This is a genomic window from Nocardia sp. NPDC023733 (assembly GCF_040639775.1).
GTDB lineage: Bacteria > Actinomycetota > Actinomycetes > Mycobacteriales > Mycobacteriaceae > Nocardia > Nocardia rosealba.
This window is the reverse complement of the sequence record NZ_JBFAAN010000001.1, coordinates 1-57,671: the sequence shown is the minus strand read 5'-3', so window position 1 is coordinate 57,671 and position 57,671 is coordinate 1. Positions and strand designations below refer to the sequence as shown.

General features: G+C 67.5%; 49 protein-coding genes and 1 pseudogene (1 of these 50 running past the window's edge). 24 read left to right on the top strand and 26 right to left on the bottom strand.

Features of this window, described 5'->3' with window-relative positions:
- From AB0F86_RS00250 to AB0F86_RS00240, 3 genes are all read right to left on the bottom strand, one after another.
- Positions 1-475: the 5' portion of a maleylpyruvate isomerase family mycothiol-dependent enzyme gene (locus AB0F86_RS00250; protein WP_181698514.1), read on the bottom strand. Its footprint begins 218 nt before the window's first position; the window shows 475 of its 693 coding nt (coding positions 1-475); the start codon lies at positions 473-475; the stop codon falls past the left edge of the window.
- Between the two features lie 8 nt (positions 476-483).
- Entirely contained in the window at positions 484-1,326 is an 843-nt protein-coding gene (locus AB0F86_RS00245) for an acyl-CoA thioesterase domain-containing protein (protein WP_356986387.1), read from the bottom strand.
- Between the two features lie 133 nt (positions 1,327-1,459).
- Entirely contained in the window at positions 1,460-2,251 is a 792-nt protein-coding gene (locus tag AB0F86_RS00240; protein ID WP_225279250.1) for an SDR family NAD(P)-dependent oxidoreductase, read from the bottom strand.
- 136 nt (positions 2,252-2,387) lie between these two features.
- Between AB0F86_RS00240 and AB0F86_RS00235 the strand changes: the two genes are divergently transcribed.
- From AB0F86_RS00235 to AB0F86_RS00225, 3 genes are read left to right on the top strand one after another with little or no spacing between them, the layout of a single operon-like run.
- Complete coding sequence (locus AB0F86_RS00235) at positions 2,388-2,864, top strand: nitroreductase family deazaflavin-dependent oxidoreductase (RefSeq protein ID WP_181698511.1); 477 nt, start codon at positions 2,388-2,390, stop codon at positions 2,862-2,864.
- 60 nt (positions 2,865-2,924) lie between these two features.
- Entirely contained in the window at positions 2,925-4,613 is a 1,689-nt protein-coding gene (locus AB0F86_RS00230) for a carbamoyltransferase N-terminal domain-containing protein (RefSeq protein WP_356986390.1), read from the top strand.
- 27 nt (positions 4,614-4,640) lie between these two features.
- Positions 4,641-6,263, top strand: a complete 1,623-nt coding sequence (locus AB0F86_RS00225; RefSeq protein WP_356986391.1) for an acyl-CoA synthetase — start codon at positions 4,641-4,643, stop codon at positions 6,261-6,263.
- Between the two features lie 60 nt (positions 6,264-6,323).
- Here AB0F86_RS00225 and AB0F86_RS00220 read toward each other — a convergent pair whose 3' ends face one another.
- A complete protein-coding gene (locus AB0F86_RS00220) occupies positions 6,324-6,863 on the bottom strand; it encodes a hypothetical protein (protein WP_356986393.1) in 540 nt (179 codons plus the stop codon).
- Between the two features lie 92 nt (positions 6,864-6,955).
- Positions 6,956-7,276, bottom strand: coding sequence for an SDR family NAD(P)-dependent oxidoreductase (locus AB0F86_RS00215; RefSeq protein ID WP_357171653.1), 321 nt, complete (start codon positions 7,274-7,276; stop codon positions 6,956-6,958).
- 973 nt (positions 7,277-8,249) lie between these two features.
- Between AB0F86_RS00215 and AB0F86_RS00210 the strand changes: the two genes are divergently transcribed.
- Entirely contained in the window at positions 8,250-8,516 is a 267-nt protein-coding gene (locus AB0F86_RS00210) for a hypothetical protein (protein WP_356986395.1), read from the top strand.
- A gap of 694 nt (positions 8,517-9,210) precedes the next feature.
- The gene (locus AB0F86_RS00205; protein ID WP_356986397.1) at positions 9,211-9,585 is read left to right on the top strand and encodes a VOC family protein; all 375 of its coding nucleotides are present in this window, start codon (positions 9,211-9,213) and stop codon (positions 9,583-9,585) included.
- 389 nt (positions 9,586-9,974) lie between these two features.
- Here AB0F86_RS00205 and AB0F86_RS00200 read toward each other — a convergent pair whose 3' ends face one another.
- Together AB0F86_RS00200 and AB0F86_RS00195 are read right to left on the bottom strand one after the other, a co-directional pair.
- Entirely contained in the window at positions 9,975-10,301 is a 327-nt protein-coding gene (locus AB0F86_RS00200) for a DUF1330 domain-containing protein (RefSeq protein ID WP_356986398.1), read from the bottom strand.
- Between the two features lie 197 nt (positions 10,302-10,498).
- Positions 10,499-10,915, bottom strand: a complete 417-nt coding sequence (locus AB0F86_RS00195; RefSeq protein WP_356986400.1) for a nuclear transport factor 2 family protein — start codon at positions 10,913-10,915, stop codon at positions 10,499-10,501.
- A gap of 124 nt (positions 10,916-11,039) precedes the next feature.
- On the opposite strand from AB0F86_RS00195, the gene AB0F86_RS00190 reads away from it, so the two are divergent.
- The 3 genes from AB0F86_RS00190 (at position 11,040) to AB0F86_RS00180 (ending at position 14,552) form a co-directional block, all read left to right on the top strand.
- A complete protein-coding gene (locus AB0F86_RS00190) occupies positions 11,040-11,603 on the top strand; it encodes a PadR family transcriptional regulator (protein ID WP_356986401.1) in 564 nt (187 codons plus the stop codon).
- A gap of 251 nt (positions 11,604-11,854) precedes the next feature.
- Entirely contained in the window at positions 11,855-12,994 is a 1,140-nt protein-coding gene (locus AB0F86_RS00185; RefSeq protein ID WP_356986403.1) for a serine hydrolase domain-containing protein, read from the top strand.
- Positions 12,995-13,046: 52 nt separating this feature from the next.
- Positions 13,047-14,552, top strand: a complete 1,506-nt coding sequence (locus AB0F86_RS00180) for an alpha/beta fold hydrolase (protein WP_356986405.1) — start codon at positions 13,047-13,049, stop codon at positions 14,550-14,552.
- Between the two features lie 43 nt (positions 14,553-14,595).
- Here AB0F86_RS00180 and AB0F86_RS00175 read toward each other — a convergent pair whose 3' ends face one another.
- Both AB0F86_RS00175 and AB0F86_RS00170 read right to left on the bottom strand, forming a co-directional pair.
- On the bottom strand, positions 14,596-15,240 hold the full coding sequence (locus tag AB0F86_RS00175; protein ID WP_356986406.1) for a response regulator transcription factor: 645 nt from the start codon (positions 15,238-15,240) through the stop codon (positions 14,596-14,598).
- Positions 15,228-16,475: a sensor histidine kinase gene (locus AB0F86_RS00170; protein WP_181698541.1), complete on the bottom strand. Its 1,248-nt coding sequence runs from the start codon at positions 16,473-16,475 to the stop codon at positions 15,228-15,230. Before AB0F86_RS00170 ends, AB0F86_RS00175 begins: the two co-directional genes overlap by 13 nt.
- A gap of 139 nt (positions 16,476-16,614) precedes the next feature.
- On the opposite strand from AB0F86_RS00170, the gene AB0F86_RS00165 reads away from it, so the two are divergent.
- Entirely contained in the window at positions 16,615-17,448 is an 834-nt protein-coding gene (locus AB0F86_RS00165) for an NAD(P)H-binding protein (protein WP_356986408.1), read from the top strand.
- A 3-nt stretch (positions 17,449-17,451) separates the two neighbouring features.
- On the opposite strand, the pseudogene AB0F86_RS00160 reads toward AB0F86_RS00165, so the two are convergent.
- Positions 17,452-17,589 (bottom strand): annotated as a pseudogene (locus AB0F86_RS00160) (SDR family oxidoreductase); the annotation flags it as partial.
- Between the two features lie 626 nt (positions 17,590-18,215).
- Positions 18,216-18,989, bottom strand: a complete 774-nt coding sequence (locus AB0F86_RS00155; protein ID WP_356986410.1) for a DUF5984 family protein — start codon at positions 18,987-18,989, stop codon at positions 18,216-18,218.
- A 584-nt stretch (positions 18,990-19,573) separates the two neighbouring features.
- Between AB0F86_RS00155 and AB0F86_RS00150 the strand changes: the two genes are divergently transcribed.
- Positions 19,574-20,008 (top strand): VOC family protein, encoded by a 435-nt coding sequence (locus AB0F86_RS00150; RefSeq protein WP_356986411.1) that lies wholly within the window; start codon positions 19,574-19,576, stop codon positions 20,006-20,008.
- Here AB0F86_RS00150 and AB0F86_RS00145 read toward each other — a convergent pair.
- Positions 19,954-20,499 carry a DinB family protein gene (locus AB0F86_RS00145; protein ID WP_356986413.1) on the bottom strand — a complete coding sequence of 182 codons (546 nt, stop codon included), beginning with the start codon at positions 20,497-20,499 and terminating at the stop codon, positions 19,954-19,956. The two genes, AB0F86_RS00150 and AB0F86_RS00145, sit on opposite strands and share 55 nt — an antisense overlap.
- Before the next feature lie 37 nt (positions 20,500-20,536).
- Here AB0F86_RS00145 and AB0F86_RS00140 point away from each other — a divergent pair, with 37 nt between their 5' ends.
- From AB0F86_RS00140 to AB0F86_RS00120, 5 genes are all read left to right on the top strand, one after another.
- Entirely contained in the window at positions 20,537-21,031 is a 495-nt protein-coding gene (locus tag AB0F86_RS00140; protein WP_067493199.1) for an Lrp/AsnC family transcriptional regulator, read from the top strand.
- A 157-nt stretch (positions 21,032-21,188) separates the two neighbouring features.
- Positions 21,189-24,656 carry an indolepyruvate ferredoxin oxidoreductase family protein gene (locus AB0F86_RS00135; RefSeq protein WP_356986415.1) on the top strand — a complete coding sequence of 1,156 codons (3,468 nt, stop codon included), beginning with the start codon at positions 21,189-21,191 and terminating at the stop codon, positions 24,654-24,656.
- Positions 24,657-24,773: 117 nt separating this feature from the next.
- Entirely contained in the window at positions 24,774-25,853 is a 1,080-nt protein-coding gene (locus AB0F86_RS00130; RefSeq protein WP_356986417.1) for a Glu/Leu/Phe/Val dehydrogenase dimerization domain-containing protein, read from the top strand.
- A 29-nt stretch (positions 25,854-25,882) separates the two neighbouring features.
- Positions 25,883-27,376 (top strand): amino acid permease, encoded by a 1,494-nt coding sequence (locus AB0F86_RS00125; protein ID WP_356986418.1) that lies wholly within the window; start codon positions 25,883-25,885, stop codon positions 27,374-27,376.
- Positions 27,377-27,466: 90 nt separating this feature from the next.
- On the top strand, positions 27,467-28,318 hold the full coding sequence (locus tag AB0F86_RS00120; protein WP_181698492.1) for a 3-hydroxybutyryl-CoA dehydrogenase: 852 nt from the start codon (positions 27,467-27,469) through the stop codon (positions 28,316-28,318).
- Between the two features lie 37 nt (positions 28,319-28,355).
- Here AB0F86_RS00120 and AB0F86_RS00115 read toward each other — a convergent pair whose 3' ends face one another.
- The 4 genes from AB0F86_RS00115 to AB0F86_RS00100 form a co-directional block, all read right to left on the bottom strand.
- Positions 28,356-34,403, bottom strand: a complete 6,048-nt coding sequence (locus AB0F86_RS00115) for an amino acid adenylation domain-containing protein (RefSeq protein ID WP_356986419.1) — start codon at positions 34,401-34,403, stop codon at positions 28,356-28,358.
- A gap of 435 nt (positions 34,404-34,838) precedes the next feature.
- On the bottom strand, positions 34,839-35,783 hold the full coding sequence (locus AB0F86_RS00110) for a lysophospholipid acyltransferase family protein (RefSeq protein WP_357171612.1): 945 nt from the start codon (positions 35,781-35,783) through the stop codon (positions 34,839-34,841).
- A gap of 5 nt (positions 35,784-35,788) precedes the next feature.
- Positions 35,789-36,607 (bottom strand): GNAT family N-acyltransferase, encoded by an 819-nt coding sequence (locus AB0F86_RS00105; RefSeq protein WP_067636974.1) that lies wholly within the window; start codon positions 36,605-36,607, stop codon positions 35,789-35,791.
- 247 nt (positions 36,608-36,854) lie between these two features.
- A complete protein-coding gene (locus AB0F86_RS00100; RefSeq protein WP_356986423.1) occupies positions 36,855-38,141 on the bottom strand; it encodes an NAD(P)/FAD-dependent oxidoreductase in 1,287 nt (428 codons plus the stop codon).
- Positions 38,142-38,277: 136 nt separating this feature from the next.
- Between AB0F86_RS00100 and AB0F86_RS00095 the strand changes: the two genes are divergently transcribed.
- Complete coding sequence (locus AB0F86_RS00095) at positions 38,278-39,129, top strand: LysR family transcriptional regulator (RefSeq protein ID WP_356986458.1); 852 nt, start codon at positions 38,278-38,280, stop codon at positions 39,127-39,129.
- A 205-nt stretch (positions 39,130-39,334) separates the two neighbouring features.
- On the opposite strand, the gene AB0F86_RS00090 is transcribed toward AB0F86_RS00095, so the two are convergent.
- Positions 39,335-40,372 (bottom strand): aminoglycoside phosphotransferase family protein, encoded by a 1,038-nt coding sequence (locus AB0F86_RS00090; RefSeq protein WP_356986425.1) that lies wholly within the window; start codon positions 40,370-40,372, stop codon positions 39,335-39,337.
- A gap of 43 nt (positions 40,373-40,415) precedes the next feature.
- Between AB0F86_RS00090 and AB0F86_RS00085 the strand changes: the two genes are divergently transcribed.
- A complete protein-coding gene (locus tag AB0F86_RS00085; protein WP_356986427.1) occupies positions 40,416-40,859 on the top strand; it encodes a GNAT family N-acetyltransferase in 444 nt (147 codons plus the stop codon).
- A gap of 2 nt (positions 40,860-40,861) precedes the next feature.
- On the opposite strand, the gene AB0F86_RS00080 is transcribed toward AB0F86_RS00085, so the two are convergent.
- From AB0F86_RS00080 to AB0F86_RS00070, 3 genes are all read right to left on the bottom strand, one after another.
- A complete protein-coding gene (locus AB0F86_RS00080) occupies positions 40,862-41,050 on the bottom strand; it encodes a hypothetical protein (protein ID WP_356986428.1) in 189 nt (62 codons plus the stop codon).
- Between the two features lie 176 nt (positions 41,051-41,226).
- Positions 41,227-42,183 (bottom strand): electron transfer flavoprotein subunit alpha/FixB family protein, encoded by a 957-nt coding sequence (locus AB0F86_RS00075; RefSeq protein ID WP_181698486.1) that lies wholly within the window; start codon positions 42,181-42,183, stop codon positions 41,227-41,229.
- A gap of 37 nt (positions 42,184-42,220) precedes the next feature.
- Entirely contained in the window at positions 42,221-43,006 is a 786-nt protein-coding gene (locus AB0F86_RS00070) for an electron transfer flavoprotein subunit beta/FixA family protein (RefSeq protein WP_181698485.1), read from the bottom strand.
- Between the two features lie 181 nt (positions 43,007-43,187).
- Between AB0F86_RS00070 and AB0F86_RS00065 the strand changes: the two genes are divergently transcribed.
- From AB0F86_RS00065 to AB0F86_RS00050, 4 genes are read left to right on the top strand one after another with little or no spacing between them, the layout of a single operon-like run.
- Entirely contained in the window at positions 43,188-43,976 is a 789-nt protein-coding gene (locus AB0F86_RS00065; protein ID WP_356986430.1) for a class I SAM-dependent methyltransferase, read from the top strand.
- Positions 43,973-45,511 (top strand): glycoside hydrolase family 57 protein, encoded by a 1,539-nt coding sequence (locus AB0F86_RS00060; RefSeq protein ID WP_356986432.1) that lies wholly within the window; start codon positions 43,973-43,975, stop codon positions 45,509-45,511. The genes AB0F86_RS00065 and AB0F86_RS00060 overlap by 4 nt, the downstream gene beginning before the upstream one ends.
- Positions 45,508-46,761: a glycosyltransferase family 4 protein gene (locus AB0F86_RS00055; protein ID WP_181698482.1), complete on the top strand. Its 1,254-nt coding sequence runs from the start codon at positions 45,508-45,510 to the stop codon at positions 46,759-46,761. Before AB0F86_RS00060 ends, AB0F86_RS00055 begins: the two co-directional genes overlap by 4 nt.
- A gap of 53 nt (positions 46,762-46,814) precedes the next feature.
- Complete coding sequence (locus AB0F86_RS00050; protein WP_356986434.1) at positions 46,815-47,822, top strand: HNH endonuclease signature motif containing protein; 1,008 nt, start codon at positions 46,815-46,817, stop codon at positions 47,820-47,822.
- 102 nt (positions 47,823-47,924) lie between these two features.
- Here the strand turns inward: AB0F86_RS00050 and AB0F86_RS00045 are convergent, their stop codons facing one another.
- Entirely contained in the window at positions 47,925-49,160 is a 1,236-nt protein-coding gene (locus tag AB0F86_RS00045) for a putative glycoside hydrolase (RefSeq protein WP_356986435.1), read from the bottom strand.
- A gap of 218 nt (positions 49,161-49,378) precedes the next feature.
- Between AB0F86_RS00045 and AB0F86_RS00040 the strand changes: the two genes are divergently transcribed.
- Positions 49,379-50,386 (top strand): polysaccharide deacetylase family protein, encoded by a 1,008-nt coding sequence (locus AB0F86_RS00040; RefSeq protein ID WP_356986437.1) that lies wholly within the window; start codon positions 49,379-49,381, stop codon positions 50,384-50,386.
- A 1-nt stretch (position 50,387) separates the two neighbouring features.
- Here the strand turns inward: AB0F86_RS00040 and AB0F86_RS00035 are convergent, their stop codons facing one another.
- Entirely contained in the window at positions 50,388-51,680 is a 1,293-nt protein-coding gene (locus tag AB0F86_RS00035) for a PQQ-binding-like beta-propeller repeat protein (protein WP_181698479.1), read from the bottom strand.
- A 153-nt stretch (positions 51,681-51,833) separates the two neighbouring features.
- Here AB0F86_RS00035 and AB0F86_RS00030 point away from each other — a divergent pair, with 153 nt between their 5' ends.
- Together AB0F86_RS00030 and AB0F86_RS00025 are read left to right on the top strand one after the other, a co-directional pair.
- On the top strand, positions 51,834-52,571 hold the full coding sequence (locus AB0F86_RS00030; RefSeq protein WP_181698536.1) for an acyltransferase: 738 nt from the start codon (positions 51,834-51,836) through the stop codon (positions 52,569-52,571).
- Positions 52,572-52,626: 55 nt separating this feature from the next.
- Positions 52,627-53,166, top strand: a complete 540-nt coding sequence (locus AB0F86_RS00025) for a DUF1697 domain-containing protein (RefSeq protein WP_356986439.1) — start codon at positions 52,627-52,629, stop codon at positions 53,164-53,166.
- Positions 53,167-53,175: 9 nt separating this feature from the next.
- On the opposite strand, the gene AB0F86_RS00020 is transcribed toward AB0F86_RS00025, so the two are convergent.
- From AB0F86_RS00020 to AB0F86_RS00005, 4 genes are all read right to left on the bottom strand, one after another.
- Positions 53,176-54,477 carry a class I SAM-dependent methyltransferase gene (locus AB0F86_RS00020; RefSeq protein ID WP_356986440.1) on the bottom strand — a complete coding sequence of 434 codons (1,302 nt, stop codon included), beginning with the start codon at positions 54,475-54,477 and terminating at the stop codon, positions 53,176-53,178.
- Positions 54,478-55,455 carry a methyltransferase domain-containing protein gene (locus AB0F86_RS00015; protein ID WP_356986441.1) on the bottom strand — a complete coding sequence of 326 codons (978 nt, stop codon included), beginning with the start codon at positions 55,453-55,455 and terminating at the stop codon, positions 54,478-54,480.
- Between the two features lie 87 nt (positions 55,456-55,542).
- On the bottom strand, positions 55,543-56,319 hold the full coding sequence (locus tag AB0F86_RS00010) for an enoyl-CoA hydratase-related protein (protein ID WP_181698475.1): 777 nt from the start codon (positions 56,317-56,319) through the stop codon (positions 55,543-55,545).
- 10 nt (positions 56,320-56,329) lie between these two features.
- Positions 56,330-57,136 carry an NUDIX hydrolase gene (locus AB0F86_RS00005; RefSeq protein WP_356986443.1) on the bottom strand — a complete coding sequence of 269 codons (807 nt, stop codon included), beginning with the start codon at positions 57,134-57,136 and terminating at the stop codon, positions 56,330-56,332.
- Positions 57,137-57,671: the final 535 nt, after the last annotated feature.

Here is a 57,671-nt window from a genome sequence, read left to right as displayed (position 1 = left end):
ACCACTCGGTCGAGATCGTGACCGCGCTGTCGGACAACAGAACTCGCCTGCCGAGCGCGTCGTCCACGTCATCGGCGTGCACGGCGATCTCGTGCACGAGCGTGAGCACTCCGACTCCGAAGGGCTGCCCGGCGACACCGTAGGTGTCCGCTGCCCAGATCGCGTCGTCCAGCGATTCCAGGTGTGGTCGCAGACGCTGCGCGACCGAGCGGAATCCCGATGCGAAGAACTGCGGTGTGGCCTGTGGGTAGGCGAGGGCCTGCACGTCCGGCGGCCGGGTACCGATCGTTCCGTCGATGACGTCTTCGCCGGTCGCGAGTAGATGGGCGAGCACGCCGCGGACGGTCCAGCCCGAACAGCGGGTGGGGTTGTCGAGTTCGCGCACACTGATATCGGCGAATCGATCGCCGAGTTCGCTGTATTCGCGGCATGTTTCATCGATGATGCGAGACTTGTCCCAGTGAACAAGGGTCATGTCGAGTCCTAACTGGCGCGATGCGCCCGCGACAGGTTGCCTGAGTCGGCCCATTCGGGTTCCGTTTCGGAAAGGTCCAATCGGCGCTCGGCCACCGAGAGCGAGCTCACGACGGCGACTCCGAGTACGCCTTCGGCGTCATAGAGCTGAGCGACATTGACAGCCAGCCCGGCCGCGGCCAGGTGCTGGTGCGCTTCGAGCCCGAGGCCGCCTTCGGCCGGTGCGCGCGTGAAAGCCGCTGTCGTGTCGTGGTTGATGTAGCCGATGCCCGTCGATCCCAAGGCGGTGATCGTGTTCGTGAGCTCGGCGGTCGCGGCCAATCGGGCGACCGAGGACATCGGCACGCCCTCGATTGCCTCGACATGGTTGATCCAGATGCGTTTGCGCTGCGCGTTCTGCACATCGCGTGGCTGCTCGGTCCACAGGTCCGGTCCGGCACCGTCGTGGTTCCACCACAGGCCGGGCCTGGTCGGCGGGCCGGGCGGGCACGGTGGTCGCGCTCCGTGCTCGGCTGTCCAGAACTCGCCGGGTGGCTGTCGCGACTTGCGTAGCAGTGTGAGGGTCGCCCGCGCCACGAGCTGCCCTTCCTGGTGCGAACTCCAGTCCAGGACTTCGATATTCGCGCCTTTGCGGGTGGTCACCACTGTGGTTTCCAGCCCCGCGAAGCGAACCCGACGCAGGAGTTCCAAGGAGAAGCGGGCCGGGACGAGACCGGTGCCGGAGGCATGGTCGCCGAGCTCCTGCCCGGCCAGGGCTGCGACAGCCGTGCCGTTCACCGCCTCGGGATCCCATTGGCTGCGGGCGTAGCCACTCGGACGGCTGGTCCCCGCCGTGCGCACGAAAAGAGCCACAATGTCCCCTCCGCAGACTGTTCAGTCTGCAAGTCACTCTGGGCGGTTCTACTACCCAGCGCCGGGCCGAGATTCCCCGTCGACCCGTTCAGCTTGCTAAGAACCAGTACCAATATGGACAGTAGAACAGGTTCTATTTTGCCGCAACAGTTTTCGCCTCTTCGACCGAAGCCACCGGCGCTTCAGGCTGCACCTCCACACAGGCCACATTCATTTCCCTCGGCGCGCCGAGGACGAATTCGACCACCTGCGCGACATGGTCGGGATCCATCCGCCCCGAATGACGAGCCAGACCCCACCGCCCCCACAACCCGAACAGCGCACCGAGCTCGGCGGGCGCCCAGGTGCTCCCCATAGCAGTGCGCGTCGATCCCGGCCGCACGATCGACGTCCGAACTCCGGTCCCCTCCAACTCCTTCTGCATGGTCACCGCCAGCGCTTCCAAGGCGCACTTCGAGGCGGTGTAGGCAGCCATCATCGGCTTGAACCGGGTCACGTTCTCACTGCTGACGACCACGATGTCACCGCGACGGCGTTCGATCATCGCCGGCAGTAGAGTATGGATAAGCCGGTGTGCACCAAGCAGATTCACGTCGACCATGGCCGCAAGACCAGCGGGAGAAAGCTCCTCGACCGTGGCTATGTCGGCGTCACCGGCGCACAGAACCAGCGCGCCGACCGCACCGTGTGACTCACCGAAACCCGCAGCGAACGCCTCGATCTCAGCGGCGGCCGTGAGATCCAGACAGACAGCTGTCGCCGCTCCGCCCTCGGCCCGGATCGCGGCGACAGTACCGTCGAGCCGCGCGGCGTCGCGCCCGGTGGCGACTACTCGGCAACCTGCCACACCGAGGCGGAGCGCCACGGCGGCACCGATCCCCGACGAAGCTCCCGTCACCACGACAACTGGTCGCTCGTCCTTCATCCAGATGCTCCCCACATGCGCTACATCGACTGTACGTAGCCTGGACAATGCCAGACATACTGCGGTAGAACACGTTACATTCTAATGAATGAAACCGGTTGCAGTTCTTGCAAGTTGAAGTGAGGGGAATTGTGTTATGGAGTCGCAGTCGAGGTTCGTCCGGGCGTTCGGAGACAGTCCCTACTACCTGACCCTCGTCAAATTCGCGGCCAAGGTCGACCTCGCAGCCCAGCGCCTCACCCGAGGACGCGTCGGGCTGCTGACACTCGGCGGTTTTCCCAACCTGCTGCTGACCACCAAGGGGCGCAAGACGGGAGCCGAGCGGACCGTCTCGCTGCTCTACGTGCCACACGGCGACGACATGATCGTGGTCGGCTCCAATTTCGGCCAGGCCACCCACCCCGCATGGACCGCCAACCTGACCGCCGCTGGGCGGGCGGTAGTCCGCGTCGAGGGTGAAACGTTCTCCGTGATCGCACATCCGGTGCGCGCGGAGCAGCGCGCCGAACTGTGGGCCCACGTGATCGAGCATTGGCCGGACTACACCGACTACGCCGCCCGATCCCAACGAGAGCTGCGCATGTTCGTGCTGAGTCGCGAGTCCGAGCGCTGACGACGCCGTTCGAGCAGTCACGCTCGGTTCTCGGGCAGCCACGACACGAAGGAGGATCCGATGCTGATCTGCGGGATCAAAGCAACCCATGACGGGGGCATCGCACTTATCGACAACGGCCGGTTGGTCACCAGCATCGAAATGGAGAAGATCGACAACCTCGATCGCTATACCCCACTGGGCGACGCCGCGCGCGTCCCGGAGCTCCTACGCACAGCGGGCATCGACCATCGCGATGTGGACGCCTACGTCGTCGACGGGTGGTGGGCACAGCCCGGCCAGGATCCGTTCGAACCGGCCGTACCACTTCGACGCGACGGTATGACCGTTCACCTGCCGGTCGCCGCGTACGCCGACTCCCCGGGCCGGTCCGAGCCGATTCAGCGCTACCACTTCGATGCACACGATTTCGGCTCGGGCAAGGGTTATACGAGCTACTTCCACAACGCCAACCACCTACTCGGGTCGTACTGTTCGAGCCCGTTCGCGCAGCGGAACGAAGACTCGCTGGTGCTCGTGTGGGACGGCGGAACGACCCCGCGCCTCTACGACGTCCGGCCCGCGGATCGGTCGGTCCGCGCCGTCTCCTCGCTGCTGCGGGTACCCGGCAACTTCTTCTCCGACTTCAACGCGCATTTCGGCCCCTTCCGCCTCGACGGGCGCGGCCTCGACATGAACGCCCTGATCCGCCACCACCTTTCCGTGGCCGGCAAAGCCATGGCCTACGCCGCCCTCGGCACCCCATCGGAAGCGGCGTTCCCGGTATTCGACGATCTGCTCGGTAGCTTCCCGAGCGTCGTTCCACAGAACGCCGCAGCGATGGCCCAAGCCATACTGGCGAAACGAGATGCCTACCTACCCGGCTTGTCCGATGCGGACATCATCGCCACTTTCCAGGAATACCTGGGACAACGATTACTCGCGGCGCTGGCCCGCGTCGTAGCCGAACACTTTCCCGGCGCTCCCCGAAACCTTTGTCTCGGTGGCGGATGCGCACTCAATATCAAATGGAACAGCCGGATACGAGCGTCGGGACTGTTCACCGACGTGTGGGTACCACCATTTCCGAATGATGCCGGGGCCGCCATCGGCACAGCGTGTTGCGAGATGTGGGGCACCGGGCTGACAGCGCTCGACTGGTCCGTCTTCAGCGGTCCGCCCATTCGCACCGGAACGGTTCCGGAATCATGGACGGTCACGCCCTGCGATGAAGCCGAGGTAGCCAGAATTCTGCACGAATACGGCGAGCCGGTCGTCGTCCTTTCCGGCCGCGCCGAACTCGGTCCACGGGCACTGGGTAATCGCAGCATTCTGGCACCCGCTCGGGACGCAGCAATGAAGCAGCGACTCAACCTGATCAAGGACCGAGCCGACTATCGACCGGTTGCGCCCATATGCCTCGCCGACCGGGCCACCGAAATCTTCACGCCGGGGGGTAGCGATCCCTACATGCTTTTCGAGCACGAAATTCGCCCCGATTGGGTCGATCGCATCCCGGCGGTCATCCATCTCGACGGCACCGCACGGCTGCAGACCGTCCAACGAACCGACGATATCGCCGCGGCCCGGATCCTGACCGCCTACGAGGCACTCACAGGCGTCCCCGTGCTCTGCAACACCAGCGCGAACCTCAACGGCAGTGGCTTCTTCCCGGATGTCGCGTCGGCCCTTCGGTGGGGTGGCACACGGTACGTGTGGTCCGACGGACTGCTCTACACCAACCCGGATCCGACCCGTTCTATTGCCTAAAACTGAAACACGTTCTATCTTGCTGATATGGCTTTGAACGTCGCTGATCTGCTCGAACATGCTGTGGACGCGGTGCCCGATCGCATCGCAATCATTTGTGGAGACCGGCAGGTCACCTACCGTGAGCTCGACGAGCGCGCCAACCGGTTGGCGCACCATCTCGCCTCGCGCGGCGTCGGCAAGGGTGACCATGTCGGCGTGTACTCGCGCAACTCGATCGAGGCGCTCGAGACGATGATCGCGACGTACAAGCTGCGCGCGATCTCGGTCAGCATCAATTACCGCTATACCGCCGAGGAGGTCCGCTACATCGTCGACAACGCGGACCTGGTGGCGCTGGTGCACGAACGTCGCTACGCCGACATCGTCGCCGAGGTGCTGCCGCAGACGCCGAAGCTCACCGACGTGGTGGTGGTAGACGACGCCTCGGACGCAGATTTCAGTCGCTACAACGGCGTCGAATACAACGAAGCCATCGCCGCGCAATCGCCCGAACGGGATTTCGACGAGCGCAGTTCCGACGACACCTACATCCTGTACACCGGTGGCACAACGGGTTTCCCCAAGGGCGTGATGTGGCGGCACGAAGATGTGTGGCGTGCGCTCGGTGGCGGTATCAACCATGTCACCGGTGAATACGTGAAGGACGAATGGGAACTGGCGAACAACGCCAAGCAGTCCCCGGTCGGTATCGTGATGGCGCCGCTGTCGCCGCTGATTCACGGTGCGGCGCAGTGGGCAGCGTTCATCGCCCTGAACTCCGGTGGCACCGTCGTTTTCATTCCGCAGTTCGATGCCGATGTGGTGTGGCAGACGGTGGAAAAGCATCGCGTCAATGTGCTCACCGTTGTCGGCGACGCCATGGCCAAGCCGCTGCTCGACGCCTACAAGGCCGGTAGTTACGATTCGTCGTCGCTGTGGGCGTTCACGAGCCATGCCGCGCTGTTCTCGCAGTCACTGAAACAGGAATACCTCGAACTGTTCCCGAATGTGTTCATCACCGATGTCATCGGTTCGTCCGAGAGCGGCGGAACGGGCCTCGGTGTGGTGAGCAAGGATTCCGACCATTCGCAGGGTCCCCGGGTGAAGTTCAGTGCGCAGGCCGCGCTGATCGATGACGACGGCAACCTGGTCGAGCCGAAACCCGGTGCGACCGGCCGGATGGCGCGCACCGGTCACGTGCCGATCGGCTACTACAAGGACCCGGAGAAGACCAAGACGATCTTCGTCGAGACCGGCGGCAAGCGCTACGTCGTGCCGGGCGACTACGCCCGCTACGAGGAAGACGGCACCGTCACCCTGCTCGGTCGCGGTTCGGAATGCATCAACACCGGCGGCGAGAAGGTGTTCCCCGAGGAGGTCGAGGGCGCACTCAAGTCGCACCCGGACGTTTTCGACGCGCTGGTCATCGGACTGAAGGACGACCGGTACGGCCAGACCGTCGCCGCGATCATCCAGCCCCGCTCCGGCGCCACCATCGACCTGACCGAGCTGGATGCCCACGCCCGCACCAAGATCGCCGGTTACAAGGCGCCCCGTTCGTACTGGACCGTCGACGAGATGATGCGTCAGCCCAGTGGCAAGGCCAACTACCCGGCGGCCAAGAAGTACGCCGCCGAGCATGCCGACGAGGCCGCGTCGCCGCGCTGACCAAGAGCGATCAAAGGGCCCCTGACCACTAGGTCAGGGGCCCTTTGACGTGCAAGCGGGTCAGCCGTGCCGACCTCGGTCCGCCCGAAGCCGCTCGATGGCCCGATCGATCGCCGTCGCACGATCGGCCGACGGATCCGCCCGCAGTTCGAAGCCGATGAGCCGGTTGGCGGCCGCCGTATTGCCGAGGACCATGCCGAGCAGGGTGTTCATCTCGTCGGCGGGCTTGCTCGGGGTCTGCGGGACCGGCACCGCGCGCGGCACGGCACCGCCGCTCGACGTGCCCTGCCGCGACACTGCGAAAGCGGCGATACCGATCAACAAGATCACCACCCCGATCGGCACCATGTCCCGCGCCGATTCGAGATTCTGGCGTTGTCTCTCGGCCAGCTCCTCGTAGCTGGTCACCCCGTGCGAGTCCCCGTACGTCCAGCACTCCGTACCGGGCGTCATGGCCTTCCCGTCACAGATCGGTGCGGCGTCGGGATCATTGACGTAGCCGAAGATTCCGACGCCGAGAAGAACCAACCCGATCGGTATCGCGATGAACGCGACCAGCTTCGCCAAGCCGTTGTGCGCACCGCGCTGTTCGCCGGTCATCGTCCACCCATCCGCGCGATCCTGTTCCCGCACAATGCCTTCGCCATCCTGTTGTATCAGATGGCGGCCCGCTCGGGCGGACGATGCGGCCACTATCGGTTGGGAAGGAACCGACGAGGCCGCCGCTCCTTCAATAGCGGCAGGGCCTTCTGTACGGTGAAGAACACGCCCTTGAAGTTCACGTCGAAGGATCGGTCCTCATCGGCTTCGGTCAATTCGGTGATCGTGGTGAAGATGGCGGTGTCCGCGTTGGTGAAGATCGCGTCGAGGTGACCGCGCCAGGTGCTGATCGAACGCATCAGGGCGTCCAGGTCGTCGAGGTTCGCGGCGTCGGCCCGGACCGCGAGGACACGTGGTCCGGCATCGAGTTCGGTTGCGGCGCAGTGCAATCGGTCTTCATCGCGGCCGGTGATGATAACGTAGGCGCCCTCGTCGAACAGGCGCCGGGCCGTGGCCAGACCATGCCCGAGGTGCCGCCGGTGATGAGGACTGTTCTGTTCCCGCGGCCGGGCTGTGCACTACTAGGCGGTGGCCGGGCAGGTCGGGCAGTTACACAACGCAGCAAACACCAGCGGTCCGGCGACTCGACAGACCGCTAGCGGCGTCACCACCGTGACAACCCCCATATTCCGCGGGACATGCCCGGGGCGCCACTGGTGCGTGCACCGGGCGGGTTCGATATCGCTTGACGCAACTGTCGTCCGTGTTCGTCGCCATCCGGCCGCGGGAACCGTTCCACAATCAAGAGGTTCCTCGCGGCGCTACCTGGGATTGGCATGCAGACGCTGCGGCTCCTGGTCGCTGAGGGAGACAGCGCTACACCCGCGCGCATCAAGGACCTCACCGGCGCGAAGAGCCTTTCGGGCGTGAAATCCGCACAGCGGCATGCGTTCCGGTCGATGCCGCTGCGGCCGCGGCAGCCTGGATGGCTCATCGAGAGGAAGCACCTCGACAACCGCCAAGAGGCCGCGATCGAGCGGTACTTTTGTCCGTGTGAACCTGCTGTCCTTGGTTCGCGAGGTACTTGACCAGATCGACAGAGAGCACCGGTGACAGTCCGGCTCCGACACCGAGCCGACTTCACGGAATACCCAGGGGGAGAACAGAACAATGACGGCTGACCCGACACCTTTCGGAGGCGGCAGTGGCGGCGGGCCTACCGGCCCCGACTGGCCGAAGATCAGCGGGATAGCCGCGGTCGTCGCAATCCCGATCGCGATCCTCGCGATCGTCGTGCAGTGCGCCACCAACTCGACTCCTACCACTGCCGATACCAGCAGTGGTGGGACACCGGTGACCAACTCGCATCCCGCACCCCCGACCTCGTCGACCACGCCTCCTGGACAGGAGCTGTGTGACGGTCCGAATAATCTGCGGATCTGCGTGATGAAGGACCACTCCGGCAGTCTCAGCTATTGGGCCACCACGAATGTCTCGGACGACTGCACCATAACGATTGGTCTGTACGACGACGACAGCGACTACCTGGGACCGGTCTTCGAGCCGACTAAGGAACCGTGTGAGCGGGCCCAGTCGTATCGCCCACCGGACCTGGGCGACCCGACCACGGGCCGCAGGTACCACTCCGAGCTGGCGGTGGAATGGAGCGACGGCAGAGTCGAGGTCTACAAGAGCCCCACTCTCGTGTGGTGATCCGACCGGCGGTGACATCCCGGCACGCGGCGACGTGCGCTGCTTCCACCCGAACAGCGACGCGCCGCCGCCCAGCCATTCCTAACCGCTCGAAGCCGCACGGCCCGAGCCGACTCCAATCACCAGAGCAAAACGGCTTCGATCACCAGTTCATAAGAGCAGACCCCAGGCTCGCCTGCGTTCCCATCGTCGACGTGCCTTGCCGTGGGCCCAACGGAGACGGCAACGCGATAGGTTCGGAACCGGCGAATCCGGATCGCTAGATCGTGTAGGAATCCGCGATGACCAGGCGGTTGCCCATTTTTTGTGTGTCCTGCCGAGACCGGCGACCTTCCAGCGGGCCACTGTGAACTGGCGAGACCGCTGCTCGGCATCCAGACGGGCTGTTGATCACTCGGTCGACTGAGCGAAGCGCACGTCGCAGGTTCTTGATCGCTGGAATTGAACCTGCGACACCTCACCTGGAGCTTGCGTCCGGCAGCGGCCTCGCGCGCGAGAATGCTGACCAGAAATCCTGCTGAGAGTAGCTGTCACAGGTTCGTGCGTTCCCGGGCAGATCCAAGAGGGGACGCGGGCGACGGGGAAACCGAATTCGCGTGGCGAACTCTTCATGTCGGCGATCACAGCACGATTTCGGCCGACCAGATGCCGCAATTCGGTGGTTCCCGGCGTGGCGTTCGGGAATGATCGCGGCATGGTCTCTCGAGTGCAGCACGTGGCGATCGATTGTGCGGATGCCTATGCGCTGTCTCTGTTCTGGAGCGCTGTCACCGGCAGCCCGACGCATCCGGAGGACGGACCGGGTGCCGAGGAGACTCAAGTGTTGCTCGCCGAGGGCCCGGTACTCCATTTCAACCAGGTACCCGAGTCCAAGACGATCAAGAACCGGATCCACCTGTGTCTACGCCCCGAGAGCTCACGCGATGAGGAGGTGGACCGGCTGCGCGGCATCGGTGCCACTTTTGTCGCCGATCACCGGAACCCTGATGGCTCAGGCTGGGTGATCCTCGCTGATCCCGAAGGCAACGAGTTCTGCGTGCTGCGCAACAATTCCGGCTGTGAGTCGTAAACCGGGCCGACCAGCTGCGGCACAAGCGGTTTGCGCCCTCCTGCAAACGGTTGGGGGCACACCAGGAAGCCGCAGGGCACAGCGTCTAGCACCGACCCACATCCAGCGCGTAGCTACCTGACATCGCTACCAGCATCCGCTCCAGACCCCAGTCGGGATCGAGGATCGGGACGTACAGGGCACCAACGCAGCTCGCCGACAGCTCGCACGGCTCGTCACAGTTTGCTGGTAAGCCGACGTGTCACTACATGTCGAATTTGCGAGGCTCAAGCCGTAGTTCGGCCGGACATCGGCATGCGCGGATGTCTCGAGCCGCATCGGATCTCAGCGGCCCGCCGAGTGCTCAGCGGCAGAAGCGGACGTTGTCTGCCGCAGCGCGTCCGAGCCGCTCACATCCCTTCGGCGAAGACCAGCCGCACAGTGACGCCGGACTTCCGGATTTCACGAGCGGCGCGGTATTCCGGTGAGTCGTACCAGGCCCTGACCTGATCGAGATCGGGAAACTCGAGCACAACCACACGCCCCGGCCAGTCGCCCTCCAGAACCTCGGGCACGGCGGCCACGAGATATCGGCCGCCGTACTGGCGAATCGAGGGCTCAGCCAGCTTCCAGTACGCCAAGCCAACCTGCTCGTCGTGAACCTCGGCCTCGACTACAACGTAGGCTGCCATCCCGTAACTCCTGCCGCCGCGCAGCGGCTTCGATGTATCGATCATGTTCTCGCCGAAGGTACTTCACGCGAGCAGACCGGCCGCGCAGGTGTCCTGGAATCGGCATGTGCGGACGTTCTCGACGCGCGGGCTGTGACTTGCTGAGCACTAGCCGGCCTGGCGCGGACCAGTCGGGCGTCGAATACGTCAGGTCCAGCTGACCGGGATCACCGCCGGTACAAGTCGTGTTCCCCGCTAGTCGATTACGCACCGGCTCCTTCGCGTGCGATCTGGGCGGTGGCCTCGGCCTCGATCCGCTCGAACTGCTCGCCCATGCGTGCTGCGAGTGCCTGCGCGGCCGACAGCGGACGCACCATCACCATGAAGTCATCGATGCGGCCTTCGGCATCGAAGTGCAGGAAGTCGCAGCCGGTGATCTGCTTGCCATCCACGCTCGCCTCGAATACCAACGCGTGATCGCGACCGTCCGGGGACACGATCTCGCGGACGTAGCGGAAGTCCTCGAATACGCGCATCACCGCGCGCAGGATGGCCGCGGTGATCGCCTTGCCCGGGTACGGCTTGAACGCCACCGGGCTGGTGAACACCACGTTCTCAGCGAGCGCGGCTTCGATCGCGGCCTCGTCGCGGGCCTCCACGGCCGCTCGAAAGGGATGCATTCCCTCACCTTTCATAGCCAATTTTTTGATTACTGAGTGTTGACGGTAGCGAGGTTGGGTCTTTGAGTCCATCCCCTACATGGACAATTATTTGATTATTCTCCTGACCTGGTAAGTTGTCCGAATGGCGCTACGGAACGCGGTGTTGGCCGCCCTGCTCGACGGCGAGGCTTCCAGCTACGAGCTGGCCAAGACCTTCGACGCCTCGGTCGCGAACTTCTGGATGGCCGCCCCCCAGCAGCTCTACAAGGAACTCGAGCGTATGGCGGCCGACGGGCTCATCGAGACCCGCGTGGTGCAGCAGGAACGCCGCCCCAACAAACGACTGCACACCATCACCCCGGCCGGGCGTGCCGCACTGCACGAATTCATCGCCTCGGCGGCCAAGCCGACCGCGATCCGCGACGAGATGATGGTCAAGGTCCAGGGCATGGACGTCGAGGACACCGCGGCGGCGCGGGCGGCGATCGCCGAGCGGATGGAATGGGCGAGAGCGAAACTGGCTCGCTACGAACGCCTTCGGAACAGACTGCTCGACGGCCGCAGCGAACAGGCCTACCTCGCCGAGGCCGAGCGCATCGGACCCTATCTCACCCTGCTGCGCGGAATCTCCTTCGAACAGGAGAACATTCGCTGGGCGGAGTTCGCCTTGGCGGCGATCGATCGACGCGTCCCCTCGAACATCTAGCGTCGCGCACGCGCCCGAGGTGGGAAATGGACGGCCGGTAAGCGGGTGTGGTGGTGCTGGCACTACCACACCGGGGCAGTAGGCGGGACCCGGTATTCGGGTGCGCGTGGCATGGGCAGGCGGGTTGTCGATTCCTAGGCTCGAAATCGTCGGAAACACACCGATGATTTCCGGCTCGAACAGGAGAAAAGACACTGCTCATGAACCGATTTCGGCGGAACTCCGGTAAAGCGGGCCTTTCAGTTGTTGTGGTGGGTGCGGCGCTCGCGGTGGCCGCGTGCGGGGGTGGGGCGTCGGTGGGGGCATCGGACGAGGTGGTGACGATGCCGCCACCTGCGGTGGCTGCCGCGATGGACGCGGTGGTTCGCCAGGGGTTCCCGGGTGTGCAGGTGGTGGTCGACGGGCCCGGCGGACATCGGACATTCAGTGCGGGCGTCGGTGACCTGGGTACCGGCGCACCGTTCCCGGCGGACGCGCGCGTCCGGATCGGGAGCAACACCAAGACCTACGTGACCACGGTGATCATGCAACTGGTCGCCGAGGGGAAGGTCGACCTGGACGCGTCGATCGAGCGCTACCTACCCGGGGTGGTGCGCGGCAGCGGCAACGACGGCAACCGGATCACCGTGCGGCAGGTGTTGCAGCACACCAGTGGGGTGCCCGACTACCTCGGTCGTGGCTCCGGCGACGGCATCACAGCCCAGAACTCCGAACAGCTCGACCCGGACGAGGAGGCGCTGCGGTGGCAGCACTTCGAAATGACCGAGTTGGTCCGGCGGGCGATGACGACGCCGCCACAGTTCGAACCGGGCGCGAAATCGGTGTACACGAACACCAACTACCTGCTGGCCGGTCTGCTGATCGAACGGGTGACGGGCAATCCGGCCGCCGACGAGATCGGGCGCCGGATCCTCGAGCCGCTCGGTCTGCGCGACACCTATGTGCCCGCTTCCCGCGAAACCGGCATCCGTGGCCCGCATGCCCGTGGCTACCACCGGGTCGACGGTGAGCCGGTCGATTTCACCGACTTCGACCCGTCCTGGGCCGCCACCGCCGGTGACATGGTCGCCACCGCGACCGATCTGAACCGCTTCTTCATCGCGTTGCTGTCCGGAAAGCTTTTGCCGCCTGCGCAATTGGCCGAGACGCAGCGCACCGTGCCGTTCGACCGGATGCCGGGCGCGGACTACGGGCTCGCTCTGATCCATCGGACCGCGTCGTGCGGTGCGCAGGTGTGGGGGCACGGCGGCAGCATTCCTGGTTTCGAGACGCGCAACGGCGTCACGTCCGATGGCACTGCGGTGACCGTCACGGTCAACCAGTTGCCGACTACCGAGGAAGAGGCGGATGCGGTCAACGGCGTGTTGGACGCCGCCCTGTGCGCGTCGTGATCGCCTACCCCACCGCTCCCCTATGCGACCGAACAACTTTCGAGGAGAAACAGTGAAACGCGCCAAAGGGCTGCCTCTCGCCCTGACCGGCCTGATGGCCTGTGCCGCCCTGATCGGCTGTGCCGGTCCCGATGCCGAGGCGGAGTCCCACACCGCGGTGCCTGCCCGGTTCACCGGTCAGCATCTGGAGTGGAAAGACTGCGGGGTTCCGAAACTGGACGAGGCGGGGGCACAGTGCGCCGACGTCACCGTGCCGGTGGATTACGCCGACCCGCAGGGTCCGACTCTGACCGTGGCGATCTCCCGGATCGCCGGTACCGACCCGCAGCGCGGCGTCATGCTGTCGAATTCGGGCGGTCCCGGTGGTGAAGGTCTGGACTTCATGGTCGATGTCGGCAAGGCGATGACGCCCGAGGTGCGGGCTCGCTACGACCTGATCGGGATGGACCCGCGCGGGGTGGGGCGTTCGTCGGCCGTCGACTGCGAGTGGCCGGTCGGCTTCGGACTGCATTCAGCGGGCCTCGACGCGGCCGGCTTCGCGGAATCCGTTGCGACGCAGCGCGATCTGGCCGCCCGCTGCGCCGCCACCGAAGGGGCGCGGCTGCCTCACATCACCACCCGCAACACCGCACGGGACATGGACGTCATCCGCGGGCTTCTCGGCGCGGAGAAGATCAGCTACTTCGGCACCTCGTACGGCACCTACCTCGGTGCGGTGTACATGCAGATGTTCCCCGACCGCAGCGACCGGATGGTGCTCGACAGCGCGGCCGACCCGGACGAGTACGGGCCGGTCGGCATGATGCAGGCCATGGGTCCGCTCAATGAAGCCGCGTTCGATCTGTGGGCGGAGTGGGTCGCGGCACGCGACGCGGAATATCACTTCGGTACCAGCCGCGCCCAGGTCCGCGAGGCCGTTCAAGAGCTGATCGGACGGGCCGCCGTCACGCCGATCCGGTTGGGTGAGTACGAGATCGACGAACACTGGCTGCCGGTGGTGTTGTTCGTCGGGCTGGACAGCCCCGACCAGTACGAGATGGTGGCCCGACAGATCCGGACCATCGCCGATGCCGCCGCGGGCAAACCGGCCCAGCCCGACGAGACGTTGGATTCCACCCTCGGATTCGCCTTGAAGGCACGGCCGAAAGACAATTCGTCGCAGATGGCGATCATGTGCGGTGACGTGGCCACGCCGCGCGATCCCGAGTTCTACCGGCGCAATATCGAGGCGGCCCGCGCCACCCAGCCGCTGTTCGCCGGGTTCACCAACAACATCACCCCGTGCGCGTTCTGGGCACCGCCGGTCGAACCGACCACGGTGGTGCGCAACTCGGTGCCTGCCCTGATCGTGCAATCCACCGGTGACACCAGGACCACCTACGACGGAGCGGTCGCCCTGCACGAAGATCTGAGCGCTTCGCGCATGGTCACCCTCCAGGACGTGCCGATCCACTGGATATTCGGGCGCTACCAGAACTCCTGCGTGTACTCGGCCGTGAACACCTACTTCCGCGACGGCACACTGCCCGCCGACGACATGACCTGTCGAGCCGACTGACCGGAATCGGGCGAAGCCCTGAACCCTGCACGGGTTCAGGGCTTCACGCGTTCAAGTAGGCGAGCACGGCGAGTACCCGCCGATGGCCGACGTCCTCGGCAGACAGCCCGAGCTTCGCGAAAATGCTCCGAATGTGTTTGTGCACAGCGCCTTCGCTGACTACCAACCGCTCGGCGATGGTCGCGTTGTTGTGGCCCTCCGCCATCAGCGCGAGCACCTCGCGCTCGCGGGCGGTCAGCGCGGCCATCGGGTCGTCGGCTTTGCGCCGCACCAGCAGCTGCGAGATCACCTCGGGGTCCATCGCGGTGCCACCCGCCGCGACCCGGCGCAGCGAATCGAGGAAGCGATCGACCTTGCCGACGCGCTCCTTGAGCAGATAGCCGACACCACCCATCCCGTCGCCGAGCAGTTCCGCGGCGTAGCTGTCCTCCACCCAGGACGACAGCACCAGCACGGGCAGTCCGGGGTGCAGTTTGCGTGCGCTGACGGCCGCGCGTAAGCCGTCGTCGGTGAATGTGGGCGGCAGGCGCACATCGACGACGACCGCGTCCGGGCGATCTGCGGCCACCGCCGTGAGGAAGTCGTCGGCGTTGTCCACGGCGGCGATCACCTCGATACCCGCCGTGCTCAGCAGCAGCACCAAGCCCTCGCGCAGCAGGGCATTGTCCTCGGCGATCATGACCCGCACGGCAACTCCACCCGCACTACAGTAGGGCCACCTGGTGGACTGGTCAGCGCCATCCGGCCGTCGAGTGCCTCGGCCCTGCGCCGGATTCCGGCCAGCCCGCCGTCGTAGGTCTCCACGGCGCCGCCCACGCCGTCGTCGCGGATCTCGATCGTCAACAGCTCGGGAGCACCGCCCAGCACCAGCGAGATGCCCGAGGCGCCGGAATGCTTGGTGGCGTTGGTGAGTGCCTCGGTGATGACGAAGTACGCCGCCGCCTCCACCGCAGCGGGTCGCCTGCCCACCTCGTGGAGCTCGAGCGCACAGGGGATCGGGTTGCGGGCGGCCACGGCTGCGACCGCACTGGCCAGGCCACGGTCGGTGAGCACCGGCGGGTAGACATTGCGCACCACATCACGTAGCTCGGCCAGTGCGGCCGTCGCGGTGTCCTGCGCCTTGCGCACGAGCTCGCGCGCGGTTTCCGGGTCCTGGTCGCGCAGCTGGTCGGCCAGTCCGAGCTGCATGATCACCGCCGCGAGCCGGGCCTGCGCCCCGTCGTGCAGGTCCCGCTCGATGCGGCGCAGTTCGGCGCCGTGCGCGTCGAGCGCGGCCGCCCGGGTGGCAGTGAGGGCCGCGACCCGGTCGGCCAGCAGGGCGCCTTCGGGTGGTTTCAGCAGGGCACGGGTGGCCATCGCCTGCCAGCGCGCGGCGACGGGGAGTTGCAGGGTTACCAGGGCCACCGGCACTGCGAGGACGAAGCTCAGAATCGCCCTCGGCCACGAGTCGACTGTGAAGCCGAAACTGGCGAACTCCTCCCCCGGCGGCATCAGCTGCCAGAACGCGGGGATCGTCAGCTGAATGAGGGTGCTGAGCGGGAGTGCGAGGGCGAATACCGCGAGGTAGAGGCCGGTCAGCGCGTGGGCTGCCAACCAGCCGAAGTCCCGGCGGTTCGCCGGATCGGTGAACACCGTCGCGACCCGCTGCCGCAGTCCACCGGTGAACGGCTGATAGGCCTGCACCGCAGGCTCACCGAGGTACCGTGCCGCCCGGCGCCGATCGAACGACACCAACGGCCGGACCAGCCGAACAGCCTCGGGCAGTGCCGGTATGCCGACCCCGATCAGGCAGAAAGCGCCGACGATCAGCAGGCCGACCACCGCGAACAGCGCGAGCAGAGCGGTGACGCCACCGACCGCCAGGTACCAGACAGCGCCCGGCAACCGCCGTGCTTTGTCTCGCGCCGCGCGCAGGGCCTTCATCACCTCGCCATGCTGTCAGAACGGGACGCGACCGCGCCTGGCCGGTGCGCCGTCGGCACTGACCCAGAACTCCTTGACCCCAAGTCGAGTTGAGGTCTTAGCGTGGCGTTCGTCGATCACCACGCGAGAGGACATGCTCATGATTCTGGTCACCGGGGCCACCGGAAACATCGGTAGGCCGTTGCTGAAAGAGTTGCGGGCGTGCAGTTCCGGGCCGGTCAGGGCACTCACCCGCGACACTTTCGGAGCAGCCTTCCCGGCGGGGATCGAGGCGGTCGAGGGCGATCTGGCCGACCCCTCCTCGGTGGCGTCGGCGCTGGCAGGGGTACGGTCGATGTTCCTCGTGCCGGGGATCGGGCCGGACGCCGAGATCATCGACCGCGCCCGCCGGGCCGGTGTCGAGCATGTGGTGCTGGTTTCGTCGATCACCGTGGAGACCCATCCCCACCTCGGTCCCGCCGTAGACAAGGCGTCGGTGGAGAAGCTCCTCGAGGCCAGTGGGATGGATTGGACGATTCTGCGGCCGACGCAGTTCGCGTCCAATGCGCTCATGTGGGCGCCGACCATCCAAGCGGGTCTGCCCGTCCAGATGCCCTACGCCGACGTCGGGCTCCCCACGATTCACCCCGCCGATATCGCCTCGGTGGTCCGGGTCGCGCTGACCGAACCCGGGCACCGGGGACAACGGTATGCGCTCACCGGCCCCGCACCGGTGAGCGCGCGTCAGCAGGTGACGACCATCGCCGGGCTGCTGCACCGCGACGTCGAGGTCACCGAGATCACCCGCGAGCAAGCCCGGGCAGGGATGGTCGCGGTCTTCGGGGAGGACGCCGCTGACGCCGTCCTGGATGTTACGGGTGGCGATGTCGACGACGCGCTGCTGCGGGTGCGTGACACCGTCGCGCGGGTGACGGGGTCGACGGCCAGGACCTTCGAGCAGTGGGCCGAGGAGAACGTCGACTCCTTCCGGTGAGGGTCACCGGTTGGGGAATGAACCGACGAGTCCGCCGTCGATGACGAGGTCCTGCCCGGTGATGTAGGAGGCGTCGTCGGAAGCCAGAAAAGCCACCGCCGCAGCGACTTCCGCGCCGTGACCGACGGCGCCCAGCGGTACCTGTGCGGCGTTGCGTGCGTCGGCCTCGGGGTCGGTGGTGGCGTCGCCGGTAGGCCGCGGTACAGCGTCCACGAGGCGTTGAGGACGACCGCGGAACCGTGAAGAACACGCCTTTGAAGTTGATGTCGACAGACTGGTCGACGTCGGCCTCGGTGAGTTCCGAGGCGGGTTTGAATATCCCGGACGGCGTCGAGGTGGCCACGCCAGCGCTGGGTGGAGTGCATCAGGGCATCGAGGTCGTCGGGTTCGCCACGTCGGCGCGAACGGTCAGCACCCGTTGGCCCGCATCGAGTTCGGCTGCGGCACCGCACCATCGGTGGGGAATCTCTACGGGGACTTCGCGAAAATCCGTGCCGCCGCGTGGAAAGAGCACAAAACCGCCCGGGAGGGCGGCTACCTACACCAAGTCCCTCGCGAGGCTGCCTCTGACAGGACCGGTTCACCGCGATCATGCAACTCAACGAGTTGTTCGAACGCTGACGTGTCGGCGTCGAACGCCACGTCCTAGATGCCTCGATTCCCTCAAGGCAGGAGTGGGTAACCGACATCTCACCCCGGTGAGTTGGGCCGACTCTGCGCTCCCAAGGCCCGGAGCAGCCTGCGCGATCAGCGGCATTTCCGTGCGTTCACGCCAGATGCGGAGCCAGGATCGCCGCGCCTGCACGTACGGCGGCCCAGTCGGTTTCGTCCTGCCGGACCAGCGCCTGCGGCAACCACGTCCGGCGCTGCACCTGTTCCCGAATCAGCGCAGGGATATCGAGCTCGATCCCCGGGACGACACCGGCCACAGCCAGGTGGTCCACACGCTCCTGCATGGCTTGCAGTAATCGGTGGTCGAAATCGATTACAGCAGACACGAATTCCTCCGTGCTGACCGTCCTCAGGCCCGACAGCGGCGCGGAGAACGTGATCTCACCATCGGGATCGGGTGTGAACTGCCACGCCACAGTGACCGTGTCCTCGGGGCCGAGGGTGCGCCACCACCGAAACGCGGGCCCGAATCGCAGATACGAGGTGTCAGTCCATCGCAGGCTGTACGCCTCGGAGGCGGCCTCGACCGCTGGATTGTCGAGGAGATCCGGATCGCCGGCGTCGACCCACTCCTCGGCGCCAGCGGCGAAGAACTTCGCCAAATCATCCGGCACCGGCTCGAGGGCCGAGGGCAGAACGGCGAGCAGGTCCTCCCACAGCCGCACCACGTAATAGTCCACCCACGACGTTACGGCAGCGCCGCCATCGCCAATCATGTTCGTGGTCCGCTCGGCATATCTCAGCAGCTCGACACCACCAACCCCCAGGCAGTACCACCCCTGGGTGAGCCCGAACCAATGCAGACGGCGATGCTCCCCCCAAGGAACAACCTTCTCGAGGGGCGCCAGCTCGAACCGGACACGCATCATGCCCCCGATTCAACTGATCACCCCGCGCGCTGTCGACCACATTCGTGGGTCGGCGGGTAGATCGCCCTGCGGACGTACTGGGCGTTCATCGACCACTTGCACTGCGTGGAGGTCAAACACGACGCGATGTAATCGGCATTTCAGGATGCTTCTACCGGTCTGGTTGTAGCAATGTGGTCCAAGAGCGATCTGGGGAAGCCCGTCCGCGCCGAACCCCGGGTCCCGGGTCCGCGGACCGGTGGTGGCGGTTCCACCACCGCCTAACCGATCAACCACGATCCGCGCTCGTGCCGCGCCGAATCATGGGGCTGCTGTAGGGAGAGGTGACATCGCAATATCTCACCCCGGCGAGCACCGCGACCTTTTCGCGACGCAAGCCAGGAGTGCGTCGGATCCGAGTGTCGCCCACGGCCAAACCGGTATCCTCAAGGGTCTCCGTGGCACGCCGAGACCACAAGAATTCCTTCATCTCGGCGCTCCGTCTGACCCGTGCTTCGGTGGACAGCGTGGCTTAACTCATGGCGACGATGGAATGCACCGCGCGATCGCGGATTCGGTGCGGCGATGCTCCTACGATGAACCGCATGACAGTCACCATGAGCAATGTCGGGATCGTCGTCGAGGATCTCGGGGTGGCGATCGACTTCTTCCGGGAGCTCGGTTTGGAGCTCGAGGGGCGGGCCGTGGTGGCGGGCGAGTGGGCCGGGCGGGTGACCGGGCTCGGGGACCAGCGGGTCGAGATTGCCATGATGCGCACGCCGGATGGGCACAGTCGACTCGAACTCTCGCGGTTTCTCGAGCCCGAGGTGGTCGCCGATCACCGCACGGCTCCGGTGAACGCGCTGGGGTATCTGCGGGTCATGTTCCAGGTGGACGACCTCGACGACACACTCGAACGCTTGTGCAAGCACGGCGCGCGGGTGGTCGACGAGGTGGTGCGGTACGAAGATGTCTATCGGCTCTGCTACGTGCGCGGTCCCGAAGGGTTGCTGATCGGGCTGGCCGAAGAATTGGGGTAGGCGTGCGCTGAGTTCCGCCGGATCTGTTCGCGAAGGATGTCGCCGTGACCTGCGTGTCTGGCGAACTCCTCGATCATGGCGAGCAGCGTCCAGCGCATGCTGACCGTTCCCTCACCGGGGATGTCGAGGGTGTCGTCGAGGTCGAAGCGGGCGGCGATGTCGCGGGAGCGGCGACTCGCGCGTTCGAACTCGGCGATGACATCGGCCAGCGATTCGTCATCGGACACGGCGAACGTACCTTCGTCGCGGCGCGAGTATCCGTCGCATTCGGATTCCGCGAGCCCGGCCCAGAACCGCTGAAACCAGATCCGTTCCGCACCTGCGGCGTGCTTGAGGAGCGAGATCGGTGTGGTGAGCGATGGGACGAGACGTCTGCGCGCGTCGGTTTCCGACAGCCCGCGGGCGGTGTCGATGAGCGCTTCGCGGTTGCGGTCGAGCATATTCTCGAGAAGCATCCGCTCCCCACCACTGGTAATTCGTTCGGTCTTCATCTCTTTCACTCCATTTCCGTTGTGCCAGAATGCGCGGATGGCCATCAAGTTCGACGCTGTCGACGCCGCGTTGCTCGCCGAGCTTGCACGGGATCCCCGGGCGCCGATTCTCGAGCTGGCGCAGCGGCTCGGGATCGCGCGGAACACGGTGCAGGCGCGGATGAAGCGGCTCGAGTCCTCGGGGGCGGTGCGGGGGTATCCGCCGGACATCGATGTGGCGGCGATCGGGTTCGCGGTGCACGCGTTTCTCGGAATCGAGCTCGATCAGAACAAGATGGACCCGATCATCGAGCGGTTGCGCGACTTCCCGCATGTGCTCGAGGTGCACGCGACGACCGGTCGCGCCGATCTGCTGGTCCGGGTGGCCGCGCGCTCACAGCAGGATCTGCTGGAGATCATTCAGCGGGTGCACGCCATCGATGGGGTCAACCATACCGAGACGATGCTCGCGCTGGCTACACCGATCGGGTATCGGAGCCTGCCACTGGTCGAGGATCTGACAGCGCGGCGATCCGACGACGATGTGAGCTAGGTCTCGCGGCTCGAGCAGATTGACGCATCCGCAGCAGTGTCCTAGATCACTTTTGAGCAGTCTGATCAACTTTATGTGTGACTGTTGACACAGTTCACCCCTTCACGGCACATTTCGCAGCACGGGTAGCAGTTTTCCTTCGTGCAGTGAGGTGTTCATGACCAGCGTCGTCTGTTCCACCGCCCGACCGCTGGCCGAACCGGCCGCGTCCTACGATCTGGCCGACCGGTATCGGTCCGGCGCGGGTCCGGTCCTGCTCACCGGGGTCCAGGCCATCGCCCGGCTGCTGGTGGAACAGCATGTGCGTGACATCCGCGCGGGGCGCCGGGTCGCGACCTTCGTCTCGGGGTACCAGGGCAGCCCGCTGGGTGGCGTCGACAAGATGCTGCTGGGCATGCCGGAGGTGCTCACCGAACACGACATCACCTTCGTACCGGGACTCAACGAGGAATTGGCCGCCACCTCGGTGTGGGGCAGCCAGGCCGACCTGCCCGCCGGGCGCCCGACCCACGACGGCGTGGTGGGGGTCTGGTACGGCAAGGGCCCCGGTGTGGACCGGGCGACCGACGCCATCCGCCACGCCAACATGTACGGGGTGAACCCGCGCGGCGGGGTGTTGCTGCTGGTCGGTGACGACCCGTCGTCGAAGTCGTCGACCGTGCCCGCCGTGAGCGAACGTTCGCTGGCCGCGATGGGTGTGCCGGTGTTGTTCCCACGCAATGCCGAGGAGATCATCACGCTCGGCATGCAGGGCATCGCGCTGTCGCGGGCCTCAGGGTGTGTGGTGGCGTTGAAGATCGTCGCCGATGTCGCCGACGGCGCGTGGACGGTCGATGCCGACGTGGCCGACCTCGCCGTGACGGTTCCCGAGGTGCAGTGGGAGGGAAGGCCTTTCACGTATCGGCAGCGTCCGATGGCCGCCCCGACCGACAGTCTGCTCGCCGAGGCGGACCTGTACGGCCCACGCTGGGCGATGGTGCACGCCTACGGCGCGGCCAATGCCATCGACAGCATCGAGGTCGACCCGCCGGAGGCGAAGGTCGGCATCGCCGCCACCGGAACGACATTCGACGCCGTGCGCCAAGCACTGCTCGAGCTCGGCGTCGACGAGGCCGCGATGCACCGGGCCGGAATCCGGTTGCTGCGCATCGGGATGCCCTATCCGATCGGCCCGGCCAAGGTCGCCGAGTTCGCCCGCGGGCTCGAGGAACTGATCGTGGTCGAGGACAAGACCGCCTTCGTCGAGACCCAGATCCGCGAGATCCTCTACGGCACCGAGCACACGCCACGCATCCTCGGCAAGCACGACCAGCGCGGTGCCCGGCTGATGCCGGTCGACGGTGAACTCGACGCCGGACGGCTGCTCGCCCCGCTGCGCCGGGTGCTGCGCGAGCGCGTCGAGCTGAAAAGGGCTGCGCCGCCCGCGCTTCCGCTGGATGTGCTCAGCACCAAGCGCACGCCGTACTTCTGCAGCGGCTGCCCGCACAACCGGTCAACCGCCCTGCCGGAGGGCTCGATCGGCGGCGGCGGCATCGGCTGTCACACGCTGGTCACCATGTCGGGCCGCGCCGACAGCGCCGTCACCGGGCTGACGCAGATGGGTGGCGAGGGCAGTCAGTGGATCGGGCAGGCGCCGTTCACCGATGTGCCGCATCTGTTCCAGAACATCGGCGACGGAACGTTCTTCCACTCCGGGCAGTTGGCTGTGCAGGCGTGCGTGGCGGCGGGCGTGAACATCACCTACAAGCTGCTCTACAACGAGGTCGTCGCGATGACCGGGGCGCAGGAGGTGGGCGGCATGCTCACCGTCGCGCAGCTCACCCACAAACTCACCGTGGAGGGCGTGAAGCAGATCATCGTCTGCGCCGACGAGCCGAAGCGGCACAGCAAGCGGGCGCTGGCCGAGGGGACGCTGCTGTGGCATCGTGACCGGCTCGACGAAGCCCAGCGGATGCTGCGCGAGATCGAGGGCGTCACCGTGCTGATCTACGACCAGCACTGCGCCGCCGACGCGCGCAGGCAGCGCAAGCGCGGCACACTGCCGGTGCGCAACACCCGCGTGGTGATCAACGAGGCCGTCTGCGAGGGCTGCGGTGATTGCGGCACCAAGTCGAACTGCCTGTCCGTGCAGCCCGTCGACACCGAATTCGGGCGCAAGACCCGCATCGATCAGACCTCCTGCAATACCGACTACAGCTGCCTGGACGGTGACTGCCCCTCGTTCGTGACGGTGGAGGTGTCACCGGACAAGCGCGCCGGCCGCAAAACCCTGGAGCCGCCCGCCGTTCCGGATCCGGCGCCTGGCGTGCCGCAACGCACCCAGAACGTGCTGATCGCCGGCATCGGCGGCACCGGCATCGTCACGGTGAACCAGGTGCTGGCCACCGCCGCCCTGCGCGCCGGGTACGAAGTCGAGACGCTCGATCAGATCGGACTTAGCCAGAAGGCCGGGCCCGTGGTGTCGCACCTGCGGTTCTCGGGTTCGGAGCTGGAACCGGCCAACCGGCTCACCCCGGGCAGCGCGGACTGCCTGCTCGCCGTCGACCTGCTGACCGCCACCGATCCCCGATACCTGCGCTACGGCAACGCTGCGAGCACGGTGGCCGTGGCGTCGACGAGCAAGACACCGACCGGCGACATGGTGTACGACAAGTCGACGTCCTACCCCGAGACCGGCGCACTGCTGGATCGCCTTGCGGCGGTGACGCATTCGATCGACCACTTCGACGCACTCGCGGCCGCGGAAACCCTGTTCGGCAATACCGCGGCCGCCAATTTCCTCATCGTCGGCGCTGCGGTGCAGGCGGGCGGGTTGCGGTTGCCGGTGGCGGCGATCGAGGAAGCGATCGGGATCAACGGGGTCTCCGTGTCGGCCACCCTGGCCGCGTTCCGCTGGGGCCGTGTCGCCGTCGCGGATCCGGCGGCCTTCGCCGCGGCTGTCGACGAGGGGCAGCCGCGGCGGACGCCGCCGACCGCACCGGCGGAACTGCTGGCGCACACCGGCTTCGAGGGTGAGGTGCGGCGGATCGTGGAACGGCGTGCCGGTGAGCTGATCGGCTACCAGAACACGACGGTGGCCCGACGCTACATCGACACGGTCGAAAGCATCTGGGCGGCAGAACGTTCCGTTACCGAGCGCACCGAGTTCAGCGAGGCGGTAGCACGTGGGCTGTACAAGTTCACCGCCTACAAGGACGAGTACGAAGTAGCGCGGCTGCTGGTCGACCCGGCGTTCCTCGCCGAGGTACAGGCCCAGGTGCCGGGTGGCGAGAAGCTCACCTACAAACTGCACCCGCCCGTCCTGCGCGCCATGGGCCGGAAGAAGAAGATCGGGCTCGCACCGAAATCCCATGTGGCGCTGAAGGTCCTCGCCAAGGGCAAGTTCCTGCGCGGCACGAAGCTCGACCCCTTCGGTTACGCCCACGTGCGCAAGGTCGAACGCGAACTGCTGGCCCACTACACCGCCATGGTGACGCGGCTCGCCGCCGAACTGACCGAGGAGAACTACGAGACAGCCACTGCGGCAGCCGCTCTCGCCGACGTCGTGCGCGGCTACGAGGACATCAAGCTCGCCAATGTCGAGCTGTACCGCGCCGGGCTGCGCGATCTCGGCATCGACTTCTGAGTGATCACGGCGCCGAATACATCGGCGCCCAACAGCACAACATCAGGCCGCAGACCCGCGGCACGAACGAACCACCCGGACACGACCCGTGGTGGAGGCAACCGGAAAGGATCGACAGTGACCGTCGCACACCCCGAAGCAGGAGTTTTCGGACGATCGCACGAGTTGAGTGCCCGCGCCCACGAGCAGGTGGTGTTCTGCGAGGACGACAGGTCCGGGCTGAAGGCGATCATCGCCATCCACTCCACGGCGCTCGGCCCGGCGCTCGGCGGCACCCGCTTCTACCCCTACGCCGACGAATCCGCGGCGTTGCAGGACGTGCTGCGACTGTCCTGGGGCATGACCTACAAGGCCGCCGCCGCGGGTGTCGACCTCGGCGGCGGCAAGGCCGTCATCATCGGTGACCCGGCGACGATGAAGAGCGAGGAACTGCTCGCCGCCTACGCGCGCTTCGTCGACACCCTCGGCGGCCGATACATCACCGCGGGCGACGTGGGCACCACCACCGACGACCTGGACATCATCGGCAGGCACACCCGCTACGTCACCGGCCGCAGCGTCGCCGCCGGCGGCAGCGGTGACAGCGCCCGGCTCACCGCGCTCGGCGTGTTCCAGGCCATGCGCGCGGGCGCCGAATCCGTGTGGGGCGCACCGACACTGGCAGGCCGCACCGTCGGCGTGGAAGGCGTCGGCAAGGTCGGCCGCGAGCTCACCGCCCTGCTGCTCGCCGACGGCGCCGAGGTGTGCGTGACGGATGTGAACGAGGCGGCCCTGCGCCGCATCGCCGCCGAACACCCCGAGGTGCGGCTGCTGTCCACGGTGTCGACCGCACCGGTCGATGTGTACGCCCCCTGCGCGCTCGGCGCCACCCTCACCGCGTCGACCGCCGCGACGATCGAGGCCAAACTCGTCTGCGGCGCGGCCAACAATCAGCTCGCCACTCCCGACGTGGAGCAGGCGCTCACCGAACGCGGCATCACCTGGATCCCCGACTTCGTCGCCAACAGCGGTGGACTCATCCAGGTGGCGGGCGAATTGCGCACCGCCCCACCCGCCGAGGTGGAAGCCGAGGTGACCGATATCTTCCCGCGCTGCCGCGAGATCATCGCCGCGGCGAAAGCCGACGGTATCGGCACGGGTGCCGCCGCCAACCGGTTCGCCGAACGCCGTCTCGACGCCATCCCCCGCTCGCTCTGAGCGCGCCCGAGTTTCGAGGAGGAGACACAGTGGCGATCACGAGCGGGTTGTTCCGCACGAAATCTGTCGAGCAATCGATCCGGGACACCGACGATCCCGATGCCAAGCTGCGCAAGGACCTGACGGCGAAGGACCTCACGATCTTCGGTGTCGCGGTGGTGATCGGTGCGGGCATCTTCACCCTCACCGCCCGCACCGCGGGCACGGTGGCCGGGCCAGCGGTCTCGCTCGCGTTCGTCTTCGCGGCCATCGCGTGCGGGCTCACCGCCCTCTGCTACGCCGAGTTCGCCTCGACCGTTCCGGTGGCCGGCAGCGCGTACACCTTCGCCTACGCCACCTTCGGTGAGGTGATCGCCTGGATCATCGGCTGGGATCTGATCCTGGAATTCGCGCTCGCGGTCTCCGTGGTCGCCAAGGGCTGGTCGCAATATCTCGGTGAAGTGCTCGGGTCGTCGGCGCCGGTGGTGTACATCGGGTCGGTGAGTTTCGACTGGGGTGCGGTGGTGATCATCGCGGTGGTCGGCGTGCTGCTGGCCACCGGGACGAAGCTGTCGTCGCGGGTCTCGGCGATCGCCGTCGCCATCAAGCTCGGCGTGATCGCGCTGGTGCTGGTGGTCGGCGCGACCTACTTCAAGCCGTCGAACCTGTCGCCCTACATTCCGCCGGCCGAGCCGTCGGAGAAGGCCGAGGGGCTGCGGCAGTCGCTGTTCGCCTTCGTCACCGGGTCCGGCGGCACCAGCTACGGCTGGTACGGCCTGCTCGCCGCCGCCAGCCTGGTGTTCTTCGCCTTCATCGGATTCGATGTCGTCGCTACCACCGCCGAGGAGACCCGCAATCCGCAGCGCGACATCCCGCGCGGCATCCTGGGTTCGCTGGCCATCGTGACGGTGCTCTACATCGCGGTGTCGCTGATCCTCACCGGCATGGTCTCCTACACTCAGCTCGCCGACGGAAATGCCACCCTCGCAACAGCTTTCGCCATCCACGGCGCCACCTGGGTGAAGAACATCATCGCCATCGGCGCCCTGGCCGGGCTGTCGACGGTGGTCATGGTGATGTTCCTCGGGCAGACCCGGGTGCTGTTCGCCATGGCCCGCGACGGCCTGCTCCCCCGCAGCCTCGCCCAGACCGGCAAGAAGGGAACACCCGTCCGGTTGACCGTCATCGTCGGCGTGGTCTGCGCACTGCTGGCAGGTTTCGTCGACTTCGGCACACTCGAGGAAATGGTCAATATCGGCACGCTGGTCGCCTTCGTGCTGGTGGCGGTGGGCGTGCTGGTCCTGCGCCGCACCCGCCCCGACCTGCCGCGCGGGTTCCGGGTGCCGTTCGTGCCGGTGGTCCCCGTCCTCGGCGCGCTGGCCTGCCTGTGGCTGATGGTCAACCTGTCCATCGAGACCTGGCTGCGCTTCGTTGTCTGGATGGCACTCGGTGTCGTCGTCTACTTCGCCTACGGCCGCAGACATTCCGTGCTCGGTCGCCGGCGACCGGATCCGGACACGCCGGAACTGACGCCAGTGGGATAGGCCACGTTCCGACGCCTGTGGCACTGAGTGCCAGTACGGATGAAATAATCGACGCGACAGCCAGGGAAACGCGATGTAGGGAGTTCTGCAGTGGAGTTGATCGGTGTAATCGGTGGCGGCACGATGGGTGCGGGTATCGCCGAGGTGTGTGCCAAGGCGGGCAGCTCGGTGCTCGTGCTCGAGACCAAGCAGGAGTTCGCCGATGCCGCGCAGCAGCGCATCGCCACTTCCATCAGCAAGGGTGTGGCGCGCGGCAAGATCTCCCAGGAAGACGCCGACGCGGCCATCGCCCGCGTGCGGGTGACGCTGGACATCGACGAGTTCGCCGATCGCGACCTGGTGATCGAGGCCGCCCCCGAGATCGAGTCGCTGAAGTACGAGATCTTCGGCAAGCTGGACAAGATCGTCAAGCCCGAGGGCATCCTGGCCACCAACACCTCCTCGATCCCGGTGATCAAGGTGGCCGGTGCCACCGAGCGCCCCGAGCGCGTGGTCGGTGTGCACTTCTTCAACCCGGTGCCGGTGATGCCGCTGGTCGAGATCATCTCCACCCTGGTCACGGCGCCGGAAGCGGCCGAGGCCGTCACCGATTACGCCAAGAACACCCTCGGCAAGCTCACCGTGCAGGCCGGTGACCGTTCCGGATTCATCGTCAACGCGCTGCTCATCCCGTACCTGTGCTCCGCGATCCGGATGCTCGAGTCGGGTTACGCCACCGCCGAGGACATCGATACCGCGATGAAGGGCGGCTGCGGTTACCCGATGGGCCCGCTGACGCTGCTCGACACCGTCGGCCTCGACATCGCACTCGCCGCCGCCGAGTCGCTGTACGCCGAGTTCGCCGAGCCGCACTACGCCCCGCCTGCCCTGCTGCGCCGCATGGTCGACGCGGGCCGCCTCGGCCGCAAGACCGGTCGCGGGTTCTACGACTACGCCAAGTGAGAACCCGGTCCCGCGCCCGCCCGGGCGCGGGACCGTCTCAGGCGACGCCCGCCGGGGCCGGGAAGAACCCGGTCTCGATGTAGTGGTCGAAATAGCGGGCGATGACGGCCGCGTCGACCGCCGGAATATCGATGGGCAGCGATTCGGCCGACTCGACGCTGCTCGACTCGACCGCCCCGAGCACCGAACTCGCGCCCGCCGCCGCGACCGCCGCCACATAGTTGCCGCTCAGCGCCGACGCACGCGCCAGGATCGGGTCGACCCCCGGCTGTTCGGCGGCCGTGGTGAGGATCTGCCCGAACTCCATTGGATCGATGAAGTCGAAACGGTAACCGCGACGCACGATCTCGTCGTAGACGATGCCGAGCGGCACCTCCGGACCCGCCGCCCGGAATACCCGACCCAGCGCCGAATCGTCACGTGACCGCCGCACGATGCCCGCCGCGACGTAGTCGACCGGTGCCATCCCGATCGCGACCGAGCGCACGTCGACCGCCGTGCCGAGCACGAGCATCGAGCGAAGCATCGTCCACCAGGCGTCCTCGGCCGGTGCGACACCGGTGCGGGAATCACCGGTGATGAGGCCGGGTCGGTAGACCGCGATCGGCACACCGCGCTCGGCCGCCGTGTGCATCAGCTGTTCGGCGACCCACTTGGTGAGCGCGTAACCCGGCAGACCGGCCGGCACGCCGTCGCCCTGCGGAATGCCCGCGAGCACCGACGTCGTCGACACGTAGTGCACCGCTTTGACGCGGGTGGTGGTTGCCAGGCGCAGTACCTCGGTGGTGCCACCGACATTGGCCTCGCGCATCCGCCCGTACGGCTCGAGATGATTCACCAGGGCGCCGTTGTGGTAGATCACGTCGATCCGGTCGGCCAGGTCGGCGAAGCGGCGTGGGTCGATGCCGAGCTGCGGCCGGGCGAGATCGCCTGGGACACCGGCCAATCGCGCCCGGTCCACCTCGATGCCGTAACCGGCCGCCGTGGCGACCACCCGGTCGAGTGCGGTGTCGGCGTCGGCGGCGCGCACCAGGCAATGAACGGTCGCGGTGGTGTGTTCGAGCAGTTCGCGCAGCAGGAAGCTGCCGAGGAACCCGGTGGCACCGGTGAGCAGGATGTTCGCCGGTCCGCCCGAGCGCGGTGGGGCGCACCCGTCGAGCGTGATCGACGGATCGAGCGCCCGGTCGAGCGCGGGGTCGGGGCCGGTCGAGGAGGCCGCCTTCTCGTCGCGCAGGGCCAGTGCCAGGTCGCTGACCAGCGGATAGCTGAACAGCAGTCGCAACGCGACCTCGATGCCGAGCCGTTCGGCCAAGCTCGCGCGCACCCGGATCGCCGACAGCGAGGTGCCGCCGAGGACGAAGAAGTCGTCGTCGCGGCCCACCCGCTCCAGCTCGAGCACGCTCGCGAACACCTCGGCGACGACTCGTTCGTCGTCGGTGACCGCCGCCTGGTATTCGCGGATCTCGCGGGCGGGGGCGGGCAGCGCCTTGCGATCGAGCTTGCCGGTCGCGCCGAGCGGGAACTCGTCGAGCGCGAGCACCCGGTGCGGGATCATGTACGGCGGCAACAGGGTTCGCGCGGTGGCCAGCACCTCGGCGACATCGACACCGGACGGCGTGACGTAACCGACAAGTTGTTCGTGGTGCACCGCCACCGCCGCACCGGCCACCGACGGATGCGCGCGCAGTGCCGCCTCGATCTCGCCGGGTTCGATGCGCAGGCCGTGCAGTTTGAGCTGTACGTCGGTGCGGCCGAGGTAGGTCAGTTCGCCGGTGGGCAGGCGTCGCACCAGGTCACCGGTGCGGTACATGCGTTCGCCGACCGGACCGTAGGGGTCGGCGACGAACCGCTCCATCGTGCGACCGGGGCTCCCCAGGTATCCGCGTGCCAGCTGCGCACCGGCCAGGTACAGCTCTCCGGGCGTGCCGAGGGGCACCGGCCGCAGTCGGGCGTCGAGTACATAGGCGCGAGAGTTCCAGTGCGGCAGGCCGATCGGGACGATGCCGTCACCCACGTCGGTGACGTCGGCGGCGGTGATCGACACGGTCGCCTCGGTCGGCCCGTACAGGTTGTGCAACCGGCCGGAGGTGGCGGCGGCGAAGCGGGCGATGGTCGCGTTCGGCAGCGCCTCACCGCCCACCCAGACCGCACGCAGCGACCGCAGAGCGCCCGCGGGCGCGGCATCGAGGAGCATCTGCAGCACCGACGGCACGATGGTCGTGCCGGTGACACCGTGGCGCGCGACGATATCCGCCAGGTAGGCCGGGTCGGTGAGACCGTGCGCTGCGGCGACGACCAGGTGCGCCCCGGCGCGCAGCGGGGTCGCGAAACCGATCATCGAAGCGTCGAAGGTGAACGGAATCGACTGCAGCACAACATCGTCGGCGCCGACCGCGTACTCACCGACCATGAACGCGGCCTGGTTCATGATCGCCGAATGCGGTACCCCGACGCCCTTGGGTTTGCCGGTGGAGCCCGAGGTGAAGATCACGTAGGCCAGGTCGAGGGTCCGCAGCGGACGCAGCCGGTCGGCGTCGGTGAGCCAGCCGTCCGAGAAGGCGTTCAGCGCGCCGGAATTCGCGACCAGATCGAGCGAGATCACGGGCAGGGCATCGACCTCGACGGTGTCGGTGACCGTGGTGAGCACGCAGACCGGGTGCGCGGCGGCCAGGATGTCGGCGCGGCGTTCGGCGGGCGACTCCGGGTCGATCGGCACATACGCGCCGCCCGCCGCGAAGACCGCGTACATGGCCACCACCAGATCGAGCGACGGCCGGATCGCCACCCCGACGGTGCTGCCCGGCCCGACCCCGGTGGCCACGAGCAGCCGCGCCAGTCGGTTGACTCGGCCGGCCAGCTCGCGGTAGGTCAGGGTGCGGTCGGCGAAGGTCACCGCGGGCGCCTCCGGCCTGCGCGACGCCTGCGTGCGGAACTCGTCCAGCAGCGTCGTGTCGGGAACCAGCCGCAGCTCACCGGCCGGTTCGGTCCGCTCGAACTCGGTGAGCAACGGCAGATCGCCCACGGCGCGGTCCGGGTGTGCGACAGCTGCCGCGAGCAGCGTGCCCAGGCGGGCGCCTAGTGCCGCCATGGTCGAGTCGTCGAACAGCGCGGTGGCATAACGCCAGGAACACCGCAGCCCGGCGGGGCCGTCCAGGTCCTCCTGGGGAACCACCGTCAGCTGCAGGTCGACCGGGGCCACCTCGTCGCCCAGATCGACTGCCGCCACACTCAACTCGGGCAGTTCCAGGCGCGCGGCGCCGAAGTTCTGGAACGACAACGCCACCTGGTACAGCGGATGATGCGCCTGGGTGCGCGGCGGATCCAGTTCGGCGACAAGACGTTCGAACGGCACGTCGGCGTGCCCGAAGGCCGCGAGATCGCTCTCCCGAACCCGGTCGAGCAGGGCGGCGAAGGGTTCCCCCGCCGCGATCCGGGTGCGCAGCACGACGGTGTTGACGAACATGCCGACCAGGTCGTCGAGTTCGGGCTCACCACGACCGGCGACCGGGGCACCGAGGGTGACGTCGTCGGTACCCGCCATTCGGGCCAGCAGTACCGCCAGTGCCGTGCGCACCACCATGAACAGCGAGGCATTGTGTTCGCGGGCAAGGGCTTCCAGCGCCCGATGCAAGCCCGCGTCGAGGGCGAAGTGGTGCGCGGCTCCCCTGGTGCTCGCGACCGGTGGGCGCGGACGGTCGGTCGGCAGCTCGAGCAGGGCGGGGACGCCCGCCAGCGCGGTGCGCCAGAAGTCGAGCTGGCGGGCCAGCAGCGAGGCGGGATCGTCTGCGGCGCCGAGCAGTTCGTGCTGCCACAGGGTGTAGTCGGCGTACTGCACCGGCAGCGGTGACCAGGCGGGGGCGTGCCCCTCGGTGCGCGCGATATAGGCCGTCATCAGGTCACGGGTGAGCGGGCCGAGGGAGAAGCCGTCGGTGGCGATGTGGTGCACCACCACGGCGAGGACATGCTCGGTCGCCGAGAGCTGGAAGACGGTGGCGCGCACGGGAACCCGCGCGCACACGTCGAACCCGCCGAAGGTGAGCCTGGCGAGCTCGCCGCGCAGGTCGGGCTCCTCGATCGCGGTCACCGCCACCTCGAGACCGGCCGCAGCCACCGGGAGGACCTGCTGGTAGCCCTGGCCGTCGTGTTCGGGGTACACGGTGCGCAGCACCTCGTGCCGTTCGAGCACATCGTCGAGGGCGGCGGTGAGGGCGGCGGTGTCGAGCGGACCGGACAGGCGAAGCGCGACCGGAATGTTGTAGGTGCTCGCGTCGGGATCGAGGCGGGCCATGAACCACATGCGCTGCTGGGCCAGCGACAGCGGAATCCGCGCACCGCGTTCGCGGCGGGTCAACGGCACGCGGGTCTCGGCAACCAGACCGGCCAGCGCGGTCGCCAACGCGGCGACACTCGCGTGCTCGAACACGGTGCGCGCGGGCACCCGCACCCCCGTGAGCGCACCGAGGCGCCCGGCCAGGCGGGTGGCGAGCAGGGAGTTACCGCCGAGGGCGAAGAAGTCGTCGTCGCGGCCGACCCGGTCGACACCGAGCAGCTCGGCGAAGACCTCGGCGACGGTGCGTTCGGCGTCGGTTCGCGGCTCGGCGAATTCGCGTGTGGTCAGTTCGGGGTCGGGCAGGGCGCGGTGGTCGAGTTTGCCGACCGGAGTCAGTGGCAGTTCGTCGAGCACCACGACGGCCGACGGCACCGCGTGCTGCGGCAACCGCTGCTCGGCGAGCAGGGTCAGTGCCGCCGGATCGACGGTCGCGCCGGGCGCGGGCACCACATAGGCGACGAGGGCGTCGACCCCGCTGGGCAGCGTCCTGATCAGCGTGGCGGCGAAGTGCACCGAGTCGTCGGCCGAGAGCACGGCGTCGATCTCACCCAGTTCGATGCGGAAACCCCGCAGCTTCACCTGCGCGTCGGTGCGGCCGAGGAACCTCAGGCCCATCCCACCGGGCACCGGCACCCATTGCACCAGGTCACCGGTGCGGTACAGCCTGTCGCCGGTCACCGGGTCGGCGACGAAACGGCTCGCGGTGAGCCCGGCGCGGTCGTGGTAGCAGCGGGCCAGCCCGGCACCCGCCAGGTACAGCTCGCCGGGGACGCGGTCGGGCACGGGGTGCAGCCGGGCGTCGAGGACCACCGCTTTCATGCCGGGGATGGTGTCGCCGATCGTCACCACATCGCCCGGGTCGAGCCGGTCGCTCATGGCGCACACGATGGTGGTTTCGGTCGGGCCGTAGACGTTGAAGAAGGAGCGACCCGGCGCCCACTGCGCGATCAGCTCCGGCGGGTAGGCCTCACCGCCGACGGCGAGCGCACGCAGCTCGGGCAGCACGGTCGCATCGAGGCCCGCCAGCGCGGCGGGCGTGATGAAGGCGTGGGTCACCCGTTCGGTACGCAGCAGTTCGGTGAGTTCGTCGCCGCCGTACACATCCGGCGGCGCGATGACCATCGTGGCGCTCGCACCCACCGCGAGCAGCAGTTCGAGCATGCTCGCATCGAAGCTGGGCGAGGCGAAATGCACTGTGCGCGAATCGGTATCGATGCCGAAACGACGAATCTGCTCGGCGCACAGACCGGCGAGACCGGTGTGGGTGACCGAGACACCCTTGGGCACGCCGGTGGAACCGGAGGTGTAGATGATGTAGGCCAGCTCGTCGGGACGCAGCTTGGCGGTGCGCTCCCCCGCGCACACGGGTTCGTCCGATGCGGCGGCGAGTTCGGCCTGGTAGGCCGTGGAGTCGATGGTGAGCCAGCGGATTCCGGTGTCGAGCCGGGCGGCATCGGCGGCCATGGCAAGGCCGAAGCCTGCGCCGGAGTCGCCGAGCATGTGGGCGACGCGTTCGGCCGGGTAGCGCGGGTCGACCGGCACGAAGGTGACGCCACACTTGGCCGCCGCCCACACCGCGACCACCGATTCGATCGAGCGGGTCAGCGCGAGGACGATGCGGTCGCCGGGGCCGAGCCCCCGGGCGATGAGCAGACGGGCCAGCCGGGAGGACCACTGGTCCAGCTCGGTGTAGGTGAGCGAGCGCCCGGCGAACCGCAGCGCGGTGGCCTCGGGGGCACGCTCGACAGCTGCCATGAGCAGCCGGGGCAGGGTGGCGGACGTCGATACTCGTCCACGTCGAACGGGGCGGGGTCGACGAACGCCAGAAACTTGCTCGGTCACCGGAAACGCTTCCCTTCACCATGGATCAACCCATGCGTTCGCACTGCTCGCACGCCGCCGGGCGACGTCTACACCCGGCGTATCGGGAAAATCCTGCGTGACGGTACCGCAAATATCTCATTTAGTTCATGGCATAGCCAATTCACAGGTTTCACTTCACGGCGAAGTGGGTAAAGGGGACTCTTCGGTCAGCTGCGCAGGTCACGCGGCGGTCAGGGCAGCATGGCACGCGCACGCTGCGGTAGCGCCCTTTTCACATTTGCGGGCAGCACCTACTCGGCGGCAGGACGAATACCGGTAGCGGAGGCCGCGAGGGCGACCTCCGCTACCGGAACAAGACCGGGAGGGTTACCAGGCAGTAGCTCCGGTGGACACCGGCTCCTGCTGCGCCACCGAGGGGTCCTGCACGCGCGTATTGCCCGATTCGATCCATTCGGTGTCGAGCACACCATGGCGCGAGCGGTCGGCGCCGCGAATGGCGCGCTCACACCGGCGCGCCAGATCACGCCGGTCGGTACCGGCGTGCTCACGCGGTTCCAGCACGATCTCGACGGTCATGCCTTTACTGCGCAGCACCCGCTTCGCCGAATCGGCGAAGGTGTCGTCACCGACGAAACCCGGGACAGTGCACGGCATTCCGTCGCGGTCGAGGTAGCGCAACCGCACCGGCTGCACCGGGGTGCCGGTGTCGACGGCGGCCTGGAACATGGCCGGGCGCAGCGAACCGTAGGCCCGGCCGCACCACGTGGTGCCCTCGGGGAACACCACGATCCGGTTGCCCGCACTCAGCCGTTGCGCGACTTGCCCGACCACACCCGGCAATTCGCGCAACCGGGCGCGCTCGATCGGGATCACGCGGGTGAGCTGGGCCAGCTTGCCGAGCAGCGGCCACTCGACCATGTCGGCACGTGCCACGAAACTCACCGGTTGTACGGCGGCCAGCGCGACCACGTCGGCCCAGCCGATGTGCCCGGCCACCACCATCATCGGCGTGCCCGGATCGGCGAACCCGGCCGCCGAGGCGTCGGCTCCGCGGTTGTCGATGACGCGCAGCCGCATCCCCAAGCAACGCAACGCCGCTCGGGCGTACCGGCGTTGCATGTCCTCGCGGCGCGCCTTCGGGGTGGCGACCGTGAGGATCGGGAAACCGAGCACCAGCCCGGCCACCCCGGCCAATCTGGTCAGCATTCTGGCGGTACCGACCTCGTCGATCGGTTCGATACAGCCGGAACCACAGGGGCTCGACGGCATCCACGAGTGCGAGTGGGGGGCGGGCGGCGCGTCGAACACCATGGCGGTTACTTCCCGTCGAAATTGGCGGCCGCGCTCTGCAGCCGCTCCAGGTACCGGGTGTTGATGGTTTCCATACCGAGCAGCGCGACGAAGTCGGCGACCGCGAAATCGGGGTCGTGCGCCGGTTCGCCGCAGATCTCGGCACCCAGGCGCAGGTAGCCGCGTAACAGCGGCGGTAGCTTCGGGCGGCTCGGCGGGGTCAACTGGTCGAGGGACAGTCCGTCGACGACGACCGGGTTGTACGGCTCCACATAGCGTTCCGGGTCGCAGGAGTGGCGGCCCAGCAGCATGTCGCGCACCCCGCGCACGTTCACCCCGGCGGGGTCCTGCGGGCTGTCCTGCATCGGCACCGACACACAGCCCATCACCCAGTCGTAACCGGTGAGCTGGATGTAGTGCAGGATGCCCGCCCACATGAGGGTGAGCACCGAGCCGTTGCGGTGGTCGGGCACCACGCACGCCCGGCCCATCTCCACGATGCGGTGGCCCTCGGGATCGAGGCGGGTGAGGTCGAATTCGGTGGCGGTGTAGTACCCGCCCGCCGCGATCACCTTGTCCGGCGGCAACATCCGGTAGCAACCGACGAACTGTTCGGTGAACTCGTCACGCACGAGCAGGTGGTCGCAGTGCTCGTCGAACCGATCGGCGTCGAGACCGGTACCGTTGTCGGGCATCTGGAAACCGGGTTCGGCGGCGAAGACCTGGAAGCGCAGGCGCTGCGCGGCTTCCCGATGCTCGGCGTCGGAGGCGACGACGAGCGAGTAGCGAGACTTCCCCACCCCGGAGTCCGGCGCCGGCGCGGTCAACACGGACGAAATTGTCATGCACTTGATGAAGCCAGCCCGACTTGGCATCGGGGCGACGCGTCAGTGTCGTGTCGATGCCCGTTCGGTGAACGAGACACCCGTCACACCGGGCGTTCACCGACCCGCTGCCCATCGTTCGCCCACCTGCGGGTTTCTGGCCGAACACGGTGGATTTCGCGTGAGATCCGGAATGCGGGCACGCAGTACGTGGCTTGCGGAACGCGAACGGCCCGCCGGTTTCCCGGCGGGCCGTTCGGCGGTCGGATCAGGCCGCGACGCGATCCTTCTTGTCCTCACCGGAGGCGGGCGCGGGGAGCTCACGCACCTCGGCCTCAGCGAAACCGGGGCGGGCCGTACCGGCGAAGGCGACCAGCCAGGACGCCACCGCGGCGAAGCGGTTGCGGAAGCCGACTAGATACATCAGGTGCACGGCCAGCCACATCGCCCAGGCGATGGTGCCGCGGAAGGTGATGCGCTCGTTGAGCTTCACCACGGCGCTGAACCGGCTGATCACCGCCATGCTGCCCTTGTCCCAGTAGACGAACGGCGTGCCTGCGTCCTTCTTGCCGCGAATGATGTCGGCGGCGTGACGACCCTCCTGCATGGCCACCGGCGACTGGCCGGGGTAGCCGTTGAGCGAGGTCATGTCGCCGATGGCGTAGATGTCGGCGTGCCCACCGACGGTCAGGTCGGGGTTGATCAGGATGCGGCCCGCGCGGTCGGTCTCGGCACCGGTGGCCTCGGCCAGCAGCGTCGCGAAGCCACCGGCCTGCACACCCGCCGACCACACGACGGTCTCGGCGGCGATACCGCGCTCGATGCCCTCCTTGTCGCGGACGGTCACCTTGCCCTCGGCGATGTCGGTGACGAAGGTGCCGAGCAGCACCTGCACGCCGCTACCCTCGAGCGAACGCTTGGCGTACTCCGAGAGGCCGCCGCCGAACGGCGGGAGCACCGCGTCGGCGCCCTCCACCAGGGTGACCGAAACCTTCTGGTGGAAGTGCCTCTTCGCGAGTTCCTTGATCTGGCCCGCCACCTCGACGCCGGTCGCGCCCGCACCGACGACCACGAAGCTGAGCAGCTTGCGCTTGGTCGCCTCGTCGGCGTGCTCGGCCTTGGCAAAGACGGTGGCGATCTGGTCGCGCAGCCGTTCGGCGTCGTCGATGGTCTTGAGCGAGAAGGTCTTGTCGGCGAAGTCGTCGCGGCCGAAGTAGCTCTGGCTGGCGCCGGTGGCCGCGATGAGCGAGCCGTAGCGGATCTGGCGGGTGCCCTCGGCGGTCTCGTAGGTGAGCACGGCGGCGTCGGCGTCGATGCCGGTGACCTTGCCCAGGCGGACTTCGGCCTCGGGGTGGCGGCGCAGTACGTTCTTGATCGGCGGGGCGATCTCGTCGGAGTCGAGTACGCCGGTCGCCACCTGGTACAGCAGCGGCTGGAACAGGTGCTCCGGGGTGCTCGAGATCAACACGAAGTTGATTCGCGACTTGGCCAGCTGCTTGGCTGCGGCAAGTCCGCCGAAGCCCGAGCCGACGATGACGACATCGGTGTGTTCCATGATCGCGCGCTCTCCAAGATCGGTAATGAATCCTTTCCTATGAGTAAACGCGATGCGGAACGCAAACGTTTCCCCCGCGTGGGCGCATAATGAAGATGACTCTTATCTGCATAACTAATATATGGGAGGTCAGCAGGTGGAACTACGTCAACTTTCGTACTTCGTGGCGGTGTGCGAGGAGCTCAGTTTCAGCCGCGCGGCCGGCCGCTGCTTCATCTCCCAGTCGGCCATCAGCCACCAGATCGCGCGCCTGGAACGCGACCTCGGCGCCCAGCTTTTCGAACGGACGACCCGGGCCGTGGTGCCCACGGAAGCGACGCTGCGGCTGCTCCCGCTGGCCAAGCAGATGCTGAGTCTCGAGTCGGCGATCCGGGCGGCCGTGCGCACCACCGGTCCGCGAATTCGGTTGGCCGCCAACATGTCTTTCGCGGCGCCGTCGCTGTCCGCGATCGCCACCGCGCGGGCCGCGCACCCCGATGCCGAGATCGAGTACGTCATCAAACCGTTCCGTCAGCGGATCACCGCCGTCGCCGACGGTGACTGTGATCTGGCGTTGATCCGCGGGAGCGTGGAGCAGCCCGGTCTGGCCGTGGAACAGCTGTGGGTGGAGGACCTCGTGATCGCCATCTCGAGCAGTCACCCGCTCGCCGAGCGCGGTGCCGTCACCCTGGCCGAACTCAGCCCCTACCCCCTGCTGCTCCCCCCGGAACAAGAACAGGTGTTGTTGCACACACTCATCCGCTCGGCCTTCGCCGACCTCCCCACCGGGCCCACCTTCGGCCCTCCGATCCCTCCCGACCACACAGCGACCATGGAGCTACTCAACCGGCCCGAGTCCTGGACGATCCTCTACGAAGGACCAACCAAGGGCCTGCTCACCCTCGACCTCACCGACCACCGGCTGCGCATTCCGGTGTCGGCGGTGCTGCGTGAGGACGCTCGGGAGAATCCGATCGTCAAGACGCTGCTGGATGCGTTGCATCACTGAGGGGGTAGGTGACGTGCCGGGTAGTCGATCGGTCTCGCCGGATACGCCTGGGCGGTCGGTCCTGTCGCGGCGTCGCACCTCCGCTGCCATCGGGGAGCCGACGTCCGCGCAGCCGTGCTGGGCCGCAATTACCACTGATTGGTAAGCATCCTTGCGGTAGGGGATCCAGCGACTCCTGGCGGTAGCGGATCCAGTGGCCGAGAGGTCAACAGACTGTCCCGCGACAGGGTGATCGTCCGGGCGGGAGTTCCGCCAAGGCGTGGGCGACCGAGGTGTGTAGATCGCGCATTTCCGGGTCGTCGTCCTCGACTGCCCAGGTGAGTTCCTCCACGGTGCGGACCAGGGCCCAGCCGCGGGCGCGTTCGGGGTCCACGTCCAGTGCCGTTGCCGTGGCCGCTGTTACCGTGTCGGCGTGCTCGGAGGTCGGGTTGGACTGGACCTGGATCATCAGCAGGAAACCCGCGTCGAAGGACGCTTCGCCCACGCACGGTTTCGGGTCGATCAGGAGCCACGGTTCGCGTTCGGCGGCAACGATATTGCCTAGGTGGGTGTCGCGGTTGACGATCAACAGTGGACCGTCCGGCTCGCTCAGTGTGTCGCACCAGCGCGCCGCCAGCGTCCGTAGAGACGGTGAGATGTGTTGCGCCACAGCCGGGTCGGTGAGCCGGGTGCGGAGGCCGTCTATGAGGTCGGTCGCGGCGGGGAAGACCGGAAAGCCGTCGGGGACGGCGGGCGCTGGTCGTCGCAGCCTGCGATACAGCTCGCATGCGGTCTTCACCTTCGGCGCGTTCTCCGGTCGTCCTTCGAGGCTCGGGAAGCCGGGTTGGGTGAGCAATTCTGTTCCAGGGAAGGCCCATTCGAGCAACATCGCACCGCTGCCGGGGTCGAATTCGAGCAGCCGGACCGCACCGTCACCGTCGTAGGCGTACAAGGCGGTCGCCTCGGCGACGTTCTCCTCGTCGACCATCGGCACCTTCAGTATCGCCTGCCCGCCGTCCTCGCGCCGGACACCGGCCACGTAGGCGTGCGTTCCGCCGCCGAACGGTGCGGTGAACTCACTGAGCCCCCACCTCGCGGCCAGCCCGGCCACGACATCCGGCAACTCGTCGATCCACCGCGCACCGGCCGCACCGAACACCGCACGGACCGTCTCCTCGACCGCCGACGGCAACTCCACAGGCAATCCACCCGGCACCATCAGCCCACCCTGCCGACGCGCACTCCGGCCGTCAATCGAATTCATCCACCCTCGACAGACCACCGCCGAACCTGACAGCCTTCCGAACATGACGGATCCGCTCACCCCCGACTTCCCATCCGGCTACGAAGTCTCCACCGACGCCTCCCGCCTCGACGCAGCACGCGTCCACACCTGGCTGTCCACCGACTCGTACTGGGCGAAAGGCAGAACGCGGGAGAAGCAGGACAGCGCGATGGCCGGTTCTCTCAATTTCGGTGTCTACGACAATGTTTCGGGCGAGCAGGTGGCCTACGCCCGAGTCGTCACCGACCGCGCCACCTTCGCCTGGCTCTGCGACGTGTACGTCGACCGCTCGGTGCGTGGCAAGGGCCTCGGCACCGCCCTGGCGACCGCCGTCCGCGACCACCTCGCCCCCTACGGCCTGCGCCGCATCATGCTCGCCACCCACGACGCCCACGGCGTGTACGAGAAACTCGGCTTCGAGCCATTGAGCAACCCGGAGCACTGGATGGCCCTCGGCGCCCAGTGAGGTCAGAATTGCAGCGCGGACCAAGGGATCTCGATCGGAAAGGGATACGAAATCGAGATCGGTTCGCCGCCACCGTTCACCCACTGCTCGACCAGCCGGTAGTCGACCGGATACAACGGGCGCACCCCGTCCGGCAGATGAGAATGTCCGGTATCGAGCCCATACGCAGCGACGACCGCGATCTCACCCACCTCCGGCTCCAAGGTGACTTCCCAATAGCTCGGCCAGCTCCTCCCATGTCATGCGTTCAGGCAGGTCGGGGCGCTGCGTTTCGGCTAAGGACATGTCGAAACAGTAGCGCTGAACGCCGAACGGCCCGGCTCTCCTCGAGAAGAAGCCGGGCCGTTCGGTTACGACGCGAAGCGAATCAGCCCTTGTGGGACTTGACGGCGTCGGTCAGCTGCGGGGCGACGTTGAACAGGTCGCCCACGATGCCGTAGTCGGCGATCTCGAAGATGGGAGCCTCTTCGTCCTTGTTGACCGCGACGATGGTCTTCGAGGTCTGCATGCCCGCGCGGTGCTGGATGGCACCGGAGATGCCGAGGGCGATGTAGAGCTGCGGGGAGACCGTCTTACCGGTCTGACCCACCTGGAACTGGCCCGGGTAGTAGCCCGAGTCGACGGCGGCACGCGAGGCACCGACGGCGGCACCGAGCGAGTCGGCCAGCGCCTCGACGACCGAGAAGTTGTCGGCGGAACCGACACCGCGACCACCGGAGACGACGATGCTCGCCTCGGTGAGCTCCGGACGGTCACCGGCGACGACCGGCTCACGGGAGACGACCTTGACGACGCCCTCTTCCTGGGCGGGCACGGCCACGGCGACCTGCTCACCGGCGCCGGCCTGCGGGGCGGCCTCGATGGAGCCGGGGCGCACCGAGATCACCGGCACGTCGCCGGTGGCCTTGGCGTCGACGGTGAACGCGCCACCGAAGATGGAGTGCACGGCCGAACCGTCACCGTTGACGCCGATGACGTCGACGAGCAGACCGGAGCCGATGCGCGCGGCGAGGCGGCCCGACACCTCCTTGCCCTCGGCGGTGGCGGCGACGATCACGGCGGCGGGGGCGGCGGACTCGACCAGCGAGGCGAGCACGTCGACCTTCGGGGTGACCAGGAAGCTCTCGATCTCGTCGGACTCGGCGACGTAGATCTTCTCGGCGCCCGCGGCGGCCAGGGCGGCGGCCAGCTTGTCGGCGGTGCCGGGGGCACCGGTGACGACGGCGGCCGGGGTGCCCAGGGCGCGTGCGGCGGTGAGCAGTTCGGTGCTGACCTTCTTGACGGCACCGTCGGCGTGCTCGACGAGCACAAGTACTTCAGCCATTGTTCTTTCTCCTAGGGAAGTTCTCGGACGGTCCGGATCAGATGATCTTCTGGCCGATGAGGTAGGTGGCGATCTGCTTGCCGCCCTCGCCCTCGTCCGCGATCTTCTCGCCCGCGGTGCGAGCGGGCTTCGGGGTGGCGGCGGTGACCGCGGTGCCCGCGTTGGCAACACCGACGGTCGACGGGTCGATGCCCAGGTCGGCGAGGGTGAAGACCTGAACTTCCTTCTTCTTCGCGGCCATGATGCCCTTGAAGGACGGGAAGCGCGGCTCGTTGATCTTCTCGTTCACCGAGACGATCGCGGGCAGGGTGGCCTCGAGCTTGAACACACCCTCGTCGGTCTCGCGCTCGCCGGTGATCTTGTCGCCGTCGACGGTGAGCTTGCGCAGGTGGGTGAGCTGCGGGATGCCGAGGTACTCGGCGATGATCGCCGGGACCGCACCCGCGCGGCCGTCGGTGGACTCGTTGCCCGCGATGACCAGCTCGACGCCCTCGACCTGGCCGAGCGCACCGGCGAGCACCCAGGCGGTCTGCACCGCGTCGGAGCCGTGGATGGCCGGGTCGTTGATGTGGATGGCCTTGTCGGCACCCATGGACAGCGCCTTGCGGATGGCCTCGGTGGCGCGATCCGGACCGGCGGCCAGCACGGTGACCTCGCCGCCCTGGGCCTCCTTGATCAGCAGCGCTTCCTCGACGGCGCGCTCGTTGATCTCGTCGAGGACGGCGTCGGCGGCCTCACGGTCGAGGGTGTAGTCACCATCGGTCAGCTTGCGCTCGGACCAGGTGTCGGGGACCTGCTTGATGAGTACGACGATGTTCGGCATCGGTCTTCGTCGACCTCCTTCTGGGTTACACGTGAGTGGTGGGCCGCACGAGCTGGGCCGTACGTCCGTGTGGGTGCTCAGAGGGGAACAGTACCCTACGCTAAGTTACCGGTGGGTAACCTACTTGCGCAACAGGTCCCTGGCTCCGGAGCGGACCATCGGTACCAGTAACGTCGAGGCCATGAGCGAGGCTGTGATCCCTGCCGCACCGGTGGACGCAACACATGACCCACTGCCGCTGACCGGTGAGCGGACGGTGCCGGGTATCGCCGAGGAGAACTACTGGTTCCGTCGGCACGAGATCGCCTACGCCCGGCTGCTGGCGCACTGCACCGGCAAGACCGTGCTCGAGGCGGGCTCGGGCGAGGGCTACGGCGCGGACATGATCGCCGGGGTCGCCCAGCGGGTGATCGGCGTGGACTACGACGAGGGCGCCGTCGCGCACGTACGCGCGCGCTACCCGCGCGTGGAGATGATCCAGGGCAACCTCGCCGACCTCCCGCTCGACGACGAATCGGTCGATGTGGTGGTGAACTTCCAGGTCATCGAGCATCTGTGGGACCAGGCGCAGTTCCTGCGCGAATGCCTGCGCGTGCTGCGCCCGGGCGGTCGGCTGCTGATCAGCACCCCGAATCGCATCACCTTCTCCCCCGGTCGCGACACCCCGCTCAACCCGTTCCACACGCGCGAACTCAACGCGGCCGAGCTCACCGAACTGCTGGTCGAGGCCGGTTTCACGGTGTCGGCGATGCTCGGCGTGCACCACGGCGACACCCTGAAGGCGTTGGACGCCAAGCACGGTGGGTCGTTCATCGACGCCCAGATCGAGCGCGCCCTCGCCGGTGAGCCGTGGCCCGCCGACCTCACCGCCGACGTCGCGGCCGTCACCATCGACGATTTCGACCTGCGTGAAGGCGATATCGATGCCAGCCTCGACCTGGTCGCGATCGCCGAGAAGGCAAGGCGTTGACCGACTCTCGCACCGTGCCGGGCCAGTTCACGCTCGTCCTGCACTCACACCTACCCTGGCTCGCCCATCACGGGCGCTGGCCGGTGGGTGAGGAATGGCTGTACCAGTCCTGGGCCGCGTCCTACCTTCCCTTGGTCCGGGTGCTGAAGAACCTTGCCGCCGAAGGACGTTCACACCTGCTGAGCCTGGGGATCACCCCGGTGCTCGCCGCCCAGCTCGACGACCCGCACTGCCTGGCGGGCATGCATCACTGGCTCGGCAACTGGCAGTTGCGTGCCGACGAAGCATCCATGGCGGGCAATGTGGCGCTCGGCAGGCACGAACATCGGCTCGCCGCAACCGCTCTCGCCGATTTCGAGCAGGACTGGCGCCACGGCAGCGCGCCGGTCTGGCGTTCGCTGATCGACGCCGACGCCATCGAACTGCTCGGCGGTCCGCTCGCGCACCCCTTCCAGCCGCTGCTCGACCCGCGCCTGCGTCAGTACCAGCTCACCGAGGGACTGGCCGACGCGCGGTTGCGCTGGGGCACCACCCCCACCGGGATCTGGGCGCCGGAGTGCGGTTACACGCCGGGCATGGAACTCGGTTACGACGCCGCCGGTGTGACGCATTTCATGGTCGACGGCCCGTCGCTGCGCGGCGACACCAGCCTCGGCAGGCCGGTGCGCGACGCCGACGTGGTCGCCTTCGGTCGTGATCTGCAGGTGAGTTACCGCGTGTGGTCGCCCAAACAGGGTTATCCGGGGCAGAGCGCGTATCGCGATTTCCACCACTACGACCACGCGACGGGACTCAAGCCGTCGCGGGTCACCGGCAAAACGGTGGCCGGTCCTGACAAGGCCCCTTACGATCCCGAACTCGCCGCCGAAGCCGTCACCCGCGATGTCGCCGACTTCGTCGAGACCGTGCGCGCGCGACTGATCGAGGAGTCCGATCGGATCGGCAGGCCCGCGCTCGTGGTCGCCGCGTTCGACACCGAACTGTTCGGCCACTGGTGGCACGAGGGACCGCAGTGGCTAGAGCAGGTGCTGCGCGCGCTGCCCGAAGCCGGGGTCACCGTCGGCACGCTCGCCGATGCCCGGGCGAACGGGTTCGTCGGTGAACCCGTGCAGCTCAACGACTCGTCATGGGGTTCCGGCAAGGACTGGCGGGTGTGGGCGGGCGATCAGGTGGCCGACCTCGTCGAGCTCAATACCGACGTGGTTCGGCTGGCCCTGGACACCCTCGACAAGGTGCGCCGCGACGGTGCGCTGCGCGATCCGGTGGCCGATCAATTGCTGCGCGAAGCCATCCTCACGGTGTCCAGCGACTGGGCGTTCATGGTCAGCAAGGACTCCGCCGCGGGCTACGCGCGCGACCGCGCCCACGAACACGCACACGCAGTGCGGGAACTGGCCGAGGCGATCGGTGCCGGTCAGTTCGCCAAAGCGACCCGTCTCGCGGCAGGATGGAGCGCGGCCGACGGACTCTTCCCAGGTCTGGACGCACGGCGGTTGCCGACCGCCGTCCCGTCGGTCGCCGAAGGATCGTCATGAAGATTTTGATGGTGTCGTGGGAGTACCCGCCGGTCGTGGTCGGTGGGCTCGGTCGGCATGTGCATCACCTTGCCGTCGAACTGGCCGCGGCCGGGCACGAAGTGGTCGTGCTCGCCCGCCGCCCCACCGGCACCGATTCACTCACGCACCCGACCCACTCCTATATCGCCGACGGTGTGCTCGTCGTCGCGGTCGCCGAGGACCCGCCGTGCTTCGACTTCGGCGAGGACATGCTCGCCTGGACGCTGGCCATGGGACACGCGATGGTGCGCGCCGGCGTCGCCCTCGGCAAACCCGGCGTCGGTGACGGCTGGACACCCGATGTGGTGCACGCCCACGACTGGCTCGTCGCCCACCCGGCGATCGCGCTGGCCGAGTTCTACGACGTGCCGCTGGTGTCGACCATTCACGCCACCGAGGCCGGGCGCCACAGCGGCTGGGTGTCGGGGCGGGTGAACCGGCAGGTGCACTCCGTGGAGTGGTGGCTCGCCAACGAATCCGATCAGCTCATCACCTGTTCGACATCCATGCAGGACGAAGTGGAGCGGCTCTACGGACCCGAACTTCCCCCGATCACGGTGATCCGCAACGGCATCGACGTCACGTCGTGGACGTTCCGGCCGCGCGCACCCCGCTCCGGGCCGCCCCGGCTGCTGTATGTGGGCAGGCTCGAGTACGAGAAGGGTGTGCAGGACGCGATCGCCGCGCTGCCGCGCATCCGCCGCGCGCACCCGGGCACCACGCTCACCGTCGCCGGTGTCGGCACCCAGTTCGACTGGCTGCGGGAACGTGCGAGGGTGCACCGGGTGGCACGCGCGGTGAACTTCGTCGGCAATCTCGGCCACACCGAGCTGCTCGGCTGGTTGCACGGCGCCGACGCGATCGTCCTGCCCAGCCGCTACGAACCGTTCGGCATCGTCGCCCTGGAAGCGGCCGCCGCGGGCGTGCCCCTGATCGCCTCCACCGCAGGCGGACTCGGCGAAGCGGTGATCGACGGCGTCACCGGCGCCTCCTTCGCCCCCGCCGACATCGACGGCCTGGTCGACGCCACCCGCGCCGTCCTCGACGACCCGCTCACCGCCCAGGACCGCGCCTACACCGCCCGCGAACGCCTCACCGCCGACTTCGCCTGGGACGTGGTTGCCGCCGAAACCACCCAGGTCTACACCACGGCCAAGCGCCGGGTCCGCACACCTCTCGGCCGGCCCACCATTCCCGAACGCCCTCTTCCGGAACGGGATCCGAAGTAGGCATCTCAGTGAACTAGCCACGTGACGCGCGGTGTCCAACAAAAATAGGGTATGTGCCAAAGAAGCGCGACAGACGAAAATCGAAGCAACCACCAACTGCAGTCACCGCCCGGCAAGTGTTGCTTCGCCATGACATGGCGGTGTACGAGAACTATGAACGGTGCACACGCCGCATCTTCCAGATGCTCCAGAGGACGCAACTGCTGTTCCCCGGCAAGCCACGCCATCTTTGGATCTCAGTACAGGGCCACCGCAACGATGCTGGTGGATTTGACCACGATGCACACGAGGTGATTCGCAATTTTGCGCTTGAGCTAATGCTTCCGTATCTCTCCAAGGTAAGCACCCCGTTGATACAAGCAAGCAACTCTGGCCGTCAATGCAATGATGTGCCGGAGCTATACGAAATAACTTACCCTGACAACGGATTTTGGTACGATATTGAGCAACTCCCCCTGCGCCCTCGCGAATACATTCCGCCCGAACGCAAAAGTCCACCATCTGCCCAGAGAATCGCCGAATATCTGGGAACCGATATTTCCTGCCTGATCTGCTGGGGCATTCCAGCTGAGCGTGCGCATGTTGTACCCGCTTCGTTGGGCGGGTCAACGGATGTCCGGAATTTCGCCCTGCTCTGCCCCGACCATCATTCCCAAGCACCAGATATCGCTGATGCCGAGGCGTTTTGGGCCTGGGTTGATTATGCGGAGATGCGCGATTCGGGTAGTAAGTGGAGGACCGCACCCGACGATGTCAGGGAATGGGTGCGGTCCGTCGGTGGAAGAGACTCACCCCGCGAACGTCAAGAACTGGAATTCCTAGCCGCAGTCCGATTCGAGCTTGAGCACCTCTATCGCTGGGCGCCTCAAGATTTTTCAGAATTCTCCTGGGACCTACAGCTCGAGTATCATCGAGTACTGGAAGTAGCCACCGGCGTTCATTTCGGCGTGAAGAAGAAACCTTCGACACACGCATGGGCTTACCATATTGCGAAATTGCGCTTGAAGTCACGTGGCCGCCATGACCCCGATCACCCATGGAGCGGGCTGGATCACTGCTGAGAGACAGCAACGCCGGGCGAACTGCACATAGCATTCGACTCCGTGCCGAGCGGTCGCAACAATAACCATGAAACGGGCCAGAATTGCTGCTAGTGCTCCGCGCTACGCCGGGTGGATCCCACCCCCGTGGTATCGGGTGGCCGCGTTCCAGAAAAAGAAGCCGTCGATGCCGGCGGCGCGGGTGGCGTCGATCTGGGCTTTGACTTCGGCGTCGCCATAGCTCACGCCGAGGGAGAAGTCCTGGAGCCACGGGATGACGCCTGCGTTGGTGCCCTTGGTCTGGGTGATGAAGTCCTGGAGGGAGCGGTAGACGATGTCGTAGGGCTGGGCGTTGGGGTTGGCGACGCCGTATTCGCCGGGGTTCCAGTGGGAGGGGTAGATCATCGGGGCGACGAAGTCGACGTGGCGGGCGATGAGGGGGATGTCCTGGGCGATCTGGTCGGGGCGGGTGGAGGCGATGCCGTAGACGGCGGCGCTCTGGTGGGCACCCGCGCTGTTCACCGGGTGCCTGCTCTCGGCGAGGAAGGCCGCGATCGCCACCGACGGCGTGTCGGTGAGGCCGGTGAAGGTCATGCTCGTGAGGCTGCCGTCGGGGCGGCGCACGTAGTCGTACATGATGCCGTCGAACCCGAGCCGCGCGCCTTCCACGGCCAGGTCGATGTTGTAGCGGCGCACGTCGGGATGGGCGAAATTGGTGAAGGCGATCGGCCCGTAATGGCTGGAATACGGCTGGCCGGAGGGGTTCTGGACCACCCAGTCGTGGCGTCCGCTGTGCCACGCCCACGACGCGAGAGTCGGGTCACGGAACGCGACGATGCGCCCGACCACCTGCACACCCATGTCGTGCAACTGCCGAAGCGCGGCGGGCGCGTCGTAGATCGTCGTGGCGGCGCCGGACTCACGGGCGAGCGGCACCTGCGAGTCGTAGCCCACGACTCCGTCCTCGTCCTTGATGTCGAGCTGCACGGTATCGATGCGTCCCTGGCGTGCCAGGTCGAGGACCGATTCACGCAGCCCGTCGTGCGACCAGGCGTGCGCGGTGACGTGCACCGCCCGCATCCTCGGCAGGGTCCGCGCGGTGACGACGGTGCTGCTGGCCGCGTTGCCCTCGTCGTCGGCCGCGACCACTTCGAAGGCGGGCGCCCACGGCACCGCGAACTCGAAGGAACCGTCTTCGGCGGGTGTCACCGATTCCGCGCCGATGGATACCCGCACGGCGTCGACGGCGGTGCCGCGCACCACCACCGGTGACCGGTAGGACTTCACCGGTTCGGCGGGGTTCACGGTCAGGGTCGGTGGTGTGGTGTCGGCGAGCGGCACCACGGCCGATCTACTCAAGGCGAATCCGGCCACGAGAGCGACGACGACAATCGCGAGACCGACTCCGACCACGGTGCTCGTCCACCGCCACCGGACGGCCGAACGGAATGAGAACCCCAACGCCAACACCGCCTTCCAATACTGTTGACACGCCAACTATTTCGCGGTTCCGACACGGATGTGGCGGGTATCGGTAGATCAACTGTAAACCGAGGCCGCCGCGTAATATCGCATTGATGACAGGTGGTTCTCCTGCTCTTTCGCGACTTCTGCCGATCCTCGCGCTGACCACCGCACTCGCGGCGTGTACGGACACGAGCACCGAGGCGGCCTCGGTCGATCCACCCGCCGCCCACAGCACCACGGCGGCACCGCCTGACCCGGCCAAAGTCGGCGCCAACGAGCTCGGTCTCGTGCCGGTGTTGATGTATCACCAGATTTCGGCGAACCCGGCGGGCGAATACGACCAGACCCCAGCCGAATTCCGCGACGAACTCGAACGCCTCTACCGCGAGGGCTACCGCCCGGTGACCGCCGCCGACTACGTGTCCGGCCGCCTCGACCTCCCCGCGGGCACCCACCCGGTGATCCTCACCTTCGACGATTCGACCACCAGTCAGCTCGCCTTCACCGACTCCGGCGCCGTGGCTCCCGACAGCGCGGCGGGCATCCTCGCCGAATTCGGCGCCCGCTACCCGGATTTCCGGCCGGTCGCCACCTTCTACGTGAACAACGAACCGTTCCAGGGCGATCCGCGTGCCTTGCCCTGGCTGGCGGCCAACGGCCACGAGATCGGCGCCCACACGGCCACGCACCCCAATCTGTCGACGCTGGATGACAACAGCGTGCAACGCGAGTTCGCCGAGAACGTGCGCGCGGTGACGGCCGCCGCGCCGGGCACCACCGTGCGGACGATGGCGCTACCCCTCGGCATCCACCCCGACAACCGATCCCTGACCACAGCGGGCAGCTGGGACGGCACCACCTACACCTTCGACGCCGTGATGCTCGTCGGCTCGAATCCGGCCCCGGCGCCCTACGCCGGGCTCGATCCGGCCGGTGTACCACGCATCCGTTCCGGCCGCGGTGCAGTGCCCTTCGACTCGGCCCATTGGCTCGATCACCTCGCCGCCAACCCCGGCCAGCGCTACACCGCCGACGGCGACCCCACGCGCGTCTCGTTCCCCCGCGCTCTCGCGGGCGAGCTGAACCCCCGCTTCACCGCGCAGGCGAACCCGTACTGAGCTACGCGTCCGGGGTGAAGGTGAAGATCTCGCCGAGACGGGTGGCGACGACGACCTGACCCTCGGGCCCGATCGACGTGCCGGTGGTGGTCCCGGTGGCGTTCGGCAGCGGATCGGAGTCGATCGTGGTGCCGGTGGCGGTGTCGAAGGTGATGAGGTTCAGGCCCGCGCCGATGGCGGCGACCGTGTAGCCGATCTCGCCCGAGGTCAGGGCCGGGGTGCCGCGCTGGGCCAGGTCCTTGCGTTCCCAGGCGCGGTCGGCGCGGTCGCCGTGATCGCGAATGGCGGCCAGGTAGCCGTCGTCGCCGGACGGGAGGATCAGGTCGTCGACCAGGGCGATGCGGCCGCGCGGGGTCCAGCCGAGCGCGTGGGTCCAGCGGGTGCTGCCGTCCTCGGTGTTCACCGCGATCAAGCGGCCACTGTTGTCACCGACGTACACGGTGGCGCCGTCGGCCGACAGGGCCGGGCTGGTCGCGCTGCCCTCGGTGAGCATGTCGGCGCTCCACAGCTGCGTCACGGTGCCGTCGGCGTAGGACATCGCCCGCAGCGAGGCCATCGGCTTGCCCGGTTCCCAGACGGTGACGAAGAACCGGCCGGTCTCGGGGTCGACGGCGGTGGTGTTGGCGACCGCGCAGCGCGGGCCGCCGATCTGGCAGTCGTCGAGGCCGTCGCCGGAGGCTGGACGGGTCAGGCCGGGGTACTTCAGGAAGTCGGGTTCGCCGAGCAGCTGCAGGGTGGGCACCTCGCGTTCGCCGGTCTGGCGGCTGAGCACGTCGACCTGGCCGGACTGGGTCACCGTGAGCACGCGGCCGTCACCGGTGAACTGGATCGCCACCGGCACCCCGGCCACGGGGGTGCGCCAGCGCGGCTGACCGAGGTAGTTGAACGAATTCACCGCGCCGTCGTCGCCGACGTAGACGTTGTTGATGCCGTCGACCACGGTGGGCGCCTCGATCGTCGACGGGCCGAGTGGGTTGCAGAAGCGTTTGCGCCCTGTCTGCATCTGATAGGAGAACACCGCGCAGTTGCCGGTGCTGGTGGTGACGAACAACTGACCCTCGCCGCCGATCGTCACGGGCTGGGCGATCGGCCCACCCACCGGCCGCGACCAGCTCAACGTCATCGCCGACGCACCGCTCACCGGGCTCGCGGCGCTGTTGCGGCCGTCGTGATGGGCTGCGGGCCAACCCTTTCCGGAGCCGACGGTGATGTCGTCCACATCGGTGCCGCAACCGGCCAGCGCCACCACACCGGCGGCAGCGAGCGAGGCGGCGACGCGAGTCCGAGTTCGCACCTGCTGATCTCCTGGGTAATCGGGCCGAGGATCGGGGTATGGCACGGTAAGTGTGCCCTGCGAAAGTACTCTGTGTACCCGATGACCGAATCCCCGGGGCTCACCCGGTGGACGCCGTCGAGGTCGGAAGAGGGAGAGTAGTTCGTGACGAGCATGTGGGGCGCACCGCTGAGCGCGCGCTGGCGTGGATCACGCCGCCGCGATCCGCAGCAGGCGCGTTTTCTGACCAGGGATTCGTTGCGCTGGGTGCTCGCCAATCGCGCCTACACCCCCTGGTACCTGGTGCGTTATTACCGCCTGCTCAAATTCCGGCTCACCAATCCGCACATCGTGCTGCGCGGAATGGTATTTCTCGGGCGGAATGTGGAAATCCACGCCACCCCTGAATTGGCGCGCATGGAAATCGGGCGCTGGGTGCATATCGGCGACGGCAACGCCATCCGCTGCCACGAGGGTTCGCTGCGGATCGGCGACAAGGTCGTGTTCGGCAAGGACAACGTGGTCAACACCTACCTCGACATCGAGATCGGTGAGTCGACGCTGGTCGCCGACTGGTGCTACATCTGCGACTTCGACCACAAGATGGACGACATCACCCTGCCCATCAAGGACCAGGGCATCGTGAAGAGCCCCGTGCGGATCGGCCCCGACACCTGGATCGCCGCGAAGGTGACCGTGCTGCGCGACACCCGGGTGGGCCGCGGCTGTGTACTCGGCGCGCACGCGGTGGTGCGCGGCGACGTTCCCGACTACAGCATCGCCGTCGGGGCGCCCGCCAAGGTTGTGAAGAACCGCAAGGTGGCCTGGGACGCCGGCGCCGCCGAACGAGAGGCCTACCTGGCGGCGCTGGCCGATATCGAACGGAAGAAGAACGCGGGCGCACAAGCCTGAACGACACTCCGCCGACAGGCCCGTTCCTGTCGGTGGCGGTCGGTACGGTCGCGACGTGGACAGTTATGCGGCGCTGCTGCGCGGGATCATGCCGACCAATCCGAACATGCGCAACGACAAGCTGCGCGGGGTGTTCGAAGGGCTCGGCTTCGAGGGCGTCGCGACGGTGCTGAGCAGCGGCAACGTGGTGTTCCGCACCGACGACGCCCGCGACGATCTCGAGGACCGCATCCAGCAGGCGCTCGCGACCGAACTCGGTATCCCCGGCGGCACCATCGTGCGCAGCCACCCCGAACTGCGTGCGCTGCTCGATCGCGACCCGTTCGAGGGTCTCATTCACGAACGCGGTTCCTATCTCACCGTCACCTTCTTCAAACACACCATGCGCGAAGCCGATACGTCAGCCTTCGCCGACGACCCGCTCACCCGCGTCATCGGCTACGACCCCGCCGCACGCGCGTTCCTCACCGTGATCGACAACAGCACCGGCAAGACACCAGATTTCATGGCCCGGCTGGAGAAGACCTACGGCAAGGACATCACCACCCGCACCTGGCTCACTGTGCAGCGCGTGGTGAAGAAGATGGAAGCTTGAACTCGGGCGTCAGGAAACCTGAGCGGCCTGTGCGGTGCAGAGGAAAACTGTTGCGTTGCGGCCTATTCGCGTGACGACCAAGGTGAAGGGCTGATGGCCGCGCAGTTTGAGCTTCTTACGCAAGGCATCCGGGTCGATGTCGACGCCTCGGACCAGGATCTCGAGGGCACCGCAGTCGCGGCGGGCCAGTTCCTGACGGAGGGTCTTCTCACGCAGATCGAAGCGGTCTTCGATGCGGAAGCCGCGCATGCGGGGAGGCACGGTGTCACCCGTGAGGTAGGCGATGTGTGGGTCGAGTTGCCACAGAGCGTGTTTCGCGGCGTAGTGACGAACCAGGCCCGCGCGGACGACGGCTCCGTCGGGGTCGATGATCCACTCGCCGGGCGCGCGTTCGGGGATGTCATCTGGGTCGGCATCGGTGAGAGTTGTTGCGCCACCACGGGAATCGAGGACAGTGGCGCGCCGGGTGATGCCGGGTTCGGTGAGGCCGGGCGACCAGAGGCACGCTTCGCGGACGGCACCGTCGAGGGAGACGATCTCGATCTCCCCGTCCCACCCGAGGCGGTCGAAATCCAGGCCCGGCGCGGACTTCACGGCGATGTCACGACCCGCGTAGGCGGCGAGCAGATCGGGCAGCGGGGGCTGGAGTTTGGCCGGATCGTAGGTTCGGCGGCCGTCGGCGCGGCGGGCCGGGTCGGCGATGATCACGGAGTCGCGGGTGGTGGGGGTCAGCGCATCGGCCTTGGCCAGCAAGATGTTTCGGGTCGCAGAGGCCGCCGCAGTGCCGCCGACAGCCTGTCGCCCGTCTCCCACACCGGAACCCGTTCCGGCCGCAGCTCCCGAACACGACGGCGTGATCGCGCCGGAGAACCCGGCCGACAGCGGCGCGACACCGAGATTGTGGGCGGCCATCGCCAGTCGCACGTCATCGAGATCGCTCCCGACAACCGCCGGGCACACCGCCGCGAGTTCGGCCAGCTCGGCACCGATCGAGCACGTCACGTCGTGCACGGCACGACCGGCCAACCGCGCGGCCCGATGCCGGGCGACGAGTGCGGGGGTGGCTTGTTGCAGCGCGTCGTCGGTGAACAGCCACTCCCCCGCCGCGGGCAGCTTCGTGAGAGCCTTGCGCCGCAATCGCACGGTCTCGATCAAGGCGGCACCGTGCTCGGGAAACGAGCGACGCACCTGCTCGATATCGCGCAGGTGCGTCGCCGCCGTCAGCTCCAGCCGGTCGACCTCGGCGAGCGCGGCACGTCCCGCCGCGCTGCCGAGGAAGGCGACATCGTCGCGGCCGAAGCGGTATCCCACCTACTTCTGCGCCGCGCCCGGCTTCACGCCGGTGATCATCGCGTTGTAGAAGAACTCGCGCGGAACCACCTTGCGCAGCACGTTCTCGTCGAGCCAGCTCAGGCCGAGCCAGGCACGGTACTGGGCCATGCGGTACCCGACGGTCAGCTTCTCGTCGGGGACGGCCGCCTCGAAGGTACGCACTGGCCAGCCCCACAGGGCGGCGGCGAATTCCTCGGTGGTGGCCTTCACGTCGACGGCACCGGCCGACTTCGCCATCTTCTCCAGGTCGCTGGGGTCGAAGGTGTGCAGGTCGACGACGGCCTCGAGCGCGGCGGCGCGCGACGACTCGTCCAGCTCGGTCTGCGGGCGACGCCACCCGGACAGGAACGGCAGCTTGGTGATCTCGGTGGTCACCTTCCAGGTCACCTGGCCGAGCTTGCGGGCGTAGAAGTTGCCGACGGTGGTCGGTTCACCGGCGAACACGAAACGCCCGCCCGGCTTGAGCACGCGCAGGCATTCCTTCAGCGCCAGCTCCACATCCGGGATGTGGTGCAGCACCGCGTGCCCGCACACCAGGTCGAAGGTGTCGTCCTCGTAGGGGATGGTCTCGGCGTCGGCGACGCGGCCGTCCACGTCCAGGCCGAGGTGCTCGGCGTTGCGCAGCGCCACCTTCACCATGCCCGGCGAGAGGTCGGTGACCGAACCGGTCTTGGCCACCCCACCCTGCATCAGGTTGAGCAGGAAGAACCCCGTGCCGCAGCCGAGTTCGAGCGCCCGCTCGTACGGCAGCGGGGCGGGGCCGACCGCCAGGTCGAACCGGCCGCGGGCATATTCGATACAGCGCTCGTCGTAGGAGATCGACCACTTGTCGTCGTAGGTCTCGGCTTCCCAGTCGTGGTACAGAACCTGGGCGAGCTTGGTGTCCTTCAGCGCTGCTTCGACCTCGGCCTCGGTGGCGTGCGGGTTCGGCGCCGGATCATCGGGGTGAACCGTCATAACACGCAAGAGTAATAGGAGACCCTCAGCACGCAATCGCCGGTCTTGTTTCGCGCCATTCCTGCTGGTCGACTGACCGGTCCAGAGTCAGCGTCCGGTGAAAACGGCGCTGTTCGGGCCGTCGGCGGCGAAGGATCGGGTGCCGGTTCGGGTGTCGTCGGTGTCGAAGAGGGCCGACCACTCGGTGACGGCCGTGGAGTGGGCGTGCGGGCCCGCTTCGAAGACGGCTTTGGCGGCGGCGAGGGCGCGGGGGGCGGCGGTGACGAACTGGTCGGCCCAGCGGCGGGCGGCGGTGAGGACGTCGTCCGGGGGGACCACTTCGTCGACCAGGCCCAGAGTCGCGGCTTCCTCGGCGTCGACGAAACGGCCGGTGTAGACGAGGTCCTTGGCGCGGCTCTGGCCGATCAGCAGCGAGAGCCTGCGGATGCCGGACAGCGGGATCAGGCCCGCCTTGATCTGAGGGAAACCCAGCTTCACGTTGTCGCCGACGATGCGGTGGTCGGCGCCGAGCGCCAGCTCGAGGCCCGCACCGAGGCAGTAACCGGCGATGGCGGCCACGGTCGGCTGTGGCACGCGGGTGAGGCAGCCGAGGGCGGCCTGCAGGTCGGCGGCCATGGCGGCGGCCTGGCCGGAGTCGAGCTCGGCGAGTTCACGCATCTCGTCGCCCGCGCTGAACACCCGCTCGTCGCCGTAGACGATCAGGGCGGCCACCCCCGGATGGTCGGCGACCGTCCGCGCGGCCGCCGCGACCTCGCGGGCCAGCTGGGCGTCGACGAGGTTCAGCGGCGGACGATCGATGCGCAGTAGCGCGACGCCGCGAGCGGAGGGCTCGGCGGGCAGCTCGAGGGTGACGAATTCGGCCATGGCGCCAAACCTACCGGCCGCGCAGGGCGCCCACGTCCGGGAGCTGGTCGAAATACCGTTCGTTGTCGGGGAAGTCCGACAGCGGGCGACCGTCGGCGCCCGGGGCGTACCTGGGCATGATCGGGGTGATGGCCCGGTCGGCCGCCAGCACGGCGGTGGTGTCGGCGAATTCGCACAGGGCGTCGAGCTGCGACCAGGTGGGCGGCATCAGCACGTGTTCGCCCGCACGCCAGCTCTCGAGCGCGTCACGCGGTGTCTGCCAGCGCACGTGCGCCGCCTCGGAGGTCGCACCGTCGGCGATCTGCCCCTCCGGCAGCACCGCGACGAAGAACCGGGTGTCGTAGCGGCGCGGTTCGGCCTCGGGCGTGATCCAGTTCGACCACGGCCGCAGCAGATCGGCGCGCAGCACCAGCCCCTCGGCTTGCAGGAATCCCGCGAGGGAGATCTCGCGGTGCTCCAGCCTGCCGCGCGCCTCCCGGTAGACCGTCGAATCGCACACCACGGTGTCGGCGGTCGGGCCGGCAAGCAGCACACCGCACTCCTCGAACGTCTCGCGTACCGCCGCAGCGACCAGCGCCTGCGCGGACTGCTCGTCGGTGCCGAAACGCTGCGCCCACCAGGCGGGTTCAGGTCCGGTCCAGGCGATGTCGGCGGTGCCGTCGGCCGGATCCACCCCACCGCCCGGGAACACGGTGACCCCCGCCGCGAACGCCATCCCGCTCACTCGCTGCTGCAGGAAAACCTCGATGCCGCTCGCGCCGTCGCGCACCAGCATCACCGTCGACGCATCTCGCGCCCGCACCACGGACTCGCTCATAGCCGTTCCTCTCCACGACCAGCACCATTGCCGATCGACACGCGTCAGACGCCGACCACACCGCACGGCCGGTCCCCGATCCTTACGCACCCTAACCGTTGCTTGGTCCGTGATGCGACCGACCGGTCCACCCACCGGTCCACCCCGAGCAACCGACACGAAGCCACCCTCACCACCGGGCCCACCCCCAACAACAGCCCAACCCCCCGGTGCGCCACCTACCAGGCTCCTCAGCCCCCGGCACCACTCGAGTCCGCCACCCACCGGTCTCCCAGCCCACAAGGCACCACCCGAGTCCGTCGCCTGCCGGTCTCCCAGCCAGAGCGGCACCACCTGAGTCCGTCGCCTGCCGGTCTCCCAGCCAGAGCGGCACCACCTGAGTCCGTCGCCTGCCGGTCTCCCAGCCAGAGCGGCACCACCTGACTCCGCCGCCTGCCGCACTCCCAGCCAGAGCGGCACCACCTGACTCCGCCGCCTGCCGCACTCCCAGCCAGAGCGGCACCACCTGACTCCGCCGCCTGCCGCACTCCCAGCC

Excerpts from the sequence above, each read along its gene's own strand:
- AB0F86_RS00240 (WP_225279250.1), bottom strand. The coding sequence starts at position 2,251 with ATGAAGGACGAGCGACCAGTTGTCGTGGTGACGGGAGCTTCGTCGGGG.
- AB0F86_RS00235 (WP_181698511.1), top strand. The coding sequence starts at position 2,388 with ATGGAGTCGCAGTCGAGGTTCGTCCGGGCGTTCGGAGACAGTCCCTAC.
- AB0F86_RS00230 (WP_356986390.1), top strand. The coding sequence starts at position 2,925 with ATGCTGATCTGCGGGATCAAAGCAACCCATGACGGGGGCATCGCACTT.
- AB0F86_RS00225 (WP_356986391.1), top strand. The coding sequence starts at position 4,641 with ATGGCTTTGAACGTCGCTGATCTGCTCGAACATGCTGTGGACGCGGTG.
- AB0F86_RS00220 (WP_356986393.1), bottom strand. The coding sequence starts at position 6,863 with ATGACCGGCGAACAGCGCGGTGCGCACAACGGCTTGGCGAAGCTGGTC.
- AB0F86_RS00210 (WP_356986395.1), top strand. The coding sequence starts at position 8,250 with ATGAAGGACCACTCCGGCAGTCTCAGCTATTGGGCCACCACGAATGTC.
- AB0F86_RS00205 (WP_356986397.1), top strand. The coding sequence starts at position 9,211 with ATGGTCTCTCGAGTGCAGCACGTGGCGATCGATTGTGCGGATGCCTAT.
- AB0F86_RS00200 (WP_356986398.1), bottom strand. The coding sequence starts at position 10,301 with ATGATCGATACATCGAAGCCGCTGCGCGGCGGCAGGAGTTACGGGATG.
- AB0F86_RS00195 (WP_356986400.1), bottom strand. The coding sequence starts at position 10,915 with ATGCATCCCTTTCGAGCGGCCGTGGAGGCCCGCGACGAGGCCGCGATC.
- AB0F86_RS00190 (WP_356986401.1), top strand. The coding sequence starts at position 11,040 with ATGGCGCTACGGAACGCGGTGTTGGCCGCCCTGCTCGACGGCGAGGCT.
- AB0F86_RS00170 (WP_181698541.1), bottom strand. The coding sequence starts at position 16,475 with ATGAAGGCCCTGCGCGCGGCGCGAGACAAAGCACGGCGGTTGCCGGGC.
- AB0F86_RS00165 (WP_356986408.1), top strand. The coding sequence starts at position 16,615 with ATGATTCTGGTCACCGGGGCCACCGGAAACATCGGTAGGCCGTTGCTG.
- AB0F86_RS00155 (WP_356986410.1), bottom strand. The coding sequence starts at position 18,989 with ATGATGCGTGTCCGGTTCGAGCTGGCGCCCCTCGAGAAGGTTGTTCCT.
- AB0F86_RS00150 (WP_356986411.1), top strand. The coding sequence starts at position 19,574 with ATGACAGTCACCATGAGCAATGTCGGGATCGTCGTCGAGGATCTCGGG.
- AB0F86_RS00145 (WP_356986413.1), bottom strand. The coding sequence starts at position 20,499 with ATGAAGACCGAACGAATTACCAGTGGTGGGGAGCGGATGCTTCTCGAG.
- AB0F86_RS00140 (WP_067493199.1), top strand. The coding sequence starts at position 20,537 with ATGGCCATCAAGTTCGACGCTGTCGACGCCGCGTTGCTCGCCGAGCTT.
- AB0F86_RS00135 (WP_356986415.1), top strand. The coding sequence starts at position 21,189 with ATGACCAGCGTCGTCTGTTCCACCGCCCGACCGCTGGCCGAACCGGCC.
- AB0F86_RS00115 (WP_356986419.1), bottom strand. The coding sequence starts at position 34,403 with ATGGCAGCTGTCGAGCGTGCCCCCGAGGCCACCGCGCTGCGGTTCGCC.
- AB0F86_RS00110 (WP_357171612.1), bottom strand. The coding sequence starts at position 35,783 with ATGGTGTTCGACGCGCCGCCCGCCCCCCACTCGCACTCGTGGATGCCG.
- AB0F86_RS00105 (WP_067636974.1), bottom strand. The coding sequence starts at position 36,607 with ATGACAATTTCGTCCGTGTTGACCGCGCCGGCGCCGGACTCCGGGGTG.
- AB0F86_RS00100 (WP_356986423.1), bottom strand. The coding sequence starts at position 38,141 with ATGGAACACACCGATGTCGTCATCGTCGGCTCGGGCTTCGGCGGACTT.
- AB0F86_RS00090 (WP_356986425.1), bottom strand. The coding sequence starts at position 40,372 with ATGAATTCGATTGACGGCCGGAGTGCGCGTCGGCAGGGTGGGCTGATG.
- AB0F86_RS00085 (WP_356986427.1), top strand. The coding sequence starts at position 40,416 with ATGACGGATCCGCTCACCCCCGACTTCCCATCCGGCTACGAAGTCTCC.
- AB0F86_RS00075 (WP_181698486.1), bottom strand. The coding sequence starts at position 42,183 with ATGGCTGAAGTACTTGTGCTCGTCGAGCACGCCGACGGTGCCGTCAAG.
- AB0F86_RS00070 (WP_181698485.1), bottom strand. The coding sequence starts at position 43,006 with ATGCCGAACATCGTCGTACTCATCAAGCAGGTCCCCGACACCTGGTCC.
- AB0F86_RS00065 (WP_356986430.1), top strand. The coding sequence starts at position 43,188 with ATGAGCGAGGCTGTGATCCCTGCCGCACCGGTGGACGCAACACATGAC.
- AB0F86_RS00055 (WP_181698482.1), top strand. The coding sequence starts at position 45,508 with ATGAAGATTTTGATGGTGTCGTGGGAGTACCCGCCGGTCGTGGTCGGT.
- AB0F86_RS00040 (WP_356986437.1), top strand. The coding sequence starts at position 49,379 with ATGACAGGTGGTTCTCCTGCTCTTTCGCGACTTCTGCCGATCCTCGCG.
- AB0F86_RS00030 (WP_181698536.1), top strand. The coding sequence starts at position 51,834 with ATGTGGGGCGCACCGCTGAGCGCGCGCTGGCGTGGATCACGCCGCCGC.
- AB0F86_RS00015 (WP_356986441.1), bottom strand. The coding sequence starts at position 55,455 with ATGACGGTTCACCCCGATGATCCGGCGCCGAACCCGCACGCCACCGAG.
- AB0F86_RS00010 (WP_181698475.1), bottom strand. The coding sequence starts at position 56,319 with ATGGCCGAATTCGTCACCCTCGAGCTGCCCGCCGAGCCCTCCGCTCGC.
- AB0F86_RS00005 (WP_356986443.1), bottom strand. The coding sequence starts at position 57,136 with ATGAGCGAGTCCGTGGTGCGGGCGCGAGATGCGTCGACGGTGATGCTG.